We start from the raw sequence: 45293 nt of genomic DNA, 5'->3' as shown, positions 1-45293 counted from the left end.
GCCCCCCGCCCCGCCGGGCCCCCCGCGCCCCCCCCCGCCGCGGCGGCGTGCGCGCCCGGCCGACAGCACGTCGGGCGGCCCGGGATCATCCGATCCGGGCCCGGCCCGCGCGTGCCCGGGCGCCTCCGAACGACGCAGGGTCGCCGATTCTCAGCCCCGGCCCCGTGCGACCGCCGACCACGTCGGCGATCACGGCCACCGCGACGAACCGTGCGGGACAGCGGTTCTCCGACCTCCACTCCGGACAGATCTACGTCATGCCCGTCCGCGAAGGGAGCCTGATGACAACCACACCCGCGACCTACTGGGAGCCGCTCTGGGCCTCCGGCCGCCGGTACCGGAAGATCACCGACCGTGAGACCGCGCTCATGGAAGAGTGCCTCGGTCTCGGTCATGGACGGCCGGCCCTCGACATCGGCTGCGGGGACGGCGCCCTCGTCCGCCACCTCCATCACCGGCTCGGCTACCGCGCGACCGGCATCGACTGCGCCCCCAGCGCCCTCGCCCTCGCCGAGGCCCGGGGCGCCGAGGCCGCATCGGACGCGGCGTGGCGGCTGATGGACTTCACCGGCGACGACCTGGGTGAACTACCCGACACCGCATACGCGGTCGTCACCTGCCGCCTGGTCTATCGGTGGATAGAGGACAAGCCGCGCTTTCTCGACCGCGTCCGCCGCGTGCTCGCGCCTGGCGGGATCTTCTGGGTCGTCACCGGCCTCGCCGAGCGCCATGGGGACACCGACCCCCTCAAGAACCTCGGCATCACCGCGGCCGATATGGAGAGGCTCACCGTCGGCTGGTCGGTCGTGCGGGAGGTCGACCTCGACCGGCTCCGCTGCTACGCCCTGCGCCCCTGAACGTCTCCGTGAAGGAACAGCGATGCGACCGGCATCGGTACCACTCCCCGTCGAGTTCATCGACGCCCGACGGATCGACCTCGTCGAGCACCCTCCACCCGCGCTGTCACCCTGGGAGCGGCACGAGGCCGACCGTCTCTGGGAGACGACCGGGGAGCGCACCCGGCGACCTTCGGTGGTCCCCTCGACGCGAGTCTCGGGCTGGACCGGTCGGAGCCCGGGCGGTTGGTGGTCCGGTGGGCGAGGGTGACGTACCGGCAGAGGGGGCTGCGGCAGCTCCGGCCGGCGGAGGAAGTGCCGGGATCCGTCTTCGTCACGGTCAGGAAGCCGGCTCCGACGGGCTCACCGTCGCTCGCTCGCAGACGGACGACCCCGCACGCCAGCGCCTCCTCCGCGCTCCGCGGGATGACTCCCGTCGACACGTCCCCCGTACGGTCGGTGTCAGCTGCCGGGTCGAGTATCGCCGCCGGGCGCCTCGGTCTCGCCCATGCTCCACGTAAGGGTGACGGAGAAGTTCGCCGCCGTCGCCGTGCGGGCGATGACGACGTCGGCCTCGTCCGGCAGGGACGCCCCGGACAGCGGGGAGACCTCGTCCGGTTGGACGCACGGTTCGCGTAAGCGCCCGACGAAGCTCTCCGCGATCGGCCGTACGGTGTCCGGCATCCGCCCGGGAGCCCAGGGGCGATGAGTTTCGCCGTGGCCGCCGGTCCGTAACCCCAACACGCCATCCACCGCACTCGAGGAGAGCATCATGACCGCTACCTACACCTTCGACGTCTTTTCCAGCCTCGACGGCTTCGGCGCCGCCGGCGGCAATTGGACCGGCTACTGGGGCAAGCAGGGCCCCGAGCTCCTCGATCACCGCCTCGCTCTGTACCGCGAGGAGCAGCGAATGGTCTTCGGCGCCAACACGTATCGGGCGTTCGCGCGGATGCTGGCCTCGAGCACCGAGCAACCCGAGGTTCGTGACCCCTGGGTCACACGGATGAGGAGCCTGCCGGCAACGGTGGTGTCGACCACACTCGGAGAACCCCTCGACTGGCCGAACGCGAACGTCGTGAGCGGCGACGCCGTCGACGTCGTCGCTCGGCTCAAGGAGGAGTCCGAGGTGCCGTTGCGTTCGCACGGCAGCCTGTCGATGAACCGGGCACTGATGGCCGCCGGCCTGGTCGACCGGGTCCAGGTGACGCTTTTCCCTGTGATCACCGGTCAGACCGGGCTGGACCCGATCTTCCAGGGTGCGGCCGACTTCGACCTCGAGCTGATCGAGTGCCGGACGCTCGACGGCCACATCCAAGAGCTCATCTACCGGCCCACGGTGCATGTCTGAGCCCATCCCCGCACCCGGCGCGCCTCACTGCGCGTTGATCGCCCGCGGCATGTTCAGGCGGGCCGCCCGGCTGACCGGCCGGATCGCGGCGAGTTTGCTGATGAGCAGGGCCAGGGCGAGGAACAGGGCCAGGCGTGGCCAGGGCACTTTCGTCGTGTAGTGGGGCAGACCCGAGACCGCGAGGCTGCCGCCCGTCCAGGCGAGGAAGACGCCGGTGCCGATGCCGAGGATCACACCGAACAGGGAGATGACGGCCGACTCCAGGCGGACCATCCGGCGGATGCCCGTGCGGTCCGGTCCGAGGGCGCGGAGCATGCCGATCTCGCGGGTACGCTCGCACACCGACATGGCGAGGGTGTCGATCACGCAGAGGACCGCGATGACGACGGCCATGCCGAGCAGCCCGTACAGCATGTCGATCGGCACGAGGGTCGCCGACGGCGGGCCGGCCACGGCATGCCAACAGGCTCTTCACCCGCCGCATCGCTGCGGGCCGGATGTCCGGAAACCAGCGGCGCATGACGTGGTGTCACCTCCACACTGTTCCCGTAGCACTTGAAGTCCGCCGCCACCGAAGCCTGTGCCGGTCCTCGACGACCACGACGGCCGGGTCTCGCTCCATGAGACGGCGGCTCGTCGACCACACACGGGGGGACACCATGACGGAGTACGAAGGCGGACACGGGCCACCCCAGGGCTCCCCGGACGGCCCGCCGCCCGGCGTCTTCGGGCCACCGGCTCAGGGCCCGTACCCTCCGCGAGGCCCCCAGCCTCCGCGGGTACCGCCGCAGTACTCCGGCTACGGGCCTCCGCCCGGCGCTGAGCTCCCGTATGGGCCGCGGCCTTCCATGTACGGTCCGCCCGTCCCCCCGTACGGTCCGCCACCGCCGCCGGTTCCCCCGTACGGCCCTCCGCCGCCACTGCCGCCCGGGCAGGGGCGGCGGTTGCTGCCCGCCGGGCGGCGCGGGCGTTTCCTGCTGTTCGGCGGTGTCGGTGTGCTGGTCACGGCGCTGTTGGCCGGGTTGCTCACCTGGAACGGCATCCTGGGCTCGGAGGAACCGCGTGCCAAGCGGGACCTGGAGCCGTTCCGGCAGGCGGTGGCCGCTCTGGCCGACGCCCCTGGCCTGCGGTACCAGGACTCCGGCGCCGACCTGATGAGGCGGGACGTCACGGTCACCGCCTCCGGCAGCCGTTTCGGCACCGCGGGCTACGGTGACGCCGGGCTCGGCCGCGAGATCCTGCACATCGGGGGCAGGACCTTCACCCGACAGAAGGCCGCGGCCTCCGGTGGGGAGTCCGGCGAGGGCGCCTCGGGGAAGTGGGCGGCCGCGGAGGACAGCGACAGCGTGACGCGGGAGGTGGTGAAGCACCGGCCGTCACCGGCCGACCTGGCCACGAAGCTCTCCAGCGCTCTCGACAAGCTGGAGGGCACACCCGCCCCGAGCGAGCCCGCGAAGCCTCCCGTCGTCAACGGCACACCGACCCTCGCGGTGGACACCTCCGCGGGCCGACTGCTCGTCACCGAGAAGAAGCCCCACCGGGTGCTGCGCCTGGAGTCCTACGGCCCCTCGCGGCCGGCCGAGTCCTTTGGCGGCTCGGCTCATTCGCCTGTCGGCTCGGCCCATTCGGCCCCCGTCCGGCTCAAGCCCGCCGCGGCACAGATGGCGTCCGAGGACGAGGACCCCTCCGAGATCCCCGAGGTGACGGACGGCCCCCTTGAGGACAGTCGCTCCGAAGGCCTGGACCTGGCGCCGGTCACCGGGGATGCCGTCGACCCGATGTTCGACTCCCTGGAGAAGCAGACCGAGGAGCTGAACAACGCGACGGACAGTGGCGTCAGTCTGGCCCTCAGCGGTTCGGGAACGGTGAAGTGCGGTTCCGGCGGCTGCACGGCCACGAACAGCTTCGCCGGGCAGATCACCACCAGCGCCAAGAGCCGCCTGACGGACGGCAAGGTCACCGCGGTGATGACCGCCTCCTTCAGTATCGACGGCAAGTCCGCAGGCCGGTGCACGAGCCCGCGGAGCTCCTTCGCGGTCACCGGCACCAGCGTCTCCGGAAGCCTGACCTGCTCCGACCCGGGTGCCGGACCGACCTTCGCCTCGATCGAGACGCAGAAGAAGGCCGAGGCACGGGCCCGCTCCCGGGCCAACGGCGGCCGACCGGTCCAGTACCGCATTCCCTACCGCGCCGCCACCTTGATCACCGCCTATGCCCTCGCCACGACCGAGGTCAAGAAGCTGGTCGACAAGGTGCGGCGGGAACGCGACGACAGCGGCTGCCGGCCGGGCAGCTCCGTCTCCGGGTCGGGAACCCGTTCGGGTGGCGCCGAGCCCTTCGGGCTGTCCCTGCCGCACGCCGCCGTCCTCGTCCACCACCCGGCCACTTGGGCCGAGCTTCTCACCGGCGGCGCCAAGTGCCCGGACGAGAAGGCCGTGAGCGCCGCGAACAAGATCGTCGAGCGGGCCGCGGAGGGCAAGGTACGCAAGTCCACCAATTACCATCCTCACTTCAGCGACGAACGTGTGAGGGAGATCCTCAAGAACCCGGACGCGGTGTACCTCTCCCAGGGAGGGCGTGGGAACCTCATCTTCCGGAAGGGCGAGGACATCGTGGTCACGAAGGGTCCCGGAGCCGGAGTGGGAGACGTCATCACGGGCTACGGCCCCTCGGGGAAGAAGGGCAAGAGCGGAGCTGAGGCTGTGGGTGGGTCGCCTGACGACCCGGGTCCCCCGGTGACCCACGAAGACATCGTGAACGGGAAGGTCCCCGACACCAAGGGCGGCTACATGCCGCCCGCCAGGCGCATCCGATGAGGCGATGACAAAGGTGAGGATCACGGTCGGCGACACCATGTCCGCCGAAACGACGGACAGGCCTCTCGCGTTCACCCCCCGCTTCGACTTCCGCGATCTCCAGCTGATCGTCGCGGGGTACTCGGACCCGGCCGGCCGGGAACGGCAACTTCCGGACACCTTCGGCAGCAAGCAGTGGTTGTGGTCGCAGGACGAGCATTTCCGTTTCGACCGGGGCAGCCGGGAGCTGTGCGGTCTCACGTTCTTCCTGCCACCACAGTCCGTCTCCGTACCGCGGGGCCCCGCTGCGCACGACGAGCCGCGGACGCAGGCGGGCGGACTGCGCGCGGACACTGCCCGGGAGTTCGCCATGCCGCAGACCACGGTCTTCCACTGCGACCCCGGGGCCACCGAACTGCGGTGCCTCCGGGACGTCGGCGTCCTCGACCGGAGACTGGACGCGCGGCTCGTCCTCGCCCCCGACGTGGCGCTCCTCGTCCAGGAGGGGGCGGTAGTCGGCTGGAGCCTCGGTGATCCCGCGCGGTATCTGACGGACGGGTTCGCCGAGCCCCAGCCCAGCCCGCCGGCCCCCGCCACCCGGCTCCGGCTGGCCGAGTGCCTGGAGCTGGTCTCCTCGCCGCTCGTCGACCAGGTGATGGACGAGGACGCGGACGCCTGGCACAGGCTCCGCGCGACCGAACGCGCCCTGCGCGAACAGCGGGACGACCGGCCCCGAGCGGAGATCCTGCACGGAGTCATCAGCCGCCTCATCGAGGACTACGAGCCCTGACAGCGCGAGGCCGCGCGATGTGTGCGGGTACAGCCGGGTGGTGTGCCGCGGGCCAACAGCGCATGCTGCGTGTCAGCTGAGTTCGTAGGCTCGGGCGAGTACCTCCACAGTGGTGGTCATGGCCCTGCGGAGTGCGGCTGGGGCGACGACCTCGACGTCCACGCCGAGCCTCAGCAGCTCGCCGCAGGCATGCTCCGTGCCCTCGACCGGGATCACCGCCTCGACCCATCCGTCGTCGCCGACGGCGGTCGCGGTGGCGTCGACGGCCCGGACCACTTCGGGCGGGACGTTGTCGGGCAGGCGCCGGCGTCCCCGAGGGGACAGGCGGATGGTGGCGGTGCCGGTGTAGCGACGCGCCTGGAAGTCGTCGAGATAGGACTCCCAGTACGCGAGCAGGTCGAAATCGTCCGGCCGGTCGAACAGCTCGTCGCCCGGTACCGCGTCGAGGACTTGGGCGACCCGGTACGTCGCGATCCCCTTCTCCGTGGCGGCCACGAGGTACCAGGTACCGGACTTGAGTACCAAGCCGTAGGGCCGGAGGCGACGCTCCACCTCCTGCGGGGCGCGCCAGCGGCGGTAACGCACGTCCACCGCGCGCCGGGCGAGCACCGCGTCGACGAACAAGGGCAGGTGCGGTGTCTGTTCGGGTTCCCGATACCAGCCCGGGGCGTCCAGGTGGAACACCGACGCCACCCGCGCCGCCTCCTCGCGCAGCCCTGCGGGCAGCGCGGCGAGAAGCTTCAGCCGGGCCGCCGCCACTTCGGCCGCGAGCCCCAGCTCGGCGGCGGGCCCGGGCAGTCCGGCGAAGAACAGCGCCCGCGCCTCGCCCTCGCTCATCCCGGTGAGACGCGTGCGGTAGCCGTCGAGCAGTTGGTAGCCGCCCCCACGGCCCGGCTCCGCGTAGACCGGGACTCCGGCGGCCTGCAGGCGCGCCAGGTCACGGTAGGCGGTGCGTACGGACACTTCCAGTTCGTCGGCGATTCCTTGCGCGGACATGCGTCCCCGCGATTGCAGCAACAGCAGCACGGACAGCAGACGACTGGCGGACATGCGCGCATTCTCCCCGGAAACCCTGACAGCACCTGTCACACAGCGCCCCTAACGTCGACCTGACAGGCGGTAGCCACCGCCGGAGAGCACCGAACAGGAGTCCGCTGTGCCACCCACCGACCTCGTCGGCCCGCCCGCCGTGATCGAGCTTCGTCAGTACACGCTGCGTCCCCGCCGGCGCGACGAGCTCATCGAGCTGTTCGACCGCGAGTTCGTCGAGACCCAGGAAGAAGTGGGCATGAGCGTGCTCGGCCAGTTCAGGGACCTCGACGACCCCGACCGCTTCGTCTGGCTCCGCGGATTCCGGGACATGGAGACCCGCCACCGCGCGCTCACGGACTTCTACGGCGGCCCCGTGTGGGCCGAGCACGGCCCCCGGGCGAACGCCACCATGATCGACTCCGACGACGTCCTCCTCCTGCGCCCCCTGCCGGTCGGAAGGGGCTTCAGCGCCTCTCCCTCCGAGCGGTCCCCGGTCGGCGCTGCGGCACCGGACCGGTTCGTGGCCGCGACCCTGTGGTCCTTCGCGCCCGGACGAGACGAGGGCGTCGAGCTGATCCGGGACGGTCTTCTGCCCGTGCTCCTGGAGACCGGGCCCGCGCCCCTGGCCTTGCTGACCACGGAGCACGCGCCCAACACGTTCTCGAGGCTGCCGGTCCGTACCGGCGAGAACGTCGCCGCGATCTTCACCTCGTACCCCGACGAGGACGCGCACCGCCGACACCTCGCCGAGATCCAAGCCCATCCCCACGCACGGGACGAGGTCCTGCCGAGCATCGAGCGAGAACAGACATCGGCCCCGCGGCCGCTCCGGCTGGCGCCCACCGGCCGCTCGCTCATCTTCTGACTCCCGGGCTGGCGTGGTCGTGGGAGTGTGCCCAGGGGCCGGGGCCCCTCCCCGACGGATCTGGCCCATCAGCAGGGGGATCTGGAAGGAACGCCCGAGGCATCCCGGTATCGGTCCCGAACCTCGGGGCGTTGCTGGAAGCCGGCTGACCTGTAGGTGGCGACGGCGCCGACATTGGAGCTCGGCGTGCAGACGAGCGCGCTCGACGCGCCCAGGTCCTGGAGCGCGGCCGCCGCGGCGACGGTGATCGCCTCGCCGTAGCCGCGACGGCGATGAGCCCGGTGCACGCCCATCGGTTCGAGCAGCCCGGGCCTGCCCGGACCCGCGGACCAGACCGTCACCGCCGCCACCGCGTCGCCCTGGTCTCCGTACGCGACCAGACACCGGGCGTCGGCGTACGGCAACCCGGCCGCCATCGCGTGCCAGCGCTCGTCCGTGAACCTCGACCCGTCGAACGCCGCCCGATGTACGGCGGCGTACACGTGCGCCTGCTCCGGCCCGACCACCTCGATCCGTACGCCTGGGTCACGCACCGGGTCCGTGAGGTCGCGGCGCAGCGGCGTCCACGGCTCGTCGGTCCTCCAGCCGTCCTCGGCCAGTAGATCGTGGACCAGTGCCCCCGTCGGCGCCTCGATGTTCGCCTTCCCCTCGGGCAGCACGCCGCGCTCCGGCTCGGTCACGTCGTCGACCAGACGCCGCGCCAGCTCCTCGTCCCGCTGAGCGTCTGGCGCGATCGTCAGCCGCAACAGCCCGGGACCGTCCAGCAGTCCGACGGCGAGTGTCCGTCCGTCCCGGTTCCACGTCCGGACCGCCGCGGCGGTCGCTTCCGCACCCGACCGCCAGAACCAGCCCAGGTCCCCCGGATGCAGTTGCATCGGCGCCCCGTCGTACTGCCACTCCCGCAGCACGCCCACAGCCTCGCTCAGTCCGTCGACTCCCGGCTTGCCCAACACAATCGCCATGTCCCCGATCACACACCACCGCATCGACAGTCCGCACCCGGTTTTCGACCGGCCGGCACGGCGTGGGTTCGGGGACTCGGGAAGGCAGCCGACGCGCGAAGAGACACGGCCTCGGCGGCCGGGTGCCGACGGAGGCGCCGTCGTCGTCCGTGACCGTGATCACCGGACGGTGACTGCCGGGCGCGGTGTACGTGGGGTGCGTTCCGCAGACGGATCCGGCGTCCCCGGCCACGGAGACGGGGCGCTCGACGCCGTCGACGTACGCGGCGAACACCGTTCCCGGCAGCACCGGGGCGTCACCGACGGCCGTCGTCACGGAGACGGACTCGACGGGCTCGACGGACTCGACGAGCCGGGGGCCGGCTGATAGGCGCGCAGCAGCCGGTCGTACTCGCGCTGCGTCACCGGCAGGACCGTGCCATGCCGGGGCTTGGCGGGAAGGTCGTAACCGGTGGACGGCGTCCAGACGCCGGAGGCGAGGTCCGTCGACTCGAACGGGAGGTAGCCGCGGCCCCCGAACTCGTCGAGGAAGAGGTACCACTTCTCCTCGGTGTTGGACTTGAATACCAGCGGTCCCTCGGCGGCGCTCATCACCCCCTTGCCGATGCCCTCGGCGACGAAGTCGTAGGACAGGTCGAGGATCGAGTCGCTCTTCTCGGCGAAGACGAACTTGCTGTACGGGGTGGAGGAGCTGTTGTTCCGCTCGTCCTTGGAGAAGCGGTGGTACCGGCCGTCGTGCCGGATCATCGTCGAGTCGATGACCGAGTAGCCGCGGTCGATCCAGACCTTCGGCTCGCTGAAGGTGCGGAAGTCGCGGGTGGTGGCGTACATCATGCGGTTGTACGTGGTGCCCGAGTGCTCGGCGTTGTCGTACAGCTTCGATGCCCAGAAGACCACGTACGCGCCGAGCTTCTCGTCGTAGAAGGCCTCCGGCGCCCAGGTGTTGCCGGCCGCGTCGGGGGAGACCCTGACGAGGCGCTGGTCGGTCCAGTGGACCAGGTCGGTGGACTCCCAGACCATGATGGACTTGCTTCCGGTGCGCTGGGCGGCGTCCCAGTCGCCGTTGCCGTAGATCCGCAGGTCGGTGGCTATCTGGTAGAACTTGTCGCCCTCGGGGGAGCGGATGATGAACGGGTCGCGCAGCCCCTTCTCGCCGAGCGTGGAGGTCAGGACGGGCTTGCCGTCGTTCAACTCCCGCCAGTTCAGCGGGTCGTTGCCCTTGCTGAGCGCGGTGTGGAGCTGCTCGCCGTCGGCGGTACCCTCGCCGGTGAAGTAGCTGAACATATAGCCCTTGAGGGCTTCCCTGGCGGGGAGTTCGGGCACCTTGGCGGTCAGGACGCGGGTCGCCGCGGCCCTGCCCTTGGTGACGGTCGCGGTCAGTTCGACGGTGGTGCCGCCGGCGCCGTGCGCGGGTCGGTGGACCACACCGTCGGCGGAGACGACGGCCGGCTTCGCCGAGGACCAGGTGACGCGCGTGCCGTACGCGCCGCTCGTGGGCAGCGTCAGGTTGCCGCGTACGTCGTCGAGGTCGTGGACGGTCAGCGCCTTGGCCGCCTCCCTGGCGGCGGTGGCGTCGTCGAACATGGCGGGGACCGTGACGTCGAAGGTCTTGGTGTCGGTCACGGTTCCCTTTCGCAGCGTCGCGGTGAGCCGCGCGCGGCCGTCCGGCCGACCGGCGGCGGGTCGGGTCACGGCGCCGGTGGCCGACACCACGGAGGGCGTGTCGCTCGCCCAGGTGATCGCGGAACCGCCCGTCGTGCCGGTGGTCGGAAGCGTCAGGTCGGCGACGACGGCGCCGGTGTCGCCGAGGCTGAGCGCGGCCTTGTCGTCGGCGACTCCCTTGGCGGCGACCGGGAGGGAGAGCTGTTCGACCTCCGGCCTCGCCAGCGCGCGGTCGTACACCCGGAAGTCGCGGATGCGGCCCTTGAAGAGCTTGTCGCCGGGGTACACCGACCTGCCGATGTGGTTGGCGGTGGTCATCCCGGAGCCGATGGAGCCGGGGGTGAGGGTGAGGGCCGTGTTGCGGGCCACCTCCACGCCGTCCTCGTAGAGCACGCCCGTGGAGCCGGTCTGTGTGTACGTGACGTGCTTCCAGACGGAGCGGGCCAGGGCGCGCCCCGGGGAGGGCTGGGTGGTCTGCTCCGTCGACCAGTTGCCGGAGGCGAGGGAGGTACGGAAGGTGTCGCCGGTCGTGAAGAGGTAGCCGTTGCCGGCGGTCCCGCTGGTGTTGCCGAAACCGTAGAGGAAGTACGGGGTGGCCTGGGCCGCGTCGATCCGGACGTCCATCGAGACGGTGATCGCGGTCATGCCGCGCAGGAGGTTGTCCGGCACCTTGACGAAGGTGTCGGAGCCGTTGAAGCCCAGCCCCTCGCCGGTACGGGACCAGGCGGCGGTGCCGTTGACCGTGCCGTCGCGGCTGTTGCCGGAGGCGTCGGTCACGGTGGTGCCGGTGGGGGCGTCGAACTCGTACCAGAGAGCCAGGCCCTCGGTGATCTCCGAACTGCCGGTGACCTGCGCGCTCTCGACCGCGTGGGCGGGGGCGGCGGGGCCGGCGACGCTCAGGAGGATCGATGCGGCGGTGAGTCCCGCGAGATGTCCGGCCCGCCATTGCGCGCGGCTGTGTGGTCGTGCGGATCGCATCGTTTCACGTTCCCTTGCTGAGGGGGACCGAGGGGGAGTCGGGGCGAACCGGATCATCGGGGAACCGGAGAGCCGCAAGAGGGATGGCAGGGGCTCCGGCAGCGGGTGCCCTGCCGTCTCGACTGTGTGACGTCGCGCTGCGTGAGTCTCGATCGGCACGGAGCGCAGCGTCAAGAGGCGGAGGGAAATGTGCGACGGGTCGGACGACGTGTTCGGCCGGTCGTCGATAACCGCAGGTGGGACCGGTGTTGACGCTCTGTTCGACGTGTCGGACGCAGTCGTTCGGTGAGTGCGCGGTGTCCTTCAGGTGATCCGTCACCCGATGCCGATGCCGATGCCGATGCCGATCCCGTCGCAAGGAAACCTGTCTGAACCGTTGACGTGTACAGGTCGCGTACCTATGTTCTGGTCGAAGTTACGTACAACGTTCGACATTTCGAACGAACAGGGCCGGTGGCTGTCCGCTGCCCGCTGCCAGCTGTCGAAAGGGACTCGCTTTGTTCCGCACCCGCTACTGGATCACCCTCATGGCGGCGCTGCTCGTGATGCTCGCCCCGGTCGCCACGCAACCGGCCGCGGCAGCCGAGGGGCGTCCGTACACGAACCCCGTCAAGTCGCAGAAGGGCGCCGACCCCTGGCTGGAGTACTACAACGGCCACTACTACCTCGTCACCACCTCCTTCACCGGCGTGCTGACGATGCGGAAGTCGCCCACCCTGGCCGGCCTGTCCACTGCCCCCAGCGTCCAGGTCTGGAGCGACACCACCCCCACCCGCGACACCAACTTCTGGGCGCCCGAACTGCACTTCGTCGACGGCCGCTGGTACCTCTACTACTCCGCGGGGCGGAGCGGTGTGGCCTGCTGCGACTCCCAGCGCACCTACGTCCTGGAGAGCGCGGGCAGCGATCCCATGGGCCCGTACACCTACAAGAACCAGCTCACCGGATCGAACCTCGACCCCGGGGGCTGGCTCATCGACGCCAGCGTGCTGCGGCACGGCGGCAAGCTGTACCTGCTCGGCAGCGGCTCCGTCAACGGAAGCCGCCAGAGTCTGGTCATCGCCCCGATGAGCAACCCGTACACCGTCAGCGGTTCCACCTTCACCGTCATCTCCAGCCCCACCCTGAGCTGGGAGACCCAGGGCGGCACGGTCAACGAGGGGCCCGAGCCGCTCTACCGCAACGGCAAGACGTTCGTCGTCTACTCCGCGAGCGCCTGCTGGGGACCGGACTACAAGCTCGGCCGGCTGGAACTGACCGGCAGCAACCCGCTGCTGGCCTCCTCCTGGACCAAGAAGTCCACGCCGGTCTTCTCGCGGAACGACGCCGCGGGGGTCTTCGGCCCCGGCCACAACGGCTTCTTCACCTCGCCCGACGGCACCGAGAACTGGATCGTCTACCACGCCAACGACTCGGCCACCGACGGCTGCGACAACAGCCGCACCACCCGCGCCCAGAAGTTCACCTGGAACGCCGACGGCACCCCGAACTTCGGCGCCCCGGTCGCCCTCGGCACGGTCCGGCCCGGCCCGTCCGGAGAGACGGCGGCCACACCGACGGCGTACACGCTGGTGAACCGCAACAGCGGCAAGTGCCTGGACGTCGCGGGCGGCAGCACCGCGGACGGCACGAACATCGCGCAGTGGACGTGCAACGGCGGCGCCCACCAGAAGTGGCGGATCGAGGACCTCGGCGACGACACCAGCCAGCTCGTCAACGTCGCGACCGGCAAGGTCATGGACACGGCCGACTGTTCCGTCGCCGACGGCGCCGATCTGCGGCAGTGGTCGTGGCTGAACAACAACTGCCAGAAGTTCCGGCTCGTGCACACCGCCTCGGGCGACCACGTACGGATCGTCAACGAGAGCAGCGGCAAGGTCGCCGACGTCGCCGACTGCGGTACGGCGAACGGCGCCGACGTGCGCCAGTGGACCTGGCTGGACAACGCCTGCCAGCAGTGGCAGCTCAAGCCGACGGCGTGAGCGCGGTGACGGAGGAGCGGAAGACCGTGAGACGCGACATCTCGAGGGTGGTCATGGCGCTGTTCGCCGCACTGACCGTGCTGACCACCGGAACCCCCGCCCACGCGGCGGCCCCCGCCTCACCGGCGGTGACCTTCACCAACCCGGTCGCAGAACAGCGCGCCGACCCGCACATCCTCAAGCACACGGACGGCTACTACTACTTCACGGCGACCGTCCCCGCGTACGACCGGATCGTCATGCGGCGGGCCACCACCCTCCAGGGCCTGTCCACCGCCGCCGAGACCACCATCTGGAGCAAACACGCCAGCGGTGAGATGGGCGCGCACATCTGGGCTCCGGAGATCCACTTCATCGACGGCAAGTGGTACGTCTACTTCGCCGCCGGGTCCACCGGCGACATCTGGAAGATCCGGCCGTACGTCCTGGAGACCGGCGCGGCCAACCCGCTGACGGGCACCTGGACCGAGAAGGGCCGCATCGCCCTGCCGCTGGACACCTTCTCCCTCGACGCCACCACCTTCGTCGTCGGCTCGACCCGCTACCTCTCCTGGGCGCAGAACGACCCGGCCGTCGGCGCCGGCACCAACCTCTACCTGGCCAGGATGTCCAACCCCTGGACCATCAGCGGCAGTCCGGTGATGATCTCCCGGCCGACCCACGCGTGGGAGAAGGCCGGTCACACGGTCAACGAGGGCCCGGCGGTCATCCAGCGGGGCGGCAAGGTCTTCATGAGCTTCTCCGCCAGCGCCACCGACAGCAACTACTGCCTGGGCCTGCTGACCGCTGCCGCCGGCTCCGACCTGATGAACCCGGCTTCCTGGACCAAGAACCCGAACCCGGTCTTCACCAGCAACGCCGCGACCGGCCAGTACGGTCCTGGGCACAACACCTTCACCACGTCCGAGGACGGCAAGTCGGACGTCCTCGTCTACCACGACCGCAACTACAAGGACATCAGCGGCGACCCGCTCGACGATCCCAACCGTCGTACCCGCTACCAGAAGCTCTACTGGAACGCCGACGGCACCCCGAACTTCGGCATCCCGGTCGCCGACGGCGCCACCCCCGTCCGCTTCTCCTCCTTCAACTTCCCCGACCGGTTCATCCGGCACTGGGAATTCCGCGCGAGGATCGACGCGAACGTCACCACGCTCGCGGACTCCCAGTTCCGCGTCGTCGCCGGCCTCGCCGGCACCGGAACCGTCTCCCTCGAATCGGCCAACTTCCCCGGCTACTACCTCCGCCACAAGAACCACGAGGTCTGGGTCGAGAAGAACGACGGGAGCGCGACCTTCAAGAACGACGCCAGCTTCCACCGCCGTCCGGGCCTGGCCGACACGGCAGCCGGCGTCTCCTTCGAGTCGTACAACTACCCGGGCCGCTACCTCCGTCACTACGAACACCTGCTCGTGACGCAGCCTGCGGGGACGACGGCGGCCAAGGCGGACGCGACGTTCTACGCCCAGTAGGAAACGCCGTGCCGGCCGCTCCCGCTCCGGAGCGGCCGGCACCTCGGCGCCGTCCGGCTTTCAGGCGGATCACCTCCGCGGTGGTGCCGGCCACCGTACCCATCGGGGTGTACGGCGCCGCACTGGCCCAACTGGCTGTGGTGCTCCTCCTGCTGGTCTTCTGCGCCATCCTCGACAGGCGATCGCGCCTCTAGGGTGTGTGTCAGGGAAGTCCACCGATCGTCCTGGAGGTGTCATGCCCCTGCAAATGAAGCTGAGCGCGATCACGCTCGACTGCCCTGATCCGTTGGCTCTGGCGGCGTTCTATCAGCAGGCGACCGGCCTCGAACTCCACCCGAAGTCGGACGCCGAATTCGCCGGTCTCACCTGTGAGAACGGACTCTTCATCGGTTTTCAGCGGGTCCACGGCTATCGGGCTCCGAGCTGGCCTGGCCAGACCGCTCCCCAGCAGCTTCACGTCTGCTTCGACGTCGACGAGGACTTGGACAAGGCCGAGGCCCGGCTACTGGAATTGGGGGCGGGCAGGCCGGATCACCAGCCTCACGAGGCCGCCAGGGCGCGGGTGCTCACCGATCCGGCTGGGCATCCCTTCTGCATCGTCAGAAGCTGAACGCTCAGTTCCACAGCGGGGGTGACGCCCCGCCCACGCGACGAGCCCCTCCCGGCGCGGCCTGTGTCCAGGCCGGCCGGAAGGGGCTCGCGGTGTTTTCCTGTCCGGGAGATCAGTCGTAGTACCCGGGGCGTGCCAGAAGCACCGACTGGAAGTAGTAACCCTGCTCGTCGGTCTCGTCGGACGCCACGAACGGACGCCAGAGAGCGACCAGCAAGGACGGGGCGACGATGGTCCGCCCGCCCTCTTCCTCCTCCAGCTCCACGGACCTGCCGAGATTCTCCACGACGACGTCGGCCGGAAGTCCGAAGACGTCGATGTCGTACAGCTTCACCACATCATCGCGGTGCGGGCGGAAGACCTCGATCGCGTTCACGAGACCGTCGGACTCCAGGTGGGTGTGGATGGACAGGCCGCTCGCGTAGTTGGCCTGCCCGCGCACGGGTACCTGGGACGCCCCCGTGCCCTGAAAACCTTCCAGGGCACGGAGGGCTGACTCGGCGTCATCGATGCTCATCCCTAGAGCGACGGGTCCGACCCGGTCCGGGGGATCCACTTCGATGATCATCGTGACTCCTTCGTCTTCGTCAGTCTCACGGTCGAGGGCCGGCCATGTCCGGCTGAGACATTAGCGCATCATCCGATCTGGCTCGGCACGGTTCTCAGCGCCTGATAAACAGGGTTGTTCGCAAGCCCGGCCACCATTTGCGCGATGGCCCCGTCGTACTTCGTCCCGAAGCGGTTACGAATATCGTTGATATCCATCTGAATCGCTTCGTCAATTCGACCGGAGGCAATGAGTTCCGACTGCCACAGACGCCAGGCCTTCGCCGCACGGGAACTACCCGTGGAGTAGACCGCCCGGTGGTCCAGGTAGTCCATCTGCAGGGCGGGACCGGTCGTGTAACCGAAATGGACCTCGGCCACCGAAGCCGGCGGCACGTGGTTGATCTCGGTTCCCGCGACGTTCCGTCCGTCGGCGCCCTTCAGCTCCTTGTACACACCGCCCTCGTAGACGTGACCGGCATTGGCCCGGTTCTGTCCGCCGGGACCGCAGTTGTGAACGAGGACCGCGGTGCCGGCCGACTGCACGTAGTACGTGTGCAGGTCGGAGACGGTCAGGTTGTGGACCGTGGCGGCCTGGGCGGTCCACCGCTGGACCGCGGTGACCTGGACGTACGTACCGGTGCCGGTCTGCAGCCACTCACCGGCCCTCAGGTCGGTGGCGTCGATCCACTCGCCCAGCTCGGGGACCCAGAAGGGGTGGCCGTCGGTCGCGGTGACCAGGGCCGTCTTCGAGCCCGCCTTGCCGTCGGTGTCGATGGTGACGGTGACCAGGTGCTTGAGGCCCTGGCCCTTGATCTCCGCGGTGACCGTCTCGACACGGGTCTCCCCGGTCTTCGGGTCGGTCGCGACGACCTTGTCGCCTGCCTTGACCTTCTCGATCGCCTTGACGGAGCCGTCCGCCATCAGCACCTTCGTGCCGGGCACGAAGCTGTTGTCGACCGGGCAGGAACCGCCGTCGGCCTTCCCGGAGCCGCCGCTTCCGCTGCTGCCTCCGTTGTTACGGGAGGAGCCGCCGGAATTGCCGCCGGGCTTGGAGGCCTTGTGATTGCCTCCGCCTCCGGAGCCCTTGCCTGCGTGGGAAGAGGACTTGGGCGCCGCCTTGGCCTGAGACTGCTTGTGGACGGGGTTACCCGTCTTCCGCTTCGCGGCGGCAGCCGCGTCGGCCTTTCTCTTGGCGGCCTCGGCCGCCTTCTTCTTCGCTCTCTGCGCGGCCTCCTTCTTGGCCTTCTCGATGGCGGCCTTCTTGGCCCGTAGCGCGGCCGCTTCGGCGGCCTTGGCCGCCTTCAGCACGGCTTCGGCCGCCTTCTTCGCCGCCTTGAACGCCTGGATGGCGTCGATGGTGCGGTTGACGGCCTTCAGGACGGACGGGATCTTGCCGAGCTTGGTCCACGGGATGGCCCCGATGATCAAACTGCCGCAGGACCACATGTCACCGCCGAAGCAGGCCATGGCGTCGTTGATGCCGATGAAGTCCTTCAGCGTCTCCCAGGCCACGGAGAGGATCACCGAGGTCAGGGACTTGCCCATGGTGGCCTGCGCCTGCGCCACCTGAGCCGCGGACAGACCCGCGCCCGCGAGGGCCGCCGCCTTCTCCGAGGCGGTCAGGGTGATCGCCAGACCGGTCGGGTCGGAGTACGTGACCGGGTTGTTGTGCGCGTAGACGTAGCCGTTCGACTGCAGGGTGTCGTTCAGATCGAGCACCGGGTCGGCGGACAGGAAGCGTCCGACCACCGGGTCGTACAGACGGGCGCCGAGCGGCGTGTAGCCGGAGGCGTCGTCCCTGGTCTTGCCCAGGAACCCCTTGTGGGTCTGCAGGTTGGCAGCCGTGGTGCCGCGCTCGTTGCCGAACGGGTCCTGCTTGCGGATGCGCACCGACATGGCGCCGTAGAGGGCGACCTCCGTGTACGCACTGCCCTGGTGGTCTCCGGTCTGGGCGACCAGGGCCTCCGAACCGGTGCCGTAGGCGTAGCGCATGACCGCACCACTGGGCGTGGGGTAGGTGCGCTGGGTGTTGACGAGGACGCCGCCCTGCTGGACGGTGACCTCGGCCTCGCCCAGGTACAGCGTCGCCTGCTTGCCCTTGACGGTCAGCAGACGGTTGCCGTCCGGGCCGTAGATGTGACGGGTGTCGTTCTGCGGTGCCCACAGCTGCGCGGACGAGGTGCCGTCACAGGTGGCCAGGACGATCGGCGTACCGCTGGCCGAGTTGGCGCCCTGCACCGCCACGCACAGGCCGGAGGCGATGTGCGTGAGCTGCCCCGCAGTATTCCGCTTCAGCTCCTGAGCGGCGGAACCGTCGCACTTCTGGATCTGGACCGCCGACCCGGCCGTGTTGGCGGCCGGCTGGAAGCACCAGGTGTCGTGGACCGTGAGCGTGCCCCGGTTGGGGTCCGTCTGCGGAGTCTGCGCCGTGCCAGGAGTCGGCGTGAACCTGAAGTTCTGCGCGACCGAGCTGTTGCACCCGTACAGCTGGATCGGCTGGCCGGCGACCGCCGCTCCCGACTTCAGGTCCAGGCACTTGTCGGCCAGGCCCACGTACGGGGTCTTGCCGCCGGTGCCCTGACCGGTGATCCGGTCGACCTGACCGTCGTGCGTCCAGGTCAGGCTCTGCTTGTCACCGTTCTGCAGGGACGTGACCGACTTGGTCTCGCCGGTCAGTTCGTACAGTCGCTCCGCCTCGGCCGTGACCTGCGCACCCGCCGGGGTGACGTACTTCTTCGTCACCTTGGTGAGGGTGTGCGGCTGGCTGCCGTCGGCCTTGCCGTACGCGTACGTGCTGACGGCGTCCTTGGCGGTGTCGCCGGTGAGGTTCTTCTCGGTCAGCTTGGTGCGGTTGCCGAGGAGGTCGTACTCGTACTCCTGCCAGTAGCCGGAATCATCCTTGCCGGAGGCCACGTTGAGTGTGCCGTCGGTGTTCTTCGGGCCGGTGCAGGCCGTCTGGTCCTTGGAGGTCCAGGCCGACTTCAGCTGACCCAGCGGGTCGTAGGCGAAGCACTGGCGCTCCTCGATCCCGACGGACTTCTCCTGGATCGAGGTGACGTTGCCGGCCGGGTCGTAGGAGTACGCCCGGTTCGAGACCAGGTTCCCGCCGACGACGGAGTTGTCCGCGCCCGTACCCGACTTCTCGCGGTAGACCAGCTGCTCCTTGAGCTCACCGCTGCCCTCGTCGTACGAGTTCTGCGCCCACACCCGGTACGGCTGAGCGCCCAGGGTCGAGCGCATGACCTGGCCGTACGCGTCGTAGACGATCTCGGAGCCGTACCAGTCCTTGCCGGAGACGGAGAGCGGCTTGCCGTCCTTGTTGTAGCGGACGACCAGCTTCTCGCTCGCCAGTTTGCCCACCGCCGGAACGATGGTCTCGTCCAGCATCCCCTTGTCGGAGTACTTGTACTCGTACGTGTAGTCCTTCGTCAGACCCCAGGTGTCGGCGATGGACTGCGGCAGGGACAGGGTGGTCGAGGTCGGCTGATAGTTGTTCGTGTAGCCGTTGATCTTCTGGGTGTACGCCAGGCCGTCGGTGTGCCGGGTGGCGGTGGCGGGCATGCCCTTGCCGCCGGGGACGGTGTCGTACGTGAAGTCGGCCAGAACGGTTCCGGTGGCGCTGCCCAGTCGCTGCTGCTTCGGACGGGACAGCTCGTCGTAGCCGTTCCAGACGGTGAGACCACGCGCGTTCGTGGTCGTCAGGAGGCGGTCACGGCTGTCGTAGGTGCTGCGCGTCGTGCCCGTGTCCGGGTCGGTCGCGCTCAGCTGACGACCGCGGTGGTCGTACGTCCACGACCACGGGTGGGCCGGGTCGGCGGAGCTGGTCGCCTTCACGATCTGGCCACGCGTGTCGTACGCGTAGCTCGTCGACGTGAAGCCGCCGGGTGCGGCGGGGTTGAACGTGTCCGTCCGCGCGGTGCGGCCGAGCGCGTCGGTGTAGACCCGGTAGGACGAGTCGCCCTCGGGGTTGATGATCTTCGACCAATCCTCGCCGTACTCGTAGCGGACGGCCCGCTCCGGGTACGCCTTCGACGAGGCCTCCTTGGTGACCGGGTCGACGTACTTCATGTACGGCGTCTCCTGGACCACGCGGCCCAGACCGTCGTACGTGTAGCGCGTGATGTTCGGGATGGCGGTGTCGGTGAGCGGCGTGAACAGCTCGCCCGGCTTCGCCTCCCTGGTCAGGTACGCGTTGTTGGTCTGCCACACCTCACCGGAGCTGTTGTACAGCGTGTCGGTGATGAGGTAGCCGGCGTTGTTGTCGGCCTCCTCCAGGGTCTGGCGCTCACGGCCCAGGCCGTCGTAGAGCGTGACGGAGGTCTCGATCCGGTCCTTGTGGCCACGCGAGTAGGTGGTGACGTACGGAGGCTTGCGGGTCTCGAGCGTCGGGTCGGCCGGGTCCGGCTCCGGCTTCGGGACCGTGTACTCGGCCCGGAAGTCCGGCACGGCACCCGTGGTCGGGGTGCGGCCCGGGGCCCAGGCCTCGGCGAGACGGCCCAGCGGGTCGTACTTCGCCTCGCTCACATGCCCGTTGGCGTCGGTCGACTTCAGCGTGACCGCCCGGCCCGGCTCCAGCTCCTGGACCTGGGTGTGGCCCAGGGCGTTGGTCTGGGTGACCTTGAAGACCTGCCCGGTGGGCGGGTCGAAGGCGATCGTGGACGACTTGCCGTCCGGGTCGGTCTTGCGGGTGACGCGGCCGAGGGCGTCGAAACCGTTGGTGCCGTCGGTCTGGAAGCCGGTGCCGTCGCCGTTGAGGGACCACGTCTCGGTGGCCAGAGCGCGGGTGGTGTCGGCGAGAGCCGCGCCGTAGCCCGTGCCGTCGTAGGCGGTACGTGTGCCGCCGGTGAGCGTCGAGAGGTCGGCCCAGTTCGCGCTCGCGCACGTCGTCGGCGAGTTCAGCACCTGCTTGGACAGGCCGATCAGGTTCTTGCCCGTCTGGTGCGTGTACTCGGACTTGGTGCAGGACTCGTCGCCGGCCCTGCCGGTGTCGCCGAGCGACTCCACCAGCGTCGGCAGACCGTACGTCGAGTCGTACGTCGTCAGCGTCTTGACCGTGCGCAGGGTGCGCGGGTCATCGGTGTTGGTGCCGGAGGACTTGGTGTACGCGATCTCCTCGGGCTCCGTCACACGCCAGGCGCGCAGCGGGGTCAGACCGTCGTCACGGTTGCGCTTCCCCAGCTCGGTGGCTTCCGGGATGGTGACGCTGCGGCTGAGCCAGTCGGTGTCGGCGTCGGTCGCGTTGGTGTACGCCAACTCCTCGGCGATGCGGCCGGCGAAGGCCTCGCGGTCGTAGACCGTCGAGCCGTCCGAGGCCTTGATCACGTTGCCGTGGACGTCCTTGACCGGGACGGTGTCGCCCATGCCCCGGAAGTAGCGGTTGACGGCCTTGGACCGCTTGCTGCCGATGGCGGGGTCCTCGGCACCGGTGAGCACCGTGGTCTGCTCGAAGCCCGCGAACTGCGAATAGGTCCGCGTGGACTTCTTGGTGAACTCGGATTCGGCGAGCTTCCAGCCGGCGTTCTTGTACTCGTACGCCGTCTTGGTGGCGTAGGCGCCGTCGACGTTCGGAAGCTCCTCGATGGACTCCACGACGTACTTGTGGAACCAGTCGATGTCCTCGACCTCGGGGTCCGGGTTCCAGTACGACGGGTAGCAGAGGCGGTTGTTCGCCTTCAGCGCGGCCGTGTCCGTCTTGCCGGGCAGCGTGCCGGTGGCGCAGTCGTTGGTCAGACCGGTCGGGTCGTTCGCGTCGGTCGGCTTGTACGTGACGACGGTCTCGCCGCCGTACTCGTTGATGACACGCGCGATGCGCAGCCGGGAGAAGCCCGGACGGTGCGAGTTGACCGCCTTGACGCGGTTGGGCATGTCCTCGGTGTTCGGCTCGAACCGGACCGGGTTCAGTGTCGTGCTGGCGTCGGTGGAGCCGTTGCGGGCGTAGCCGGTGCGCTGGACGGACTCCAGCCACAGGGCGGTGTTCGGGCCGGTCTTCAGCTCGGCGAAGCTCTGCTTCAGCTGGTACTCGTCCACGACCTGGCGGGCGGTGGTGTCGGTACGGCGCTGGGCCGAGGTCGTGATCTTGTCGAGGCGCTTGCGGGTCCAGAAGCTGGGACCGGCGTTCCAGCACTTCTTGCCGGCCTCACAGCGCAGGTCGGCCGGGGTGTCGAACCAGGGCCGGTAGTTGCCCGGGTCCTTCGACTTGAAGTTCTCCTCGGTGCAGGCGACCGTCCCGACGGTGTAGCAGCGCTCGGCGACGGTGAAGCCGATACGTGCCGGGGCCGAGGCGCTGAAGATGTTGTCCTTGCGCTGGCCGTAGTAGATGTGCGACAGGTATCCGTCGCGGTCGTAGACGACCGGCGCCTTGAAGTTGAAGTTACGGGCGTAGTAGTTCTGGTCCTTCTTCCACCACAGCGACATGGCGTTGCCGTGGATGTCCTCGACGTAGTCGAGGCTCCAGCGCCAGCCCTGGGTGCAGTGGGACGACTTCCAGTTCTCGGTCCCGGACCCCTGATAGCAGTCCTCGCCGGCGTGGTTGCCGTAGACCGGCACCGTCAGGACGGAGTCCGTGGTCGGGTCGTCGGCGGCGGTGCCGTTGTCGGACCAGCCCGGGAGCTTGTTCAGGCCGAAGTGGTACTTGGTGCCGTCCTTGGTCGTGACGATCCAGTACTCACCGTTGCGGGCGCCGTTGCCGGTCGCCTGGCCGGTGACGCGCTCGACCTTCGAGCCGTCGCCGTTGGCCGTGAACCACTTGCCCTTGGTCTCGTCCCACACCAGCTCGGTGGTCATGCCACCGAGGGAGAGAGTGGCGTTGTTCGAGCCCCAGCACAGGTCCGCGGTCTTGTGGGTGGCGTTGTTGGAGCCGGCCTTCTTGGAGTCCTGGCGGCAGTTGGCGTACGTACGGGTGATGGAGCCCGCGTTGTAGTCCCAGCCGTCACCGATCCAGGAGGCCTGGTTGTTCGTCGACGACGTACGACCGTCGACGGACTGCGAGGAGTAGGAGAGGGCGATCTTCGGCATCAGGCCGCCGGCGGTCTCCGGGACCTGCACCTGGTACGAGTAGGTGAAGGCACCCGAGGACGAGCCCGCCGACCAGGAGCCGGACGAGAGCAGCGGGGACGCGGTGAAGTCACCCGACACCGACGAACCGGTGTCGAGCAGACCGACCGCCGAACCGCCCGCCGCGTTGGCGGCCGGCTGGACGCCGTCGCGCAGCGAGGCCTTGGTGGGCTTCGACACGAAGCCCTCGCCGATCAGGCTCGACACCGGCACGGTGCCGGTGACGATCTTGCGGGTCTTCGCGTCCTTCGCCGCGGTGGACTTGGTGGGCGCGTCCTTCGCCGGCACCGTCTTCACGGTGGAGCGCAGGCGCGCGAAGCCGTCCGAGTCGTCGTTGCCGGACATTGGGGTGGCACCCGCGTCGTCCGCGCACTCGCCCTCGGTGGGGGAGGAGTAGACGCACTCGGGCAGGAGCATCAGACCGAAACGCTCGGCGGCGTTCGGGCCGTAGAGGTCGGCGAAGCCGGTCGTGTCGACGGTGAGCGCCACCTCGGCGGCCGGGTCGACGGTCTCCGGCGGCGTGACCTTCATGACCAGACCCGAGACACCGGCGTCCTGCGAGGTGGTCGTCGGGGCGAGGCCGACCTGCCAGTCACCGGCGACGGTGGCGGGGTCGGTGCCCGCGGGCACCCCGAGCGCGATCGGGAGACCGTTGCTGACCGGGACCGTGGTGCCCGGCTCGGTGGTCGCCGACAGGGTCGCGTTGCCGGTGCCCGACGTCCAAGGCGCGGTCGCCTTCGGGTCGTAGTTGTCGACCGGCACCTCGGGAGCCGTGGTCAGCGTCTTCTGCGCCTCGGCGTCTCCGTCGAGCTCGGTGCTCTTCGGGATGTCGGGCAGATCGACCGAAGTGGTCGTCTCCTCGCGGCTCATGCCCGGGCCGGGGATGGCCAGCGCCTGCCCGCCGAGGCTCGTCACCGTCAACGTCGAGGACAACAAAAGGACGATCGCCGTGCGGCTCAGCCGCCGGCGCCGCCGTTGTGACTCTGTCAGGGCTGGGCGTCCCCGCCCCAGCCATGACAGCGGACCTGAAGCACGCATGCGTGTCGACTCCCACCCTGGCAATTCAGACAACGGATGGTGTGGAAACACCAGAAGGCACACGCCTGTCTCAGGCGCGTGCGTGCGTACTGTCTGTCATGTGCGGTACACGGATCAAGATTGCCGTTTCTCGGTTGCGCGCCGTCCAAGTGATGTGCGTCACGCCTCAGTTCGCCACAGACGAAGCACCCGTGACGACGTTTCAGATACGTGCACCTATCCGGATTTCAGCGACTCTTGGGCGCCATAAATCGCCACAAGTCCACTACCGGCACGGTTGTCTGATAGGAGGTCAGAGCGGCCCGAGTGCGGGGGTAACGGATTCATAAAATTCCCATGTATGGACGCAGTGTGTCGGGTGTGTGATCGTGTGTGCGCTCTCTGCCCCGCGGTCGGCCGTCAGGGGCTGGTTGTGCTGTCCCCCATCCACCTGGTTCACACGGGAGTAGACCGCCGTGTTCGCGCCGCCTCGTTATCTCAGCCCCTTCGTGCGCACGCGCACGCGGCTGTCCTTGACCATCGGCCTCGTACTGGCCGCCCTCACCGCTGCCCTCCTGCCTTGGTGGCAGCCCGACTCCGCACCAGTGACGACCGCCCGCGGCAGGACAACCGACGCCGAGCAGGCCGCCACCGGACCGAAGGACGAGGCCACGGCGCTGGCCGAGGCCGCGCGTACGGGCAAGAAGGTCCTCGTCGACACCGCCACCACGGCCACCGCGCTGACCTGGGCGCTGCCCGACGGGAAGCTGCGCAGCCAGATCCACTCCCTGCCGCAGCGCGCGAAGAACGCCGCCGGTAGGTGGGCGCCGGTCGACAACAAACTCCAGCGCACCGACAAGGCACCGCGCGGGCTGGGTATTTCGGCCGTGAACGCCGTGTACCCGGTGCGATTCGCCGGCGGCGGCACCCAGGCGTCCCGTGCCGACCGCTCGTACGCCCGTGCCCCGCACCCCGGTGAATCGCCGCTGGCCGAAGTCGAGTTCGGCGGCCACACCATCACCTACACCTGGCCGGGCGCCCTGCCCGAGCCGGTGCTCGACGGCCCGCGTGCCCTCTACTCCGAGGTGCTGCCGGGGGTCGACCTGCTCCTGGTCGCGCGCGAGGAGGGCGGTTTCGGCCAGCTGCTCATCGTGAAGACGCCGCAGGCCGCCCAGCAGCAGGCGCTCAAGTCGGTCTCCTACGGTCTGCGTTCGGCGACCGCGACCTTCCGGCACGACGCGAAGAGCGACCGCGTGCTCGTCCTGGACAAGGCGGGCAAGGAGGTCGGCTCGGTTCCGACCCCGTTCGCATGGGACTCCAGCGGCCGTGACGCCGAGCTGCCCGAGAACGCCGTCGTCCGTACGTCGACCGCCACGCCCGCCGACGTCCTGAAGCTGTCCGGCCTGTCCGGCATGGAGCCCGGCGCCAGGACCGCCCAGCTGCCGGTCGACCTGGAGGGCGACGGGACCGGCACCGCGCGGATCGCACTGGACGTGGCCGGCAGCGGTCTGCTGTCCGCCCAGAGGGTGACGTACCCCGTCTTCATCGACCCGACGATCAACCCGGGCACCCAGGCGTGGACGCTGGTGTCGAAGCAGTACCCCAACTCCAACTTCACCAACGGCACCAACTACAACGGCGGCACCTCCGAAGCCCGCGTCGGCCACGAGAACGACACCGGCGTCACCGCCCGCTCCTTCTGGCGCATGGGCTTCGACTCCAAGATCAAGGGCGCCACCATCAGCCGCGCGACGTACAAGGTGCTCAACACCCACTCCTGGTCCTGCAGCACCCGTGAGTTCCAGTTCTGGCTGACCGGCTCCATCTCCTCCGGCACCACCTGGAACGCGCAGCCGTCCTGGTCCACGCTGCTGCAGAAGAAGTCCTTCGCGCACGGCTGGTCGACCTCCTGCCCCGACGACTACGAGGCCTTCGACGTGAAGGTCGCGGCCCAGAAGGCCGCCACCGCAGGTTTGTCGAACATCACCTTCGGCATGCGCGCCACCAGCGAGACCGATACCTACACCTGGCGCAAGTTCAAGGCGACCTCCGCCGTCATGGAGGTCGACTACAACCGTCCGCCGAACGAGCCCACGAGCGGAACGATCGCCGGCTTCGCCTGCGTCATCGGCGCCCCGGGCCGTACGGTCGGCAAGACCAACCTGGTCCTGAAGGCCTACGCCTCCGACCCCGACGGCAACCTCAAGGGCCTGCGCTTCAAGTTCTGGAAGGCCGGCACCACCGTCCCGGCCGGCACCCTGGTCACCAGCCTGTCCAGCGGCTGGGCCTCGACCACGATCCCGTCGACCTCCCTGGAGGACAAGGCCACCTACTACTGGGCCGTGCGCGCCGAGGACGCGGTCGGTGCCGTCTCCTCCTACTTCCCGGCCAACACCGCCGAGAACTGCGCCGTGACCATCGACGGCTCGGCCCCGCCGCCGCCGGTCGTCGACGAGGACACCACGCCGTTCAAGCGCGCCACCTCCGACGGCGCCACATGGGCGAGTGTGAAGTTCGGCCAGAGCGGCCCGATCACCTTCACCTCCGAGGGCGCGGCGAAGTTCCGCTACGGCTGGGAAGGCGTCAGCTACACCGACGTCACCGCAGTCAACGGCTCGTACACCGTGACCGATCTCAAGCCGCCGCACGCCGGCCCGAACTGGCTGCACGTCTTCGCGCTCGACGCCACCGGCAACGTCAGCGCCCGCACCGACTACGCCACCTATGTCCCGCCGCGTGACACCGCGGACGGTCCCGGCGACGTCGGCGGGGACGGGATCCCGGACCTGATGATCATCGACGCGAACGGCAACTTCTTCTCCTACCCCGGTGCCCCGGGCGGAGAGCTGTACGCGGGTCTGACCGGCTCCTACACCATCGGCGCCGACGGCAAGCCCGTCCTGGCCCCGAAGGCCCCCTGGTGGAACGGCACCAAGGCCGCGCTGATCGCCCACTACCAGGACGTCTTCCCCGCCGACGGTTCCACGGACCTGTTCGCGGTGGACCCCGACGGCACGTTCTACCTCTACCCCGGTGACGGCTACGGCACCTTCAACGTCGACGACCGGCTCGATATCCGCCTCCCGTCGAACGCCCCCGCGCCCTCGACGTGGACGCAGATGAAGGCGGTCGGTGACATCACCGGCGACAAGCTGCCCGACCTCGCCCTGCGCGCCGGCACCGCCTTCTGGGTGCTCTCCGGTTACACGGGCGCCACCTTCCAGTCCGCCATCCTCATGGAGGGCGCGGCCTGGGGCCCGCGTGACATCGTCAACCTCGCGGACATGAACAAGGACGGCACGCCCGACCTGCTGTGGCGCAACACCGAGAACGGCAACATGTACGTCCGCCACGGCAAGCCCGGATCCGTCGCCGGAAGCGTCAACCTCGACTCCCTCAAGCTCGCGGCGAACTCCCTCAACGGCGACGTGACCTTCGGCACCAACTGGACGGCCGCCAACGTCTCCACCGCGATCGGCATCCCGGACGTCAACGGCGACGGCATCCCCGACATCTGGGCCCGCTTCGCCTCCGACGGCCACATCAGCGTCTACCACCCGTCCACGACCAACACCAACGGACCGGTGAAGACGGTGCTGTCGGTCAACTGGAACGGCATCAAGTCCTTCGGCTGACAGGCCGGGCGACCTGACCGTCCGCATGGGTGAGCCCCCGGCGCCGTGAAGGCGCCGGGGGCTCACCCGACCGCAGTTCACCGGATGCGGCCCAGTGACCTGAGACTCTCCGGCTCAGGTCACTAGGACACCAACCCCTGGCCCTCCAGCTCGGTCAGCCGCACGGTGCACAGACCCCCGCGCTCGGCCTTCACCTCCGTCACCTTCAACTGCGTGCCCGGCGCGAGGATGTACTCCTCCTCGCCCGTGAACGCGGAGTACCTCCGGATCCCCACCGCCCGCGCCGGCGTCACCTCGAACAGGGTCCGCTTGCCACGACTCCCGAGGAACGCCCGAGCCACGCTCAACTCGGACGTACACGACGACACACCCCACCACGTCACCGTCCGCCCCTGCGGATACTGGGACCGCAGATCCAGGGCCACACCACGCCACAACGGCCGCGTCCGCGCCGGCAGCGCCGCCACCGCCGAGAACAGCAACCGCAGGTACGGCAGGTACGGCACCAACCGCTCCCGGTCCGGAGAACGCAGTACGGCGTTGATCTCTCGGTAGAACGCCGACTCACACGTGTACAGGTACAGCGCCGAGATCGCGTCGGCGGTCAGCCCTTCCCCGAGCACCCCTTCCCCGGACGACCCGCCCACGGCCTCCATCTCCGCGACCTTGGCCTCCCCGAACCGACTCGACCGCTCGATGTGCCGATCCAGATGCGCGAGCACCCGCGACACCGGCTCGACGGCCTTTCGGAAATCCATCAACGGCGTGTCGAACACCCCGGTGACGGGCGGCAGGACGAGCCCCTCGTCCTTGACGCTCGTGAGCCGCTCCAGATACAGCTGGTGCAGCTCCATCGTCGACGCGATGAACGCCCCCATCCGCTCCGCGACACCACCGTCCTGCGACCCGTCGGCCCCCGGCGTCTCCCGGTCCCAGCCCTTCCGCGGCAACCAGTCGACCGGCTCGGCCCCCACCGCCGCCAGGGCGTCGTTGACCTGCGCGAAGTGGTCACCCTCGCAGAAGATGTCCCCCTGCGCCGCCGGGTTCGCGTGGTCCAGGTGCCGGACCTCGACCCCCGGGTACTTCTTCTCCAGCCGCTGGACGACCCTCTTCAGGCTCCGGGGGTGCGCGCCCCACCAGGCGAACACGACACCCCGATCCTCCTCCTCGGCGTCCTGCTTCGCCCGAAGGATCTCCTCGACGATCTGCTCGGCCACGGGCCGCCAGAACGACGTGTGCCGATCGGTCGGCATCGCCCCGTCCGCACTCGCCGTGAGGGACGCGTTCAGCAGCAGCACACCCTGGGTGAGCATCGCCTGGAACCACTCCGGCGGCTGAACCGTGTCCTCCTTCTTCAACAAGGCGCGGATGTCGGCGATCGGCGTCTTCTTGACGATGCCGTACTTCCACATCGCGGCCGCCTTGATGATGCAGCGAATGCTGACCACCCGACCGAACTGACTGTCCTTCCAGTCATGGAAGGTGTTGTCGAACATCGCGATGCCGGTCGCGCTCTCCGCCCGCGGATACGGGTTCTGTCCGAAGACGATCACCTTCCACTTGTGCGGCGGATGCGGCTTCACCGCCTGGAACGTCAACTCGCGCACCGGAACCACCTCCGGGCTGCGCTTCGGACCGATGAAATCGGCGGCCCCCGGCTGTGCCTCGATCACCGGACCCAACAAAGGCAGCCACGGCTCACCACCACCGGTGAACAGCTCGGCCAACCCCAACGGGTCCCCGGCCGAGGAACCCGTCTGGCCCGCGGCCGGAACGTCGACATCACTCACGAGGGCGGAACTCCCAGGACTCGAACCGGACGCCCCCTCGGGCTCGCCGGCATGCTGAACGGATTCGACAAGGTCATCGCCGGCATCCCCGCCGGGTGCGGTGCCGGCCTGCGGACCGTGCGCGTCAGCGACGAAAGGAAGGCCGCTCCGGCACGTTGATCCGGACCCGCCGCGCGGACCCCGCCCCTTCGATGTCGTCGAGCTGCCCCAACACCGCGGCCCGCAACTCGTCGTAGTCGGCAAACCCGTGATCGTGGAACAGGGTGTATCCCGTCCACATCAGATTGGCGCACACCCGCGCGGGCACCCGACCTGTCCGCGCGCCCATCCCCACGAGCGCCACCGACCGGATACTGCCGGGCTTCACCCGGTTCTGCAGATGCACCGCCTGGAACGCGGCAGCGCATGCCAGCGCCACGTTCATGGTCTCGCTGACGTTCTGCGAGGACTGCCGCATGGTCGGCGTCGAGATCAGAAAGCGGGGAACGGCCGCCCCGGACGGGACACACACCGCGCTGCCAACCGGCAGGCTCCCGCCGAACCGATCACGGATCGCCCGCTGCACCCGCATCTGGATCCCGGCGCCGAGGTACCGCTTGACGACGGCGTCGACCCCACCGTCCATCCGGCCCCGCGCATTGGTGGGGGACACCCACGCGTCGACATCCACATCGAGAATGGAGCCCCGTCGGATCTCGACCTCGGGCGTGTCCGCGAACGCGGAACGCCAAGCCGCGACCACCTCGTCGTTGACATCGACCAGAACAACCCTCAACGTGCCCTCGGCACCCACGAGTCCACCCCTCTCGCACCATCTCTCGAACGCATCCGAAGCTACAGCGCCCCACTGACAACGCCGACGCCGCGCATCTCGGCGGGCTTCGTCTCCTTCATCCGCTCCGGAGTCGAGAACGGTCACCTTCGCCGCACCAAGAGTCCGAGCCGCAGTGATTGACGGTCCGTCAGTTCTGCGGGACGGTAACGCCATGGCGACGACCCAGGGGATCCGCGCTGCGTACCGTGCCCGGCGATGGGGCGGGGCCGTCGTGCTTCTCGCCCTCGTCTCGACGGCGCTCGGTGCGGAGGCGCCGGCGCGGGCGGCAGGGCCGCGCCCGTACGACACCCGCGCGGCCGAACTGACCGTCGACGGCACGCGGTTCGTCGACGGGTACGGTCGCGAGGTGGTGCTGCGCGGCTTCAACGTGTCCGGCGAGACCAAGCTGGCCGAGAACGACGGACTGCCCTTCGCCGGTGTCGAGGACGCCAGGAAGTCGGCGCGCGCGGTTCGCGAGCTGGGCGGGGCCAACTCGGTGCGGTTCCTTCTGTCGTGGGCGGCGGCCGAGCCCGTACGTGGGCAGGTGGACGAGGTGTATCTGGCGCGGGTGACCGCACAGATACGGGAGTTCCTCGCCGTCGGACTGCGCGTGTACCCCGACTTCCACCAAGATCTCTTCTCCAGCCACGTCTTCGACAAGGACAGCTGGTACTCGGGCGACGGCGCACCGGCGTGGGTCGTCCAAGCGGGCGGCTACCCCCGCGAGTTCTGCGGAATCTGCGCCCACTGGGGTCAGAACATCACGCAGAACCAGACGGTCAAGGACGCCATGCGCGACTTCTGGACCAACCGCAACGGCATCCAGGACGCCTTTCTGGACACCGCGCAGAAGACCATGGCGTACCTGGCCGGGCACCTGGAGCGGGCGGAGTTCGCCGGGATCGCCGGTTTCGACCCGTACAACGAGCCCTATGCGGGACAGTACGCGAGCGGCCAGGACGGGAGCAGCTGGGAACAGGGCCTGCTCTGGCCTTTCTACGAGAAGTTCAGGGCGCGCATGGACGCCGCGGGCTGGCAGGGCAAGCCGGCCCTCGTCGAGCCGAACATGTTCTGGAACTCCAACCTCTCTTTCATGAAACAGCCCGGCGGCCTCGGTGGAGTGGGCACCCTGGGCCCGCGCTATGTGTTCAACACGCACTTCTACGACCAGGCGCGGATGTCCGGCTTCTTCGACCTGACCAAGGCGAAGGACGGTGAGTACGCCGACGACTTCGACACCGTTCGCGAACGGTCCGACGCCCTCCGTACGCCCGCGATCGTCAGCGAGTTCGGCCACCCCCTGACCGGCACGTCGTCCGACAAGGCGCCTTCCGTCCTCAAGGGCCAGTACCAGGCGCTCGACAGCGGGCTGGGCGGCAGCACCTGGTGGCAGAACCCCGCCACCGCGGGGCCCGTACTGTCCGCCACGCAGTGGCAGTGGGACATCTACAGCGGTCGCCACCACGAGGCGATGAACGGCAATCCGGACAAGATCCGCACCGAGGGCGACGCATGGAACGACGAGGACCTCTCCGCCGTACACCTCGACGACCAGGGCGTCCCCCGGCTCCGGCAGGACGCGCGACTCGTGGACCGTCTGTATCCGAGCGCGGTCGCCGGCGGTACGCTCGCGTTCCTCTACGAGGACCGCTCACGTGACGCGGGTAAGGCGGTGACCTGGAGCCGGATACCGGCGGGCATGCCCGAGTCGGCGCGACTGACCGGCACGGACCATCCGTACGGTCTGCTGGTGTGGCGGGGCAACGGGTCGAGCGCGCCGACCGAGCTCCATCTGCCGGCCGGCTTCGATCCCGCCACGACCACGGTCGTCTCCGACCTCGGCACGGTGACCGGCCCGGGGGCCACCGGGACGATCGCGGTCGCCCCCGAGCCGGGCGGCACGAACGCCCGCCGCATCCTCCTGTCCGGCGCCTCGCAGGGCGTCCACTTCGCGCTGGTGAGCGCCGCGCCGGCGACGGCCGAGCAGCGCGCGGCGGTGCGGCGGGAACTCGGACAGTGGGTGGCGGGGGCGGGTTTCGCAGCCGAATGAGGCCCCCTCGCGCGCCCGGCCGGAACGCGCCACCACTCCGCGGCCGGCCCCCGACCCTTCACGACCGGGCGCCCCCACTCTTCACGGCCCGGACGGCGGGTCCCTGTCAGGTGCCCTGGCGTCCCCGCAGTTCCTCCACGGCCGCCCGGGCCGCGGCGCCGATCACCGCGTCGGCGCGCGGCAGCTTGGTGTCGGACCGGGCGGCCTGGGTGAAGACCACGGCGGTGTACGTGCTGCCGTCCGCGAGTTCGACGACGCCCGCTTCATGGCGCATCGCACCGAAGGTGCCGGTCTTGCCGTAGACGGTGACGTCGTCGTAGGGGAATCCGGAGCCGAGCCGATGCGCCCACGGCTGCTTGCGCATCACGTCGCGCATGAAGGCGCAGCGGTCGGCGGAGGCGGCCTGCCCGGTCCAGATCGCTCGCAGCAGCCGCGCCATGTCCGCCGGGGTGGTGGACGCCTTGAACGCCGGGTCGTACACGCCCGGGGGCGCGACGGTGTCGTTGTCCGCCACGTGCGCCAGGGCCGCGTCCAGCGAGGGGGCGCCCGTCTCGGCGAGCAGCCGGCTGAACGTGCTGACGACGCCGCCGTGGATATGGGTGTCGGGCATGCCCAGGTCGCGGCACATGGCGTCGACCACGTCCGGGCCGACCGCTCGGAGAACGGCGTGGGCCGAGGTGTTGTCCGAGATGGTCATCATCAGCACCACCATGTCGCGCAGCGACAGGGTGACCGGGTCGTGCAGGATCGAGATCCCGGTCGGGCCGGGAACGCGCTCGTCCGGCTCCAGCGTCAGCCGGCGACGCGGGTCGATCAGCCCCGCGTCCGCGAGCCGGCAGAAGGCGACCATCAGAGGAACCTTGTAGACCGAGCCCATGGGCAGCCGTTCGCCGGGATCGATGGTCACCTGCGCCGACGGGCGGTGGAGTTCCGCCACGTGCAGCCAGCCGCGGACGCCCGCGTCGTCGAACATCCCGCGGATGGCCCGCTCCACACCGCTGCCGGACCTCCTGCCGCTCACGATGCCGCCTTCCGGGCCAGGGCGTCCTCGAGCAGCCGCGCTGTCTCGGCGGTCTCCTTCGCACCCGGACGCCTCGGGTCCCAGGCCACCCTCAGCCGAAGGGGGAGCGGCGGGTCCGTCGCCGTCAGCCGCTCGACCCCGGAGGCCGTCAGCCTGTCGTCCGCCGTGACCAGCACCGCCTGACCGGCCGCCACCAGGGCAAGACCGGCGCGCTCATCGGAGACCACCACGGTTTCCACCCGGCGGCCGCGGCTGGCCAGGGTGTCGATGAACAGGTCGTGGGCCGCGGGCGCCTCGGCGCGCGGACGTACGGCGACGGGCAGGCGCGACGGCAGCGTGTCACCGGCGTCCCCGCGACCGGCGGGTGCGAGGATCCAGGTCGGCAGCAGGATCACCCGACCGGCGGCGAGACCGTGCAGTACGGAGGGATGGCGGATCACGGCGATGTCGAGCCGCCCGGCCGCGACGTCGCCGAGCAGCACGGCGGTCGGCGATGTCACCATGCCGATCCGGCTCCGTTCGCCGGCCCGGACCGGCGCGGCCGCCACGTCGGCCGCGAGGGCCGTCGGCACTTCGGGCGCCAGTCCCAGCCGCAGGCGACGACCGTCGGCGTGTTCACGAGCGCCGGTCTCACGGAGCTCCGCCAGTGCGGCCAGTGCTCTGCGGGCGTGCGGAAGCAGCAGGGTCCCCTCCTCGGTGAGGGACACTCCCCGCTCACGGTCGAACAGGCGCACGCCGAGCAGGGCTTCCAGCCGCCGCAGGCCCTGCGACAGTGGTGGCTGGGTGATGCCCACCCGCTGCGCGGCGGTCCCGAAGTGTTCCTCCTCCGCCAGCGCGACGAAGATTTCCAGATGCCGTTCCGTCAGCACTCTTCCTCCTCCTGACGTGCAGTGATACATCATACGAATCACCGTGATGCCGAGATCGTATTCGACATGCGGGACGGGGGCGGGCTTGACTCCCGGAGGGGCGGCCGAGCCGGTTCGGGCGACGCCCTCGCCGCGCTGCCGGCTGCCGCGAGCAGAGGCGCCCCCTGGCCGGGAGTCGTCTCCGGCGAGCTGACCAGGCCCGACCCGACCGCGAACGGAGAGCACCTTGACGTACACCGACAGCTGGAACAGTTCCGCCCCGCACGGGCGGTCGCGGCCCAGGCGACGACTGCTCGGCATCGGCGCGGCCCTTCTTCTGGCGGCGGGAGGCGGGTACGCCGCCTTCAGCCTCTGGGGCGGCGATGCGCAGGAAGATCCGCACGTGACCTCTGCCCGCAAGCCCTTGACCGCGTTCCTCACCGCATGGGCCGGGCATGACCCGACGAAGGCGGCGACGCACACCGACACGCCCGACGCCGCCGCGTCACTCCTCACGTCGGTACTGACCAACCTCAGGCCCTCCAGGACGACGATCGTCGAGGGCGAGGGTCAGAAGAAGAGCGAACAGGAGGTGCACTTCCCCTTCACCGTGGCCATGGCGATTCCGGGCGCGGGGGACGTCACCTGGCAGTCCCGGGCGCGGATGATCCACACAGCCGGGACGTGGAAGGTCGAGTTCACTTCGCCGATGATCCATCCGGAGCTGAAACCGGGACAGACACTCGCGCTCGAGAGCGGCGACGACAGGGCGAAGGTACTCGACACCAACGGCGCCCCGCTCCAGGCGGACAGCCTCGTCGGCGCCGTCGACCCCGTCAGCGGCAAAGGCACCTCCGGCCTGGAAGCCCGCTACGACGACGTCCTGTCCGGTGGTACGAAGGTGAACAAGACCCTGGTGGTCGCGGACCGGCAGAGCGGGCGCGCCGTCAAGAGTCTCACCGAGGCTCCGAAGGCCGAAGGCCGCCCCGTGCGCACCACCATCGACCCTCGCGTCCAGCAGGCCGCGGCCAAGGCCCTGACCGGGGTCGAGGACAACGCGGCCATCGTCGCCATCGACCCGCGCAACGGCCACATCCTCGCCGCCGCCAACCGGCCCGCCGGCCTCAACCGCGCACTCGAAGGGCGCTACCCGCCCGGTTCCGTCTTCAAGGTCGTCACAGCGGCGGCGCTCCTGAAGGGCGGCGTACGACCCGAAGCGCCCGCGGCCTGCCCGAAGTTCGCAAGCGTCGACGGACAGCGCTTCGAGAACCAGAACCAGTTCGACCTTCCGGCCGGCTCGACCTTCGAGGACGCCTTCGCGCAGTCCTGCAACACCTACTTCGTCAACGCCCGGGGCCGGCTCTCCGACACCGACCTGCGCGATGCTGCCCGGGCGTTCGGTATCGGCGGCAGCTGGGACGTGGGTACGACCACCTATGACGGCAGCGTCCCCGTCACGACGAGCGACAACGACAAGGCCGCCGCGACCATCGGCCAGGCGCGCGTGCAGGTCTCACCGCTGGTGATGGCCTCCGTCGCGGCCACCGTCAAGAGCGGAACGTTCAAGCAGCCGATGCTGGTGCCGGACGCGGTGAAGAAGAAGTACAACGCCCCGGTGGCGCTGGATGCCGAGGTGACCCGTCGGCTGCGCGAGCTGATGCGCGCCACCGTCACCTCCGGTTCCGCCCACGCGCTGAAGGGCCTGTCCGGCCGGCCGCACGCGAAGACCGGAACCGCCGAATTCGGCACCGAGGCCCCGCCGCGCACCCACGCCTGGATGATCGGCTACCAGGGCGACTCCGACCTCGCGTGGGCGGTGCTCCTGGAGGACGGAGGTTCCGGGGGCGCCGACGCGGGCCCGGTCGCCGCGCGGTTCCTGAGCAACCTGGCCCACTGAGGGCCACCGCAGACCTCATCGAGTCGTGGTCGCCGCTCGGCCGACGGCCGGCCGCCCGTGCCGCGATGCGAGCACTCCGTACGAACGAACCTCACAAGAGAAGGCCCGCACACCATGCACACCCGAACCCTCGCCTCCCGCCGTGCCGTACTCGCCACCCTGGCCGGGCTCGCGGCCCTGCCCCTCCCCGGATGCACGGCCGCCCCGGACGCCGCCTCGCCGACCCCGTCCGGCCCGACACCACCCGCCTCCAAGCCCTCCTCGTCGACGCCCGCCGATCCCCGTACGGAGCGCGCGTTCGGGGAACTGGAGAGGAAGTTCGACGCCCGGCTGGGCGTCTACGCGCTCGACACCGGCAGCGGCCGGACCGTCGTCCACCGGCCCGACGAACGCTTCGCCTACGCCTCCACCTGCAAGGCACTGCTCGCCGGCGCCGTGCTGGACAGGAACTCCCTCCGGCAGCTCGACCGGCTCGTGCGGTACGGCCCTGAGGAACTCATCAGCCACTCACCGATCACCGAGCGGCACGTCGCCACCGGAATGACCCTGCGCGAGCTGTGCGACGCCGCCGTCCGCTACAGCGACAACGCCGCGGCCAACCTCCTCTTCCGCGGACTCGGCGGACCCCGGGGGCTGCAGGACGTTCTGCGCGGCCTCGGCGACCGGGTCACCCGGTGCGACCGCTACGAAGTCGACCTCAGTGAGGCCGCCCCCGGCGACCTCCGCGACACCAGCACGCCCCGCGCCCTCGCCACCGACCTGCGCGCCTACGTCCTCGGCGACATCCTCCCCGCAGACAAGCGAGCCGTGCTGACCGACTGGCTCAAGCGCAACACCACCGGCGACCACACCATCCGCGCCGGCGCCCCTGACGACTGGCAGATCGGTGACAAGACGGGCTCGGGCGGCTTCGGCACCCGCAACGACATCGCCATCCTCTGGCCCCCCGGCGCCGCACCGATCGCCCTGGCCGTCCTCTCCCGCCGCGGCACCAAGGACGCCGAACGCGTCGACGCGCTGATCGCCCGAGCCACCGAGGTCGCCCTCGGCGCGATCGTCCAGTGACCTGAGTCGGAGGTTCTTCGGTAGATCGTCGCTGCGGTCCATCCGCATAGATCCGAGGGCGCTCACGAACGCTGCTGGCCACAGGCTCATCGGCCGCCGCCGATGCACTAGGTGTCCAGCAGGAACTGCGTATGGATCTCCGACTCAGTTCACTAGGCAGTGTCCGGTGGATCGGGGCCGGGTCCACGAGGCCTGGCGCGGGTACCGGACTTCCGCGAACGTAGTACGACCGGGGTGCAGGGGACCACGGCGGTCCGGCAGCGCTGCCCCGCCCGTCGGGGGCCCGCAGCGCCGGTCCGGGCATCAGGGCGCCGACGGCCGGGTGCCCGCCCGCAGCGACCTCAGGACATGGACGTACATGCCCGTAAAAGGGGTACGCGAGGTCTGCACGAGGATCCGGAAAGCTGATCGTCTTCCTTGCCGGCACCCTCCCGAGGGGGTGAGCAGGGGTTTCGACGAAGGACAGGGAGAGGTGTGTCCGACCCGACGGCCAAGGCGAGGGCTTGGTGCCGAAGCCGGTTGCTGAGCGCGCGGGACTTCGTGACCGGGGCGGTGCGCGGGCCCGGCGACGCGCGCGATGGAATGCTTCTGCTGCTCAAGGGAGCCGCCGCCGCCACCGTCGCCTGGTGTCTGTCCTCCTGGCTGCTGCCCTCGACCGTGACCGCGTTCGCCCCCTTCACCGCGCTGCTGGCCCTGCAGTCCACGGTCTACCGGTCGCTGTGGGACTCCGCGCAGTACCTCGGAGCCATGGCGATCGGGACCGCCGTGGCGGCGGGGTTCGGCGGCACCGTCGGCGTCCACGCCTGGAGCCTCGGCGTCCTGGTCTTCACCGCCCTGCTCGTGGCCCGCCTGGACCTGCTGGGTCGGCAGGGCACCCAAGTTCCGGTCGTGGCCCTCTTCGCGTTCGCCGGCGGGGGCGGACAGATCGACTACATCGGGCACCTCGTGGGGTCCGCCACCATCGGCGTGTGCTGCGGCCTCGTCGCGCACTTCGCGATCGCCCCCTCGCCCCACACGGACACCGCCCAGCAACGGGTCGGAGACCTGGCCGCCCGCGTCCAGAGCCTGCTCCGCACCCTGGCGCGTACCGCCGAGGGGAGGACCGACGACGAGCGCGCGCGGGAGGACTGGCCGCGCCGCTGCGAGGAGTTGGCCGCCCAGGCGACGCACGCGCGCGCGGTGCTCGACAGGGAGCACGAGAACACCAAGCTCAATCCCCGGCGCCGGTGGAGCAGCGCGCAGGAAGCCCTGCAGCGCTGTCACGAGACCATCAGCATGGTCGAGCGCATAGGCACCCACATCCGGTCCATCGCCCGTGCGCTGGAGTACGACCCAGAGGCCTCAGCCTCCTCGTCCGGACCGTCCCGCACACCGGAGGCGTCCGTGTCGGCGGACTTCCTCCCCTCCTACGCCCAGCTGCTGCACGGCACCGCGGCAGCGCTCGAATGTCTCGCCCCGCCCCACGGACCGGAGGACCCCGACCGGCTCCGCGCCTGCCTCGACGACGCCGCGCGCCGCTACGAGGACGTGGCGACCATGGCGCGGAACGGCCCTCTCGACCATCCCGGGGAGTGGCCCGTCCACGGCACCGCCCTCCTGGAGGCGGCACGCATCCTCGACGAGATCGAGGGCACCTTCTCCCGTACCGTCGAGGCGCCCGAGTGAGGGGCGGGGCGGCCCGGTGTCGTAGGGTCCGGCCGTATGCATGTGGTTGCGGTCCTCGCGCTCGATGACGTGTCGGCCTTCGATCTGGCCATCCCCTGCCAGGTGTTCGCGCTCGCGACCCGTCCGGACGGGTCCCCCGCGTACGACGTACGTGTGTGCACCGACCGCGACGTCGCGGCGATGGCGGGACCGGCACAGCCCTTCCAGGTGTCGTCCTCGTACCGGTGGGAGGACGTCCGTGACGCCGACACCGTCATCGTCCCCGGAGTCCCGGCCGAGCAGATCCCGCACCCGCGCGCCGTCGGCCTGCTGCGGGAGGCGGCGGCCGCGGGAGCGCGGGTGGCCTCCATCTGTACGGGAGCCTTCGTGCTCGCCCGTGCCGGACTGCTCGAGGGCCGCAACGCGACGACGCACTGGAGGTTCGCCGACTCGCTGGCCGAACAGTTCCCCCGTACCCGGGTCGATCCGTCGGTGCTGTTCGTGGACGAGGGACAGATCCTGACCTCGGCGGGGATCGCCGCGGGGCTCGACCTGTGCCTGCACCTGGTGCGCCGCGACCACGGCGCGGTCGTGGCGGCGGAGGTCGCCCGCATGCTGGTCATGCCCCCGCAACGAGCCGGGGGGCAGGCGCAGTTCATCCAGTACCCCGTCCCGGAGTGCGACTCGGCCGACCTCGGCGGCACGATGCGGTGGATGCGGGACAAGCTGAACGAGCCGCTGTCCATCGCCGACATCGCCGCCCACGCGATGATGAGCCGGCGGAGTCTCGCACGGCACTTCCGCGCGCAGACCGGGACCACGCCGCTCCGCTGGCTCCTCGCCCAGCGCCTGCAGCGCGCGCGGGAACTCCTGGAGAGCACCGACCTGCCGATGCGGCGGGTCGCCGAGGACACCGGATTCGGGTCCGTGGAGACGTTCCGCCACCACTTCGCCCGACAGGTCGGAACCACCCCCTCCGCGTACCGGGCGGCCTTCCGCGGGTGACGCCGGCGAACGGCCGTCGGTCTGGCCGTATCTTGCGCACCTCGGGCATGAGCGCCACTGTCGGCGCTCCCCGTCCGTCGGAAGACTGAACGCGTCTTCGCCCCGGTGGCCCCTCGACGGGCAACGCTGGGGGCACGTTCACGTCTTCACGGAGGATCCCTTGTCCCGTACGCCCAGGCGCGGTCTGCTCCGCTCCGGTGCCGCCGTCGTGACCGGTGCCGGCCTTTCGTACGCCACGGCCGGTACGGCCCGAGCGAGGGCGGCCGGCCCCGCACCGGCACGTCCGCGCCGCGAGCCGCTGCGCGTGCACACCGTGTTGTACGACGGTGTGGAGGAACAGGACTTCGCCGGCCACATCGAGGTCTTCGGGATCACCGGGGAGGACCGCGTCGCGCAGTCCTTCGTCACTGTCGACGGGCCCGGTACGGTGACGACCGCGGCCGGTATGGAGATCGTCTGCCGTGCTCCCTGGTCTCCCCGCTCGGCCGACCTGATCGTGGTTCCGGGCGCCGGGTACGGCGAGGGCTCCGGTGTCGAGCGGGAGGTGCGGCGAGGGGTCCTGCCCCGGGCTCTGGCGGCGGCACGGCGGCGCGGGCTGGTCCTGGGCGGGGTGTGCACGGGCACCATGCTCCTGTCCGCCGCCGGCATCACGGCGGGGCGCCCCTGCACCACGCACCACATCGCCAAGGACGACCTCAAGGCCCAGGGCGGTCGCGTGGTCGGCGGCCGGGTCGTCGACGACGGCGACCTGGTGACGTGCGGCGGGGTGACGTCGGGCATCGACCTGGGCCTGTGGCTGCTGGAACGGTTCTTCGGCCCGGAGACCGCGGTGTTCGCCGAGGAGGTTCTGGAGTACGAGCGGCGCGGCACCGTCTGGCACGCGTAGCGGCTCGGCGCGGCCCTACCCCTCGCCGTCCCCGGACGCGGCCCCTTCGCGCCGGCGCCGTCCGCCGGGAGATCCAGTACGACCCCGCGCCCCTTTACCTCGCGGACGAACCGCTCGCCCGCTGACCATGGACACGGCTGCTCCGTCGTCCCTTTCCCATGAGAACGAGGAGAACCGAACAGACATGAACCGCCGAACTCTGCTGCGCACGACCACCGCGCTCGGCGCCGCGTCCCTCGCGGCCGGCGCGACCACCTCGGCACACGCCGCCACCCCCGCGCCCGCCCCGGCCGCGGCGGCTTCCCGGCGGACGGGGCCCCTCCGCGTACACGTCGTCATGTTCGACGGCGTGGAAGAGCTCGACTACACCGCCCCCTACGAACTCTTCTCGGCGGCCGACCACTTCACCGACCGGCAGGTCGACGTCCGCTACGTCACGCTGGACGACACGCCCACGGTCCGGGCGGCATACGGGAGCACGATCCGCGTCGACCACCGCTGGGCTCCGGAGGAGGCGGACGTCCTGGTGGTACCCGGCGGCGGTTACGCGCGCCGGGAAGACCCCGGAGTGTGGGCCGAGATCCGGCGCGGCGCGCTTCCCCGGGCACTGGCCCGCGCGCCCCGCCCGGGGCTGACCATCAGCGCGCTGTGCACCGGCGTGATGCTGCTCTCGGCCGCCGGACTGACCCGTGGACGGCCTTGCACCACACACCACCGGGCGCGCGCCGACCTTCAGCGGCAGGGCGGCGTCCTGAAGAACGCCCGTGTCGTCGACGACGGCGACCTGGTGACGGCCGGCGGCGTCACCTCCGGCCTGGACCTCGCCCTGTGGCTGGTGCGCCGGGAGCTGGGCGTCGACGCCGCGATCGGCCTGGAGGAGATGCTCGAGTACGAAGCGCGCGGAACGGTGTGGACGGCGGGACGAGGGCGACACGACTAGAAGGAAGCACGCCTTCCCCGTCGGCGGGCCGTGCGCGGTGCCCTGCGGCGCCGTCGATCGCATATAGCGGCGGGTTCGGCCGTACGGGTGGTCACCGGGCACCCGCGGCGGCGGCGGACGGGGAGTCGAGGAGTTCGGCGAGGCCGCGGCGGGTGGCGGCGATGACGACACGGTCCTCGGGGCGCAGGACGTATCCGGGGTGGAGGTCCCACAGGAGTTGGTGGTCCTCCCCGTTCCGGTGGATGGAGGCGAGGTCGGGGTGGCGGGTCGTGGGGGTGGCGGTGTCGAGAGCGAGGACGCGCCAGGCACCGGGGCGGAAGGCTTCGGCGACGGTGCGGCCCGCGAGGAGACGGTTGTCCGCCACCTCCACCGCCGCGAAGAGGAGTACGCGGCGCTCGACCGGGATGGCGCCGAGGATCTGGCGGCCCATCATCGCGCCGGCGAAGGCCGGTGCGGCCAGGTGGGAGACGCTGCGGCTGCGGGTGAGGGCGTCGGGGTGGGCGGTGCGCAGGGTGCGGTGGACGGCGGTGGCGAAGTCGTCGTCGTACAGGCGCAGGGCGACGCGCAGGTCGGGCTTGATGCCACGGGCGTAGAGCGTGGCCTCCAGGTTGGTGGTGTCGGAGCTGGTGAGGGCGAGCAGGGCGTGTGCCCGGTGGATTTTGGCGGATTCCAGGACGCCTTCCTCGGTGGCGTCGCCGAGGACGACGGGGACGCCGAGGCTCCGGGCGAGCGGGACACCACGGGCGTCGGGGTCCTCCTCCACGCACACCACGGGAATGTCGAGTTCGCGGAGCCGGGACAGGACACGAGTGCCGATCTTGCCCAGGCCGAGCAGGACGACGTGGCCGGACAGGCCGCGGGGCGGGCGTCGCAGGGCGCCGGCGCCCCGGAAGGTGCCCAGCGCCTCCAACCCGGCCGCGATGAGGAGCGGAAGCAGGGCCAGGCCGACGAGGCCGGACAGGAGCTGGAGAATCTGGCGGGAGAGAGGTTCGCCCACGGCCGGGTCGCCGATCGAGAACAGGTCGAGCAGGGTGAGGTACGCGGCGTGCGGCGGGTCGGCGTCGGTGGCGACCGTGGCGGCCACGGTCAGTCCGAGCACCGAGGCGACGATGCCGGCGAGGGCCCACCGCAGGCGGCTCGAGAAGAGTTCGCCGAGGGGCGCGCCCCGACGGGAAAGACGCCGCGTGGGCACGGTCGGCCCGGCGTACCGCACGGCCTCCAGGACGACGGTCCCGCGCCCGGTCGCGCCCGCCACGGTGAGGTCGTCGGGCAGGAGCTCGGGGCCTTGCGCGGCGCTGCTGTCCGAGCCCTCCGCACCGGCCGGGTCCGCGGTGGTGGACGACAGGAGAGCCAGCGTGCACAGGCCGGAGTCCGGTACCTCGCCCCGGCCGGGCGGCGTCCTCTCGGCGGCGCGCAGCAGCAGCCCGTCGGCCTGGACGACCTTGCTCGTCCCCGCGACGGCCGTGGCCGCCAGTGCGGGCGCGGCGGTGTCCGCGTCGGAGAGGACGGTGGTGGACGCGTCGAGTCTCGCGCGGTCGATGCCCGGCGCGGCCACCAGGGCGACCTGGTCGAGGAGTTCCTCCAGGTGCAACCCGAGCTTGCGGTTGTACATACGGACCACGAGTCGCAGGCCGGGGCTCAGGCGACGGGCGGCGAGCGCGGCACGGAGGTTGGTCTCGTCGTCCTCGTACAGCAGGGCCAGAGCCGCTGCCCCGCCCACCTCGGCCCGCAGGAGCGCGCGCTCGCTCGGGGAGGACGACAGGACTTCCCGTACGAGCGGGGGCGCCGTGCCGTCCGGCGCCGGCGGGGGTTCCGTGCCGCCCGTGCCGCCCGTGCCGCCCGTGCCGTCCGACGCCGCACCGCCCGCCCCTCCCATGGCTGTGCCGAACCGGCTCATCAGCCCGGCCGCGCGTGGCAGCCTCGGCACGGCGGTTCGCTCCGGCCCCTCGGCCCGCTCGCTCGGTACGACGAGGACGACGCGCTGGCGATAGACGTCGCGGAGTTCGGCGGCCAGCCGGCGCGCGAGCCCGTCGTCCCCGCAGACGACCATGTGCCCGGGCGGATTCCCTTGCTCGTTCCGCAGCATGCTCGCATCCTCCCCAGGGTGTGTGACGTCGATCGCGCAGGGCGGCCTGATCGACGCGTCACCCCCTTGTCCGCGGCCCGTTCACCCGGCGGGCCCGCGCCCCCGGTGGCGTTCCGCCCCGTCGGTGATCTCGATCTAGTCGGTGACCTCGATGGCTCCGTCGACGGAAGGCGCCGCCCCGGCCGGGACCGATCCCTTCTGCCGCGTGATGCCCTGGAGCAGGGCGGCGAGGTCCACTCCGGTGGTGGAGCTGAGGAGTTCCATGCCCTGGGCGACGTTGTCGGCGACGGTACGGGACAACTGGCCGGCGCCGTCGGTGGAGATGACGGTCATCTTGTCGATGGCCGACAGCGGCTCGGACGCCTTGGCGACCACCTGCGGAAGCACCTCGACGAGCATCTGCAGCACGGCCGCGTCACCGTACTGGGCGAAGGCGTCGGCCTTCTTCCGCATCGCCTCGGCCTCGGCGGAGCCCTTCGCGGCGATGGCGGCCGCCTGCGCCTCACCCTCGATACGCACGGCGTCGGCGAGCGCGGCCCGGTGGGCCTTCTCGCCCTCGCCGGTGAGGCGGGAGCGCTGGGCGTCCGCCTCGGCCTGCTTCACCAGCGCGATCCTTCGGGCCTCGGCCTCCTGCTCGGCCTGGTAACGGGCGGCGTCCGCCGGCTTACGGACCTGGGTGTCGAGCTGACGGTCGGTCAGGGCCGCCTGCCTCTCCGCGACCTTCTCCTGCTCGCTCAGGATGTCCTGCTGCCGTGCGGCCTCGGCGAGCGGACCCGCGGCGTTCGCCTGGGCCGCGGCCTCGTCCGTCTGCGCCTTGATCTCCGCCTGCTTCAGGTAGAGGGTCCGCTGCGCGATCGCGATCTCCTCCTCCGCCTTGAGCCGGGCCTGCTCGGCGGCGCGCCGGGCGACGGCCTCGGCGATGTCCGCCTCCTGCTTGGCGCGCGCGGCCTCGGGACGGCCGAGGTCCTCCAGGTACGAGCCCTCGGTGGTGATGTCCTGGATCTGGAAAGCGTCGAGCACCAGCCCCTGCCCGGACAGGGACGCCTCGGCCTCCTCCGCGACCTGCCCGGCGAACGCGGCCCGGTCGCGGATGATGTCCTCCACCGACATCCGGCCCACGATCGACCTCAGCGCCCCGGACAGCACCTCCTGAGTGAAGCCGACGATCCCGTCCTGCTGCATCAGGAACCGCTGGGCCGCGGCCCGGATCGAGTCCTCGTTGCCACCGACCTTGACGATCGCGACACCCTCCAGATTCGCCTTCACCCCGCGCAGGGTGACGGCGCCGCGCACCGCGACCGGGATGTGCCGGCTGGACAGGTCGAGGGTGAACTTCTGCTGCACGAACGGGACGACGAACACGCCGCCACCGACCACGACCTTCTGGCCGCTGTTGTCGGTGAACACCCGCCCCGTCGCCGGATCGGTGGCCTGCTTGCCGCGCCGGCCGGTGATGATGAACGCCTCGCTGGGCCCCGCGACTTTGTAGCGCGTGACCACGACGAGGGCGAGCAGAACGACGAGTACGCCGATGCCCACCACGGCGATGAGGACAGGACTCATGACAGGACCCCCAGGAGTCGGAGAGTTGAGCGGCCGGTCGGGGCGGGGGGTGGTCGGAGGTGGTCAGCGGTTCACCGGGCGCACGACGACCGAGG

The 45293-nt window shown here is 70.3% G+C and carries 29 protein-coding genes and 1 pseudogene (1 of these 30 only partly in view); 16 read left to right on the top strand and 14 right to left on the bottom strand.

The window, feature by feature from the left end; all coding sequences use genetic code 11:
- Nucleotides 1-281 precede the first annotated feature (281 nt).
- Nucleotides 282-857 (top strand): class I SAM-dependent methyltransferase, encoded by a 576-nt coding sequence (locus ABZY12_RS21620; protein WP_356892652.1) that lies wholly within the window; start codon nt 282-284, stop codon nt 855-857.
- Nucleotides 858-1298: 441 nt separating this feature from the next.
- Here the strand turns inward: ABZY12_RS21620 and ABZY12_RS21615 are convergent, their stop codons facing one another.
- Nucleotides 1299-1520, bottom strand: a complete 222-nt coding sequence (locus ABZY12_RS21615; protein WP_356892650.1) for a CU044_2847 family protein — start codon at nt 1518-1520, stop codon at nt 1299-1301.
- An 88-nt stretch (nt 1521-1608) separates the two neighbouring features.
- On the opposite strand from ABZY12_RS21615, the gene ABZY12_RS21610 reads away from it, so the two are divergent.
- Nucleotides 1609-2187, top strand: a complete 579-nt coding sequence (locus ABZY12_RS21610; protein WP_356892648.1) for a dihydrofolate reductase family protein — start codon at nt 1609-1611, stop codon at nt 2185-2187.
- 24 nt (nt 2188-2211) lie between these two features.
- Here ABZY12_RS21610 and ABZY12_RS21605 read toward each other — a convergent pair whose 3' ends face one another.
- The gene (locus tag ABZY12_RS21605; protein WP_356892646.1) at nt 2212-2640 is read right to left on the bottom strand and encodes an FtsX-like permease family protein; all 429 of its coding nucleotides are present in this window, start codon (nt 2638-2640) and stop codon (nt 2212-2214) included.
- Nucleotides 2641-3131: 491 nt separating this feature from the next.
- Here ABZY12_RS21605 and ABZY12_RS21600 point away from each other — a divergent pair, with 491 nt between their 5' ends.
- Both ABZY12_RS21600 and ABZY12_RS21595 read left to right on the top strand, forming a co-directional pair.
- The gene (locus ABZY12_RS21600; protein ID WP_356892644.1) at nt 3132-5003 is read left to right on the top strand and encodes a hypothetical protein; all 1872 of its coding nucleotides are present in this window, start codon (nt 3132-3134) and stop codon (nt 5001-5003) included.
- Nucleotides 5004-5007: 4 nt separating this feature from the next.
- Nucleotides 5008-5772 (top strand): hypothetical protein, encoded by a 765-nt coding sequence (locus ABZY12_RS21595; RefSeq protein ID WP_356892642.1) that lies wholly within the window; start codon nt 5008-5010, stop codon nt 5770-5772.
- Nucleotides 5773-5844: 72 nt separating this feature from the next.
- Here the strand turns inward: ABZY12_RS21595 and ABZY12_RS21590 are convergent, their stop codons facing one another.
- Complete coding sequence (locus tag ABZY12_RS21590; RefSeq protein WP_356892640.1) at nt 5845-6822, bottom strand: WYL domain-containing protein; 978 nt, start codon at nt 6820-6822, stop codon at nt 5845-5847.
- A gap of 106 nt (nt 6823-6928) precedes the next feature.
- Between ABZY12_RS21590 and ABZY12_RS21585 the strand changes: the two genes are divergently transcribed.
- Nucleotides 6929-7669 (top strand): NIPSNAP family protein, encoded by a 741-nt coding sequence (locus ABZY12_RS21585; protein WP_356892638.1) that lies wholly within the window; start codon nt 6929-6931, stop codon nt 7667-7669.
- A 68-nt stretch (nt 7670-7737) separates the two neighbouring features.
- On the opposite strand, the gene ABZY12_RS21580 is transcribed toward ABZY12_RS21585, so the two are convergent.
- Both ABZY12_RS21580 and ABZY12_RS21575 read right to left on the bottom strand, forming a co-directional pair.
- Complete coding sequence (locus tag ABZY12_RS21580; RefSeq protein ID WP_356892636.1) at nt 7738-8631, bottom strand: GNAT family N-acetyltransferase; 894 nt, start codon at nt 8629-8631, stop codon at nt 7738-7740.
- Between the two features lie 229 nt (nt 8632-8860).
- Nucleotides 8861-11271, bottom strand: a pseudogene (locus ABZY12_RS21575) (immunoglobulin-like domain-containing protein); the annotation flags it as partial.
- 527 nt (nt 11272-11798) lie between these two features.
- On the opposite strand from ABZY12_RS21575, the gene ABZY12_RS21570 reads away from it, so the two are divergent.
- The 3 genes from ABZY12_RS21570 to ABZY12_RS21560 all read left to right on the top strand — a co-directional run bounded on the left by ABZY12_RS21570 (nt 11799) and on the right by ABZY12_RS21560 (nt 15335).
- Complete coding sequence (locus tag ABZY12_RS21570) at nt 11799-13253, top strand: family 43 glycosylhydrolase (protein WP_356892665.1); 1455 nt, start codon at nt 11799-11801, stop codon at nt 13251-13253.
- A gap of 53 nt (nt 13254-13306) precedes the next feature.
- Nucleotides 13307-14725: a family 43 glycosylhydrolase gene (locus ABZY12_RS21565; protein ID WP_356892663.1), complete on the top strand. Its 1419-nt coding sequence runs from the start codon at nt 13307-13309 to the stop codon at nt 14723-14725.
- 235 nt (nt 14726-14960) lie between these two features.
- The gene (locus ABZY12_RS21560) at nt 14961-15335 is read left to right on the top strand and encodes a VOC family protein (RefSeq protein ID WP_356892634.1); all 375 of its coding nucleotides are present in this window, start codon (nt 14961-14963) and stop codon (nt 15333-15335) included.
- A 112-nt stretch (nt 15336-15447) separates the two neighbouring features.
- Here the strand turns inward: ABZY12_RS21560 and ABZY12_RS21555 are convergent, their stop codons facing one another.
- On the bottom strand, nt 15448-15903 hold the full coding sequence (locus ABZY12_RS21555; protein WP_356892632.1) for a hypothetical protein: 456 nt from the start codon (nt 15901-15903) through the stop codon (nt 15448-15450).
- 68 nt (nt 15904-15971) lie between these two features.
- The gene (locus ABZY12_RS21550) at nt 15972-23807 is read right to left on the bottom strand and encodes a polymorphic toxin-type HINT domain-containing protein (protein WP_356892661.1); all 7836 of its coding nucleotides are present in this window, start codon (nt 23805-23807) and stop codon (nt 15972-15974) included.
- A gap of 656 nt (nt 23808-24463) precedes the next feature.
- Here ABZY12_RS21550 and ABZY12_RS21545 point away from each other — a divergent pair.
- On the top strand, nt 24464-27589 hold the full coding sequence (locus tag ABZY12_RS21545) for a DNRLRE domain-containing protein (protein ID WP_356892630.1): 3126 nt from the start codon (nt 24464-24466) through the stop codon (nt 27587-27589).
- 122 nt (nt 27590-27711) lie between these two features.
- Here ABZY12_RS21545 and ABZY12_RS21540 read toward each other — a convergent pair whose 3' ends face one another.
- Nucleotides 27712-29379, bottom strand: a complete 1668-nt coding sequence (locus ABZY12_RS21540; RefSeq protein WP_356892628.1) for an ADP-ribosyltransferase domain-containing protein — start codon at nt 29377-29379, stop codon at nt 27712-27714.
- 124 nt (nt 29380-29503) lie between these two features.
- Nucleotides 29504-30172, bottom strand: a complete 669-nt coding sequence (locus ABZY12_RS21535; RefSeq protein WP_356892626.1) for a macro domain-containing protein — start codon at nt 30170-30172, stop codon at nt 29504-29506.
- 193 nt (nt 30173-30365) lie between these two features.
- Here ABZY12_RS21535 and ABZY12_RS21530 point away from each other — a divergent pair, with 193 nt between their 5' ends.
- Nucleotides 30366-32243: a cellulase family glycosylhydrolase gene (locus ABZY12_RS21530; RefSeq protein ID WP_356892624.1), complete on the top strand. Its 1878-nt coding sequence runs from the start codon at nt 30366-30368 to the stop codon at nt 32241-32243.
- 106 nt (nt 32244-32349) lie between these two features.
- Here ABZY12_RS21530 and ABZY12_RS21525 read toward each other — a convergent pair whose 3' ends face one another.
- Both ABZY12_RS21525 and ABZY12_RS21520 read right to left on the bottom strand, forming a co-directional pair.
- Entirely contained in the window at nt 32350-33264 is a 915-nt protein-coding gene (locus ABZY12_RS21525; RefSeq protein WP_356892622.1) for a serine hydrolase, read from the bottom strand.
- A complete protein-coding gene (locus tag ABZY12_RS21520; protein ID WP_356892620.1) occupies nt 33261-34133 on the bottom strand; it encodes a LysR family transcriptional regulator in 873 nt (290 codons plus the stop codon). Before ABZY12_RS21520 ends, ABZY12_RS21525 begins: the two co-directional genes overlap by 4 nt.
- Before the next feature lie 226 nt (nt 34134-34359).
- On the opposite strand from ABZY12_RS21520, the gene ABZY12_RS21515 reads away from it, so the two are divergent.
- The 6 genes from ABZY12_RS21515 (at nt 34360) to ABZY12_RS21490 (ending at nt 41549) form a co-directional block, all read left to right on the top strand.
- Nucleotides 34360-36009, top strand: a complete 1650-nt coding sequence (locus tag ABZY12_RS21515) for a penicillin-binding transpeptidase domain-containing protein (RefSeq protein WP_356892618.1) — start codon at nt 34360-34362, stop codon at nt 36007-36009.
- A 114-nt stretch (nt 36010-36123) separates the two neighbouring features.
- Nucleotides 36124-37074, top strand: coding sequence for a class A beta-lactamase (bla, locus tag ABZY12_RS21510; RefSeq protein ID WP_356892617.1), 951 nt, complete (start codon nt 36124-36126; stop codon nt 37072-37074).
- Between the two features lie 474 nt (nt 37075-37548).
- On the top strand, nt 37549-38739 hold the full coding sequence (locus ABZY12_RS21505) for an aromatic acid exporter family protein (RefSeq protein WP_356892615.1): 1191 nt from the start codon (nt 37549-37551) through the stop codon (nt 38737-38739).
- A gap of 36 nt (nt 38740-38775) precedes the next feature.
- Nucleotides 38776-39723, top strand: a complete 948-nt coding sequence (locus ABZY12_RS21500) for a helix-turn-helix domain-containing protein (protein ID WP_356892613.1) — start codon at nt 38776-38778, stop codon at nt 39721-39723.
- Between the two features lie 298 nt (nt 39724-40021).
- The gene (locus ABZY12_RS21495; RefSeq protein ID WP_356892660.1) at nt 40022-40609 is read left to right on the top strand and encodes a DJ-1/PfpI family protein; all 588 of its coding nucleotides are present in this window, start codon (nt 40022-40024) and stop codon (nt 40607-40609) included.
- A gap of 184 nt (nt 40610-40793) precedes the next feature.
- Entirely contained in the window at nt 40794-41549 is a 756-nt protein-coding gene (locus ABZY12_RS21490) for a DJ-1/PfpI family protein (RefSeq protein WP_356892611.1), read from the top strand.
- A gap of 91 nt (nt 41550-41640) precedes the next feature.
- On the opposite strand, the gene ABZY12_RS21485 is transcribed toward ABZY12_RS21490, so the two are convergent.
- The 3 genes from ABZY12_RS21485 to ABZY12_RS21475 form a co-directional block, all read right to left on the bottom strand.
- Nucleotides 41641-43635, bottom strand: a complete 1995-nt coding sequence (locus ABZY12_RS21485) for an NAD-binding protein (protein ID WP_356892609.1) — start codon at nt 43633-43635, stop codon at nt 41641-41643.
- Nucleotides 43636-43770: 135 nt separating this feature from the next.
- Entirely contained in the window at nt 43771-45198 is a 1428-nt protein-coding gene (locus ABZY12_RS21480) for an SPFH domain-containing protein (protein WP_356892607.1), read from the bottom strand.
- Nucleotides 45199-45261: 63 nt separating this feature from the next.
- Nucleotides 45262-45293, bottom strand: the 3' portion of a protein-coding gene (locus ABZY12_RS21475; RefSeq protein WP_356892605.1) for a hypothetical protein. 475 nt of this gene lie beyond the right edge of the window; only the last 32 of its 507 coding nucleotides appear in the window; its start codon lies beyond the right edge, outside the window; it ends in the stop codon at nt 45262-45264.

The sequence above is a fragment of the Streptomyces sp. NPDC006551 genome, assembly GCF_040611675.1.
Lineage (GTDB): Bacteria > Actinomycetota > Actinomycetes > Streptomycetales > Streptomycetaceae > Streptomyces.
Note: the sequence above shows the minus strand (reverse complement) of the source record. Positions and strands in the feature narration are given on the sequence as shown.

Coding starts and splice junctions, on each gene's coding strand:
- ABZY12_RS21620 (WP_356892652.1), top strand. CDS start 282: ATGACAACCACACCCGCGACCTACTGGGAGCCGCTCTGGGCCTCCGGC.
- ABZY12_RS21615 (WP_356892650.1), bottom strand. CDS start 1,520: ATGCCGGACACCGTACGGCCGATCGCGGAGAGCTTCGTCGGGCGCTTA.
- ABZY12_RS21610 (WP_356892648.1), top strand. CDS start 1,609: ATGACCGCTACCTACACCTTCGACGTCTTTTCCAGCCTCGACGGCTTC.
- ABZY12_RS21595 (WP_356892642.1), top strand. CDS start 5,008: ATGACAAAGGTGAGGATCACGGTCGGCGACACCATGTCCGCCGAAACG.
- ABZY12_RS21590 (WP_356892640.1), bottom strand. CDS start 6,822: ATGTCCGCCAGTCGTCTGCTGTCCGTGCTGCTGTTGCTGCAATCGCGG.
- ABZY12_RS21580 (WP_356892636.1), bottom strand. CDS start 8,631: ATGGCGATTGTGTTGGGCAAGCCGGGAGTCGACGGACTGAGCGAGGCT.
- ABZY12_RS21570 (WP_356892665.1), top strand. CDS start 11,799: ATGGCGGCGCTGCTCGTGATGCTCGCCCCGGTCGCCACGCAACCGGCC.
- ABZY12_RS21565 (WP_356892663.1), top strand. CDS start 13,307: ATGGCGCTGTTCGCCGCACTGACCGTGCTGACCACCGGAACCCCCGCC.
- ABZY12_RS21560 (WP_356892634.1), top strand. CDS start 14,961: ATGCCCCTGCAAATGAAGCTGAGCGCGATCACGCTCGACTGCCCTGAT.
- ABZY12_RS21555 (WP_356892632.1), bottom strand. CDS start 15,903: ATGATCATCGAAGTGGATCCCCCGGACCGGGTCGGACCCGTCGCTCTA.
- ABZY12_RS21550 (WP_356892661.1), bottom strand. CDS start 23,807: ATGAGCCGCGAGGAGACGACCACTTCGGTCGATCTGCCCGACATCCCG.
- ABZY12_RS21530 (WP_356892624.1), top strand. CDS start 30,366: ATGGCGACGACCCAGGGGATCCGCGCTGCGTACCGTGCCCGGCGATGG.
- bla (WP_356892617.1), top strand. CDS start 36,124: ATGCACACCCGAACCCTCGCCTCCCGCCGTGCCGTACTCGCCACCCTG.
- ABZY12_RS21500 (WP_356892613.1), top strand. CDS start 38,776: ATGCATGTGGTTGCGGTCCTCGCGCTCGATGACGTGTCGGCCTTCGAT.
- ABZY12_RS21490 (WP_356892611.1), top strand. CDS start 40,794: ATGAACCGCCGAACTCTGCTGCGCACGACCACCGCGCTCGGCGCCGCG.
- ABZY12_RS21485 (WP_356892609.1), bottom strand. CDS start 43,635: ATGCTGCGGAACGAGCAAGGGAATCCGCCCGGGCACATGGTCGTCTGC.
- ABZY12_RS21480 (WP_356892607.1), bottom strand. CDS start 45,198: ATGAGTCCTGTCCTCATCGCCGTGGTGGGCATCGGCGTACTCGTCGTT.